The organism is Bradyrhizobium sp. Ec3.3, from assembly GCF_000472925.1.
Classification (GTDB): Bacteria; Pseudomonadota; Alphaproteobacteria; order Rhizobiales; family Xanthobacteraceae; genus Bradyrhizobium.
Map to the genome: position 1 here is coordinate 58,004 of NZ_AXAS01000037.1, position 48,107 is coordinate 106,110.

A 48,107-nucleotide genomic window follows, 5' to 3' on the forward strand; every position below is an offset into this window, starting at 1 on the left:
AAGATCGTAGTCTGCCATGATCGCGCCTTGCCTGGGGATGACCCGGTCCAACAGGAACCGGCAGCTCTGCAAATACAGCACCAGAACGACCGGGCGCTCATAGATCGGATTGCCGGATTTCTTACTCACACTGGCCTTCCAATGTTGAGCTAGAAATGGCTCAAGATCATTGATCTGACGCTCGTATTCGGCCGCAGTCCGCCCACTCAGGGCGACTTCATGCCAGACGAGCTTGGACGCCCTTGATGCCAGGCTCGCCGAAAGATATGGGGCTTCGTGATAGTAAAGGTTGGTCAGGACGATGACCGTGGCCGGGTGCTCGTGGAACCGATCGGGCAGTTTCTCGAGCGTCAAACGAATGTCTTCAAGGCTGATCTCTTTCCCGACGACGTAGAATGGCAGATGCTCGTAGCGCCGATGCATTGAACGCAGCACGCGGGCCAGCACCGTCCCATCCCCGACGCCTGCATCAAAGACCCGCACAGCCGGCGGGCGCGGACGAATCTGATCGAGTTCGAACGCTATTCGTTCTGATACGACGCGCTTCTCGCTGCACGTATTGACGAACATCAGGTACTTTTGTCGATTGTCATAAAATCGAAAGTTCTTCGCGGGTTCGACTTCGGTGATCGCTTGAACCTCGGGGCGCGCAAGCTCAGTTCGTGCAGCGGACGACACGTTAGCCTCTTTCTTCATGATGGTAGGATTTCTTTCGTGGCGTCACCAAGCCGTTAACCATGCACAGCATGGCGGAGAACCGCCGCACGAGATGAGCCTCGCCTTTCTAGCAGGCCGCCCCCAAAACGGCGTTTGGCCTTCGGAATGAGCAACTGGAGGACCGTGCTCATTGCTGGCGCCGAGAGGAGCTGCCGCGCAACCGGGACTGAAGCGAGGGCGCCGCCTCGGCGAGCAATTGCGCAGCGGCCAACGGGAGCGAGCCCGAGCCTCTGACAATCAGAAACCAGTTCTCTCGAAGCGATCAACGCGAAGATTCCAACCTGGCAAGCTCTCCCGCTTCGTATTTACTCAAAAAGTCTTCAATCGTCAGCTTGCGGAAATCCGGCAGCGCAGCGTGCAGACCTTCGTGATCCCAGTTCCACCACGCAAGCCTGGCGAGCCGCCCGGCGATATCGTCCGAGAACCGCCGCCTGACGATGCGAGCCGGATTGCCTGCGACGATTGTGTAGGCCGGCACATCCTTGGTAACGATTGCACCGCCCGCAACCACGGCACCAGTGCCGATGTTGCGGCCTGGAAGTACGATTGCGCCGTGACCGATCCAGACATCGTGACCGATCTGGACCTGATGCTGTCTCCGCCAATCGAAGAATTCTGCCTCGTCACTCTCGTTCGGAAAATAGGCGCTTGCCCGATAGGTGAAATGCGACTGGCTCGCTCGGTGCATCGGATGATTGCCGGGGTTGATCCGGGTCATTGCCGCAATCGAGCAAAAATTTCCGATGGTCGTGTAGGTGATCTGAGAATCGTTTTCGACGTAGGAATAATCGCCCATCGTCGCTTCTCGCAGGATCGTACGCGCGCCGACCTCACAGTATGCGCCGAGTGTTGTATCGTGTAGCTGCGCAGCCGGATGGACGGTCGGTTGGACTGAGAGGGCTTTGGCGGCCATGGTGGCTCCGCAAATTAAAAGATGGGCACTCGTCTCGAACGGATTGACACTCGTGACCCGCAGGATCGCCGGACGGAAGGCCCGGCGCCGGCAAGACCTCAGTCCGCCTCGAAGACACTGTCGGCGAGCAGTTCGGTCGGATTGCGTTCCGCCACGATCTCTCCCTTCTGGACGACCAGCGCCCGGGCAACCAGCGAGGCTACGAAACTGAGATCCTGATCGGCAATGATCATGGCGGTCTTTTCCAACCGGTGAATTGAAGATAAGCATTCGGCGATTTCGTCAGTCACCGAGGGCTGAATGCCCTCTGTCAGTTCATCGAGCAGAAGAAGCCGCGGCGAGCGAACCATGGCGCGGGCAAGCGCCAGCAACTGCCGTTCGCCTCCACTCAAAGCACCGCTGGGGCGCGCGAGAAGCATTTCGAGCCTCGGAAAGAGACGCAATATTTCGTCAATCGGCTTTGCCTTGCCGGCGCCGGGCATCATGCCCGCGAGCAACAGGTTCTCCTTGACGGTCAGGCCGGGAAAACCCGCGCCGCCTTGCGGCGTGTAACTAAAGCCGAGACGACTGCGTTGATGGGCAGGCAGAGCTTCGATGGCAACACCGTCCAGTACGATCCGGCCACCTTCGACCGGCAACAGCCCCATGACGGTCTTGAGCAAGGTGGTCTTGCCCATACCATTGATACCGATGATCCCGAGAATCTCATGAGCGCCGAGATCGAAGCTCAAGCTGCGCAGTACCTGTGTGTTGCCGTAGCCGGAGACCAAGCGTTCACCTTTCAGCATGAATGGCCTCTTTCTTGCGGCCGAGATAGATATCTCGGACGGTCTCGTTTGCCTCGACCTTGTCCATGGTGTCCTCCACCAACACTTTTCCCCTGTGCAAGACAGTAACCCTTTGTGCGAGACGGGCGATGAACTCTAGGTCGTGCTCGACGACGATCACCGTGGCACGGGCGTTGAGACGTTTGATGATGTCGACGGTCTTCAACATCTCATCACGCGTCATGCCGGCGGTTGGCTCGTCGAGGAGCGCGAGACGGGGATCGCTCGCGAGCAGCATGCCGAGTTCGCACCATTGGCGATGTGCATGCGAAAGGGTCGCGGCCGGCTGTTTTGCGCGACGGTCATCAAAGCCGATCTCCTCCAGTGCCAGCTCGACGACCCTGTCCAGCTCGCGCTTTGGCAGCCCCCTCCGCAGGGCGGCGAGGCGGATATTCTCTCGGACGTCAAGGTTGGCGTAGATGCTGGGAATCTGGTTCTTGATGGCGATGCCCAGGCGCGCAATGCGATGGGTGGCGAGGCCTTGCAGATTCTGGCCCTCGAACAGGACGTGGCCGCTGGTCGGCTGGTGTTGATGGGTGAGGCATTTGAAGAGTGTGCTCTTGCCGGCGCCGTTCGGACCTATGAGGCAGCGGATTTCACCGGCGGTCACGACGAGGTCGACGCCATCAACTGCGGCAACCCCGCCGAACCGTTTTACAAGGCCCCTCGTTGCGAGAATGGGTGCGCCGCTCATGCCGGTTTCTCCTTTCGCCTCAAGATGCCAGAACGGTTCTGGAACCTAGGTTTCGACAACTTAAGAATCATCGGCAGCAGGCCTTGAGGGGCGAGCAGTACGAACAGGATGATCGTCGCGCCGAAAATCAGCTCCGTATTGAAGATCTGGTTGGCCCCGAGCTGGCTGCTGAGAAGCTGGAAGCCGAAGCTTGCCGCGACGGGGCCGACAAAGGTTCCGAGGCCGCCGGCAATCACCCACAGAACGAATTGCGAGGCTTGCGGAAGATCGAAGACGTTCGGGCTGACGAAACCCATCACCGCCGTGTAAAGCGCTCCACCGAGCCCCGCGATGGCAGCACTCACGGCAAAGCCAACGAGCTTGTAGAAGCGAATGTCGTAGCCAAGGAGCTCGCTCCGCAACTCACTTTCGCGGATCGCCGTCATGATACGCCCGGCATCGCTCGAACGCAGGAACGAGAGCAGAATGTAAGCGCCTGCAAGCGCCAGCAAACAGATTGAGAACGTCGCTTCCGTGGATAGAAATGCCTGCGGATCACCTGGCATATTGAGCGAGGGTACTGCCGTGATCCCATTGAAGCCGCCGAGCGGCACCGGGCCGATGTGAAATGAGGGATCGGCAGTCGACGTCATGAAGGAATAGAAAATCAGCGTCACGCAGAGCGTAATGACGCCGAGATAGACGTCGCCCAGACGGCTGAAGAACAGAAAGTAGCCAAGGATGAGCGAGAATGCGACCGGCAACAGGGTTCCGATCAAAACGGCAAGCGTGCTGTCGCCGAGATTGGAGACCGCGATCGCATAGGCGTAGGCACCGAGACCGAAAAAGACCGAATGTCCAAGGTTGAGAATCCCCAGCGTCCCCCAGACAAAGGCGAGCCCGAGCGCTGCGATCGCCATGGCCGAAAAGGCGGACAGATTGACGAGGTCGAATGGCTCCAGAACGAACGGCCCAAAAGCCGCGAAGAGCACGAGAGCGACCGGAAACAAGGCATGTTTGAGTTGGCGCAGCATGACGTTATCGGCCTCCGGTCCACAAGCTGGAAACACCGGTCGGAAACAGGCGCAGGATGATCACGGCTAAAAGAAGCAGCGAGGCCTGGCCGACGACCGGCGTTGCGAAATAGGAAAGCAAGGCCTCAACCGGCCCGAGGATCGTTGCGGCTGACAGAAAGCCGGTAATCAAGGCCCCGCCGCCGCTGATCACGGTCACGAAGGCGCGTGCAACATAGGCCGCGCCCATGTGAGGAAGGACGCCGGATATCGGCGCAAGCAATGCGCCGGCAAGGCCACTGATTGCTGCGCCGATGATGAAAGTGGCCGCATACACGCGATCACAATCGATTCCGAGGGTGGTCGCCATCTCCGAATTTTGCATCGCCGCCCGCGCGATCAATCCGTATTTCGTCCAGTGCAAAGCCAGAAGAGAACACACGACGAGCAGGGCTGTGATTGCGATCAAGAGCAGTTGGTAAGCACCGATGGAATAGGCTCCGACCGGAATATTGCCGAGCGGGGCACTCACGCCCATCGTTGTGTTGCCGAAGACGGCGGTCACCGCGCCAATCAAGAACAGGCTAAGCCCCCAGGTTGCCAACATCGTCGTGACCAGATGACCGTAGAGCCGGCGAATGATGAGTAGCTCCACCACAGCTCCGATCATGCCGACAACCATTGGGGCGACAACCAGCATGGAGAGCCAAAGATTTACGCCGGCATGATTGGCGATCACAGTGGCGTAACCGCCAAGCATGACGAATTCGCCATGAGCAAAATTGATCACCCGCATCATGCCGAAAATGATAGCGAGCCCCAGGCTGATCAGGGCGAGAAGCGCAATGGAATTGACCACCGCGAAGCACAATATGACGAACTGGTCCATGGTCTATCCTGATCTGCGAAGACGGAGACAGGCGAACGAGGCGGCGCCACAGAGACGGCGCCGCGAGCGCCGGCCACTTAGATCTGGGGCATCAGAAAGTCGGTCTGGTTCGGATTGGTGAAGACGTTGCACTTGCCGCCATATGTATCAGGCGGAATCTGCTCCCTCTTCTCGATCAGGCTCCAGACGCGGTTCTTGACGGTGATAATGTGAACGTCTTGCGTCGTATTGTGGGTGGGGCCATCAGTGGTCATGACTCCGGCCGGACCTTCCCACCGGATGCCGCTTTCGAGGACCGCGAGAACCGCTTCGCGCTCGAAGCTGCCGGCACGTTTGACGGCTTCCGCCCACAGCATGACGCCGCTGTAGCCGCCAAAAACTTCGCCGTTGATATAGGGATGGTTCTTGCCGGCCAAGGCTTCGACCTTGGCCAGAAACTCCTTATTCTTCGACGTGTCGAGTTCCTGGAAGTAGTTGTATGCGACGATCACGCCATCGGTTTCCTCCGGAGCGAGGACCTCGTGCTCATTGCCGGCGGCAAAGACGATTGAGATGATCGGAATCTTCTTCAGCATGCCGGCCGCGGCCCATTGGCGATAGAAGGACATAGCCGGACCGCCAACGAGGCAGGAATGCACGATATCTGGTTTTGCGGCCTGGATTTTTGCGATGGCCGCGGTGAAATCCGTAACATCCAGAGGATAGTAGTCATCGGCCAACACCTCGCCACCTTGGCGCTTGGCCATCACGTGGTTCCAGATGCCGAAGTTACGGGGAGCGTTATAATCTGATGCAATATAGTAGAGCTTCTTACCGAGATTCTTGAACGACCATTCGAGCAGCGGAACAACCTGCTGGTTGCCACCAGTGTTGACGCAGAAAGAGTTTTTCTCGCAAAGACCACCTTCGTAAAAGGAGCCATAAATGAAGGGTATCTTGTACTTGCGTAAGACAGGGCGCGTGGCTTCGCGCGCAGCTCCGCTAAGTGCACCTTGCACCATGACGACCCGGTCATTCAGCGCCGCCTTCTGCGCATATTGCGGGTACTTGGTGATGTCGGACTGGCCGTCATAAACCTTGAGCTCGACTTTTTTGCCGAGCAGGCCGCCGGCGGCATTGATCTCCTCGACCGCGACCTTCATGCACAAATTCGACGGCACGCCATAAATATCAAGAGGTCCCGACAAATCGTGCAACGAGGCGATAGCGACGGTGTCTGATGCGGCCCAAGCGCGGTCGGCAAATGAGCCGGCGATAGATGCAGCGGAAATCGCCGCGGAAGAGGCGAGAAACGTTCGACGGGACAATTTCATGAGAATTCTCCTTGTGCTCGAAAGAGAGAGCCACCTCTTTCCCCTCGAGTGATGAAAGCCAAATGAGGCCGCGGCGCCATCCACGAGGCGGCGCCGCCAACTCGGTCACCCTACATTTGCGGCATCAAGAATTCCGTCTGGTTCGGATGGGCAAAGACGTCGCACCTGCCGCCATAGCTATCCGGTTGGATCTGCTCTTTGGTTGCAATCAGACGCCAGACGCGATTTTCGACCCTGATGATGCGCACGTCCTGGGTCGTGTGGTGCGTCGGCCCGTCAGTGACCATTTTTCCGCCGGGGCCTTCCCAAGTAATCCCGCTTTCCCAAGCCTTCATGATCGCGTCGCGATCAAAGCTGTTCGCGCGCTTGACGGCTTCGGCCCACAACATGACGGTGTTGTAGCCACCGATCGCCTCGCCATTGATGTAGGCGTGGTTTTGACCAATCGTTTCGGCAAAGCGTGCCAAAAAGGCTTTGTTTCGCGGCGTATCGAGCTCTTGGAAATAGTTGTAGGCGGCGTAGATGCCGTTCGTCTCCTCAGCTGCCAAGATCTCGTGCTCTTGCCCACCGCCGAAAATGATCGAGACGATCGGAATTTTCTTCAGCATCCCTGCCGCCGCCCATTGCCGGTAGAAGGACATTGACGGGCCACCAACCAGACAGGAATGGATGAAATCCGGCTTTGCCGCCTGGATTTTCGCGATTGCCGCCGTGAAGTCGGTCACGTCGAGGGGATAATAGTCGTCGGCAAGCACCTCGCCCCCTTCGCGCTTTGCCATCACGTGGTTCCAGGCTCCGAATGTGCGTGGCGCGTTGTAATCGGAGGCTATGTAATAGAGCTTCTTGCCTAGATTCTTGAACGACCACTCCAGCAGCGGAACGACCTGCTGGTTTCCTTCGGTGTTGCAGCAAAAGATATTCTGTTCGCAGGCACCACCTTCATAGATCGAACCATAGAAGTAGGGCACCTTGTATTTGCGCAGGACCGGTCGCGTTGCCTCTCGGGCAGCTCCGGTCAAGGCGCCCACCGCCATCACGGCTCGGTCGCGCAGCGCCGCCTGCTGCGCGTATTGCGGACCCTTGTTGATGTCCGACTGACAGTCGTACGCCTTCAGGACGATTTGCTTGCCGAGTAGTCCCCCTGCCTTGTTCAACTCCTTGACCGCGAATTCCGTGCACATGTTCGACGGAGCACCATAGACGTCGAACGGTCCCGACAGATCGTAGACGGAGGCGATGGTCACAGTGTCCGATGCCGCGGACGCGGGGCCAACAAGTGAGCCGGCCAGGGACGAGGCGGAGGCCGCGACCGAAGAGCGGAGAAACGTGCGACGGGACAAATTCATGAGAATGCTCCTTGGAGTCCTGAAAAGAAGCCCAATGGGTGCGAACAACCGCCCCGCCGGGGCTAGACGACGGATGGGCATGGGTGACGGATGCGGGGGCATGAGACCCCGCCGCGAAATCAGAGTTGAGATCGTCGTGCTATTGGAACGACTTGGCGCTCGACGGGTAGGTCCGGCTCGTACAGATATTTTGTGCTTGTATCGAGAAAATCGTGGGTGTGGATGACCACGGCATCGGCGTTCAGGAAAGCGATCGCATAGGCCGGAGGCTCCATACTGCAGGGAATTCCCCGCTCGTGACTAAAATCGAGCCACAATTGATGATTGAGCCCCCGCAAGGTGGAAAATGGAATGTTTTGCCAGCTGCCGGTGATTGGGCGATGCACATGCCCGAAGAACAGATGGCGGATGGAATGCCCGTCGAGAATACGTCCGAACGCCGCGCCATCGTCGAGCATGATGTCGTCGGCAGGCCTGAAGTGAACCGACAGCGGCGGGTGATGCATGAAGAGATAAATTGGTCTGCCGTGTGCCTCTTCCAGGCGCGCGCGCAACCACGCCTGGCGCCGCTCACAGTAGAGGCCGGCATGGCTGTCTGATCGTTTGGTATCGAGAAAAAGAAAGCGTCCCGCCGCCGTGTCGAGCACGGATTGAACGAAGCCGAAATCGTCGACTGGAGCTTCGGAAAATACGCTACGGAAATTGGCGCGATCGTCATGGTTGCCCATGAGAAGCCGCACCGGCATCGGCAAGACCTTGAGCGCCTCGTGCAGGCGAGCGTAGGCACTCCGCTCGCCATGATGAGCAAGATCGCCCGTGATGACGCAAAGCTCGGCATCTGCATGATGCTCAGCCACGTCGGCCAAGCAGGCTATCAAGCGCTCGCCTGGATCATTGTCGAAGAGACGATCACCTGTTGGAACCAGGTGAAGGTCGGTGATCTGGATGATTTTCATGTGGGTGTTTGCCAGCGGCTTTGCGCTTTCACGAGGCAATGGCTTGCTTGGAGTGCGTTGAGTTCGCGTTCCAGAGCCGGCGCGATGCAATCTCGGCGCCTTGCACAAGCGACTCGAGTTTGCGCCAGGCAATGTCCGGGTCGACAGTGTGAAAGGTCGCAAAGCTCGCGAAGCCGCAGTCCGTTCCGGCGATCACGCGCTCGCGGCCGACCAGATTGGCGTATTGCTCGATGCGCTGCGCGACGACTTCGGGATGCTCAATGTAGTTCGTGCAGGTATCGATAACGCCTGGCACGATAATCTTGTCATCGGGAAGTCGCGTTTCCTTGAACAGGCTCCATTCATGCGAGTGGCGCGGATTCGCCGCCTCCAGTAGCAGCGCCATCGGCCGCGCTTTGATGATGATATCGAAGATCTCGTGGAGATCGATGTCGTGGTGATGCGGCGACTCGTAATTGCCCCAGCATAGATGCAGGCGCATCCGATCGGCGGGAATGTCGCGCAGAGCATGATTGAGCACTTCCACGTGAAGAGCGATTTCCTTTCGGAACTCCGCCACATCCATTGGTTTGGCCCGAAAATGGCGGCCGAGCGCCAGATCCGGACAATCAAGCTGCAGGAGCAAGCCTGACGCAGCGATGGCATCGTATTCATGCTTCATCGCATCGCCCAGCGCATAGAGGTAGGCTTCCTGCGATGGATAATATTTGTTCGGCATGTAGTGTGCCATGATCCCCGGAGACGAGGCGTTCATGAACGCTTCCTCGACAGAGACCGTGTTGAGTGCCGCCTTGAGATTGGCGATATCCGTCGCCACCGCCGCCTCTCCCTGGTACTCGAGAGGCCCCACGCAGGCGGGAGTCTTGATATCGAGATTGACCCGCTTTGCGAAATTCGAGAATTCGGCCAGTTCGGACAAGGCAAGCGGCTGATCAACGCCCGTCAAACTTGTCATACGCTCGCGCGCATAGGTCGAATAGGCGTATTTGCTCATCTCGCCATCGTCGACAACCGTTAGGTCAATACTCGCCTGCTTTTTTACGATGTCGACGACCGCTGAACTGATGCTGGCCGCCAGCAACGGACCGCGGTCGGCGTCCAGTCCGCCCTTTTCTTTCGCCAGCAGCATCTCCTCCAATAGGGGCGGCCGCGGCAAACTGCCGACATGTGTCGTGAGGATTCGATCGGTGCTTATTTTCATTCATCTCTCCTGTAAATTTTGGCGAACTCGGCTGACGGCCCTCTATCCGCGCTTCTGCGGAGCGAGGAGCACCTCCTTCACTCGTGATTTTATTGGGCGTGAGCGATGCGCTCTCTGTTTACGAGCCGAGAGCGCATAGCGGCTTGTCGCCTGCGTCCGGAGAAGAGGCCTAGCAAGCGTTGTTGACGCGTAAATGTCTTGATATTAGCCTTGCTAATAGAAGAAGTATTGCTTCTATTAAATAAGCTGGCTTCCAAATCGGCTCAGTAATTGCCGCTGCCGTTTTTATCCTGCGCGACGAGCCTGCTGCTCGCAGTCAATTATCCCGGACCGTACCACCGTTCTCGCTGAGAAAATCCAACGAACAACTTTAATTGCCGGTGCGCTCCGTTCCAAAGTGGTTCGCAGCTGGCACTATCATTTAAAGCTGTTCTTTCGCGCAGATAAGTTGCTGCTAAGCAGAGGTTCTCGGGTTTTCCTAAACTCGAAACCAACGAGCGAGGCGCCAAGCTCTGCTTGGAGAAGCAGCAGAAGTTTGACATTTCGTATACCATGTGATGTTCATTCCCAAGTACCACAGGAAGACTGTACGGCGACCTGAGGCAACATCTCGGAAAGTTGCTTCGTCAATTCGTGATGCAGCAGCAGAGCTCGGTTGAGGAAAGGGATATGAGAACCTTCTGGGGGCCGGGAATACATTGTTTTGACCGTCGGCCGAGACAAGCCCGTGAGTGGAGAATGCATCAGGAAGCAAGAGGCCGAAGACACGCACCTTTATCCACTGTCCAGGTGGCACTGAGTCCACCTTTAGGCGTCCTGATCAATTGGGGTCGGACTGGCGATGCCAACGTCGAGCCTGAGCAGCCCAACGGTTTTTGGTTCTTCCAGAGACAACAGACGGTGCGCAAAAGCCCTTGACCCCGCCTGGGAATGCGAATTCACCGCAATAGGATGAGCAGGCTTCGACAGCATGAAAATCAGTTCTCACCAGACTGCTGCCTTTACAGAGGTCTTCAGGCGGAGAAGCGTTTCTGAAGCTGCAACCGTCCTCGGTGTCACCCAGTCGGCCGTCACCCAGCACCTTGCCAAGCTCGAGCAACATATGGGGACGACACTCTTCATTCGGCATCGCACCGGGCTCGTGCCCACAAAGCCGGCTCAGGAACTGTTTGCTCTAACTGATCGCGTTCGGGTTCTGGAGCAATTGGTCGCGGAGAAGATCAATGCCTACAATGACCTGTCGGCCGGCCATCTAACGGTGATCGCGAACGCGCCGTGTCCAGCGATGCCGATTATTTCCGAATTCAACCGACGTTTTCCGGCAGTGAGAATCACGTTTTCACTAGTGCCCTGGGAGCTTGCTAAGCAGCGACTTGAAGCGCGTGATGTCGATATTGCTATCATCACCGAACCTGATGACCTTGCCAGCCTATTCCACGTGGAGCTAAGCAAAACTCGGCTTATGGCGCTCGTGCGGCGCGAGCATCGGCTCGCCTGCAGACCGACACTCGGTCTGGCCGAACTTGCACAAGAAAGGATCATTCTAACCGAGGATGGTTCTCTGACACTACGAGAAGTGGAAAAGGCCTGTCTTGAGAACAGTATAAATATGCCGAATGTTATTAAGATGGCGACTTATCCCGTTCTAAAGGAAGCCGTTCTGCACGGAATCGGGGTAGGTATTCTTCTTCAAGACAGCGTTTTTCCGGCAGAGGAGCTCGTGTACAAGCCTGTCGATGAATTCTGCAGTGATTTCAAAACGTATATAGTCACGACATCGGATAAAAGACGCCTACGATGCGTGGAATCGTTCTTTGAAACCGTTCAGATCTCTATTGAGAATCAACCAAGTATTCGCCAAGCCGAGACAGATTAGAAATCGTATCGCAGCCGCCTTGTGCGGACTTAAGGAACATCGTTCGAGGTGGTTGCTCCAGATGTCGCGCATGTGGCTCAAGCAAGCGCGGTGCTGTACTTGACGTGCCCTTTGCGGTGCTCCCGGTGATGACAAGGAAGTTCTGCGCAGGATATGGCAAATACCGGCCTTGAATTTGAATGTGTGCCGTAGATCTACATATTCACCGAGGCTTGACCCAAACGTCATGCTCTTCCCAGGGCTGCGCGATCGACTGCAATAATAGGATCCCGGCCTCCTAGACCCTATGTTTGCCTTCTGAGGTGACGGGCGGCCTTTTTGACTGTCGCACGCATCGCGCTCCTAATGTTAGATCCTCGTTGAGAGGGCTGCGCTCATTTTCCGCGGGGCCTGTTGGAATACGCTCTTGGATGGTGAGTATCGACGCGCGAGGAGTCCGACCGCGCTCGCCGGAGATCTCAGCCAGGTGTCGTTGGTTTCATGGATGTCGCTTCGGCCTTCGATGTCGCAGGGTGATATCGCAAGTTGGTCACATGCCCATCTCGGGATTCATTCCGCTAACAATGCCAGCGCCGTACGCAGCGTCGCGCGACACGATGGTCGGTCGGTTTGTCCAAGGCGTCTCAAGCGGCAGGCGTCGACCATTGCTTATTTTGATCGAGCAGGGCGAAGATGCGGTCGGCTGACCGATGAGATATCCTTGGACTTCATCACAGCTGGTTTGGCGCAAATACCCGAGCTGCTCGATTGTCTCGACGCCTTCCGCGACCACGCCAAGGTGTAGATCCTGCGCCAGCGTGATCATTGATTCTACGACAGCCGCGCTATCCGGCCGTGTCAGCATGTTGCGTATAAAGGACTGATCGATTTTGATGCGGGTATATGGCAATTTTAGCAAATAGGTCAGCGACGCGTTATTTCGATTTCAAGACGGCCAGGGGCTCTGGCCTGCGCCAGGGCCTGCACGATTGTTTGCAGTATGCTGGTGTTATGAAATTGAGCTGCAGAGAAATTCACGGCGATCCTGAAATCAGAGGGCCAGTTCGACAGCGTAGAGCAGGCGCGTTGGACCACCCACTCACCGATCGGGTGGATCAATCCGGTTTCCTCGGCAATTGGAATGAACTCAGCCGGCGAAAGGACTCCCCGGACAGGGTGTTTCCAGCGCAGCAAGGCCTCAAAGCCGGTTACTCGGTTCTTGCGAATATCAAAGAATGGTTGGTAGACGAGAAAAAGCTCGTCTCGCCCGATCGCCTCCTCCAGATCCCGTTGCAGCGCTCTCCGATCGCGCGCGGATTTGTCGTCGCTGACTTCAAAGAAGCGAACCGTCCCGGGCCCCGCTTTTTTGCGCGATAGAGCGCAGGGTCGGCATTTTTCAGGAGCTCATGAGGTGTATTGCCGTCGCGAGGGGCCAACACGATTCCGACGCTCGTCGCGCCCGCGATCTCGCATCGTTCGATCAGGAATGGCTCGCCGAAAGCGCCGACGAACTGCTCGGCGATTTCCAACGCATCTCCTACTTTGGCCAGATTGGTCATGATCAGCGCAAATTCGTCTCCGCCGATCCGCGCGACAGTATCGGTCTCACGCGCGCATCGCTGCAGTCTTGCCGCGGCCTGAATGAGAAACCCATCTCCTGCGGGGTGGCCGAATTTGTCGTTCACTTCCTTAAAGCGATCGAGATCGAGGAGAAACACCGCGAACTCCTCGCCCGAGCGAGCGAGCCGGTTGAGGGCAGCTTCGAGGCTTTCGTTGAAGGCGAAACGGTTCGGCAACTGGGTCAGGGGATCCCGCCGGACCCTCTTTTCGGCCTCCAATTGAGCAATGGTGCGTTTCGTGAATTCGAAAGAATGGGCGAAAACGCCGGCCATAGGCCACAACGAGGATAGCGACGAGCAGATAAACGAAATCGCCGTTTCTGCCGAGGCAAATTGCCGTCCCCGCGAAAATCGGAGCCGTGAATGCAACCGCCGCCACGGGAATCGTAGCGAAAGCGAATGCTCCGCCCGCGAGCATCCCGGAGCAAAGACATGTGATCACGAGTTGGCCACCATTGGAGGCGTCGGCGAAGAAAGCCACCGGAACGATCGCCCAGGCGGTCCCAAGAACGAATGCATTTCGCACCAGCCGATGCATGGCCTGTCGGGAGACGAACTGCGGCTTCCTAATTCGTCGTGATAAACGCGCCTTCAGGCCTATCGATAACGCGCCGCAAACGACGGCAGCTGCCCAGATTAGGGCATAGTTTCTGTTGGGCGAGTGCCAGAGAGCAATCGCAAGCACCGTCGCATTGCAGGCGTTCGCCAGCATTATGCCCAGGGAATAACCAAGCACGAGGGAAATCTGCTCCGCGCGAATGTGCCCTGCGACCGCTTCATCGGTCGCTGGGCCGCCAAAAGCCGCCAGATCCCCCGCGAATAGCTTCGAGAGATTCGAGCTCAGATATGTCCTCATCTGGGACCCCCGCGGGGCTGGCTCTAACGTTGCCGCCAGTGCTGGAAGGTCGCGGCAAACATTTGAGAAAAGATAAATTCTCGAAGTTCGCCACGTCCGGCGCAGCATGGGGCGGCCGAGCTCATTCTCTAACGGTGGCTAAGGGGGCCGAGAGCTGGGCCGACCCCCGTATCCTCTGTCACCGCAAACGCGAGGGCGCAGTTCTGCGCGTTGCGTACTGACCTATCTTTAATCGATCGCCGAATTCAGCTAACCGGCCATGATGGCAGCTTGTGCGCTACCCTGAATTAGACGGTAGGGCGGTATGAGATCGACCGTGCTCTACGAAAAGATCGCGAACGCATCGCAAGTTACGGCGGCCTGCGCCGACGACCTTCTCTCTCGATTAGATCGGTAGGATGACGCAGCTTGTGCCAATCGTGGCTGCGCGACATCTCGCCGCTTCCCCGCTCCATATCCGATAGAACGAAGGAATGCTGCGGGTTCACCGCAAGAAACGCACGATACGACCGCAAGGGCAGGTCTAATGTTGCCAAGGCCAATAGAGGTGATGTGTGGGCAGGACGATCTCCGCATTCCCCTAACCGATGTCCCATTCCCGAGACCTAAGTACGAGCGCTCCCTCGCTCCTACGGAGCTCATGCGCAATCGTGACCTTGTGTCCGACAGCTTCCTGACACTGACCGCGATCAGTCTGATGGTGCTCTGCTCGAGCCTGCTCGCCTTTGCGTTCACTTAAAGCGACGCGCTCGTTGCGTTTCGCCTTGACTATGATCTTTTCGGAAAACAGGTGCCCGGATCACACTCTAACCTCGCGGGAGCGGTGAGATGAGCAATTTCAGCCAGGAAAGCGTGCTGAGCGTCCATCACTGGACCGACAATCTCTTTAGCTTCACCACCACGCGCAATCCATCGTTCCGCTTCCGCAGCGGCGAATTCACCATGATCGCGCTCAAGGTCGACGAAAAGCCGCTGCTGCGCGCCTACGGCCTCGCCAGCGCCCATTACGACGACCGGCTGGAGTTCTTCTCGACCAGAGAGCCGAACGATCCCTTAACCTCGCGTCTGCAGCATTTGAAGGAGGGTGACAAGATCATCGTGAGCCGCAAGGCGACCGGAGCGCTGGTCATCGACAATCTCGAGGATGGGCGCAATCTCTATCTGGTCGGCACCGGCACCGGCCTTGCCCCGCTCCTCAGCGTGATCAAGAATCCCGAAACCTATCTACGGTTCGAAAACGTCGTGCTGCTGCATGGCTGCCGCCGCGTCGCCGAGCTTGCCTATGGCGAGATGATCACGGAAAAACTGCCGAGCGACGAGCTGCTCGGCGACTTCGTGCGCTACCAGCTGATCTATTATCCGACCGTGACCCGCGATCGTTTCTGCAACTGCGGCCGGATCACCGAGCTGATCGCGTCAGGCAGGCTATTCACGGAAATCGAGCTGCCGGAACTTGAGCCGCAGCATGACCGCGTCATGATCTGTGGCAGCGCCGCCCTGGCGCGCGATACCCGCGAGCTGTTGGTGGGGAGGGGCTTTGTTGAAGGCAGTCACGGCAAGCCCGCGCAATTCGTGGTCGAAAACGGCGTTTGAACCGTAGCCCTTGATTGTGTGAGGTCGGCCAGAGCCTGAACTATACCGTCGCCCGTCGGTGGCCCTGAAAGCGTGCTTGTTGCCGGCTCGGAAGTTCGGCACCTTTGGCGATCTGGCCGCGCACTTTGCTCACGCGCATTCGAAGGAGCGTTCAAGGGGCGGGATATTCGCGACCGATGTTGCGTGTGGATGGAAAACTACATCGAAAAGAAAAATGAGCCGGCGCTCGATTCGTTGGTGCAAGAATTTAGAGCGCATTACATCAGTCATCCGTTAACAAGCCGGATTGAGCTGGGCCTGGCAAGCGAGCTTTCGCCATAGCAATCCCAGGAACAGCCACAATAAATCCCTGAGCCACGCGAGGATGCGGCGCAAGTTGTGGCCGACGGCTGAGAGGATGACGTTGGCGGCGTCGCCGGCGCGGCCTAGCTTGTCTCATAGACGTTGAGTGTATAAAAAGAGCGATCTATGATAGAATCGACTTGCTCTATGGTCGAGATGTACTCGGTTTTGAGCACGATGCAGATCCTTGGTAAAGGATCCCACTTGCCCCGCGCTCATGGCGCGGGGCCTTTTATTCGTGCCGGAGATCGAACATTCAGGGGAGGCGCTTAGTGCTTATTTTTGGCCCGAACCTAACCCGCTCTGATGAAGAGCAGATGAGCGTGGGTGCGTCGAATTGCAAAAGACAATGAGGAGATGTGACCAGGACTATCCACGTCAGCGTCGCCACCGCACTCGGCGCTCCGTTCATTTACACCTCCTTCGGTAGACCCATGAGTGCGCAGCTCGACATGCGTTCTGGGGATAATGTGGCTCCTTGTAAGCAGGGGCCTCCAAGCCGGAAAATGCCAGGATGGAGTTTAAGCTGGAGCGGATCGAAGAGATTCGTCGTCGCTACAAGAAAGTGTTCGGAGAAGACATTTCGGTGGGTGACGCTCGTCATATGGCGCGCCGACTTATCAACTTGTACCAAAGAACTCGACGAGCGGGCGGGGCCGCCGCTATGTCCGGAGCAAGGCGCTGAATGAGGCGCTCTAGGTGTGCTCTTGAAGGTTCTGCTGCTGTTAGCGGCGTCGCCGCGGGGAGTATACCCGTGCGTATCGGGCGAATGCGTTGAAATCCGTCCGCGCGCTTCCGTGCGATCGACTCCGACGTTCAGCTCGTCCCTATCCGCAATAGAGCGTCCATTGTTATGATAAGGATGCAATAGGACGATTCCTCCGCCTTCGGCGCCAGCCAAAAAGCAGTTGGCCTAGACTGGCCATGGAAGCGAGTAGGTCTTCAACTGCGTGAAGCTACGCATTGCTTCCAGCACACCCTCCTTGTGCCCGAGTCCGGACTGCTTGATCCCCCCGAACGGGGTCAATTCGGTGCGATATCCGGGAACTTCCCATACGTTGACGCAGCCAACGGCGAGACCGTCGATGAGCTTCGTCACATGATCGAGCCGGTTGGAGCAGACTCCGGCAGAAAGTCCGAACTTGGTCGCGTTGGCGATCGATATGATCTGATCAACATCGTTCGGACAACGGATGATCGGCAGCACAGGTCCGAATGTTTCTTCAATAACCAGTTCGGACCTTGGTGAGACATGGTCCAACAGGGTGGGCGGATAAGATGCGCCGTCAGGTACGTTGCCGAGCAATAGAGTAGCACCAGCATCGACGGCATCGGTAACGCGCCGAGCAATCAGTTCGGCCGCCTCTTGATTGATGACGGTGCCGAGGTCAACCGATGGATCGCTCGGATCGCCGGTCGAGAGCTTCCGCATGTGATGGAGCGCCCGCTCGGCAAATTCGTCGGCAATCGAGTCAACCACGAGCGCCCGCTTGACAGCTGTACATCGTTGCCCCGAATTCTTGATCGCTCCTTGAACAGCCAGATGCGCCGCCCGATCAACATCGGCATCTTCAAGCACAATGATCGGATCGTTTCCACCGAGCTCCAAGATGAGCTTCCGGTAACCGGCCCGTTCCGCAATGTGATGCCCAACGCGAACGGAGCCGGTAAATGTCACCAGCTCCGCATCGGGATCGGTGAACATCGCATCTGCCAAGCCGTGGGGGGCCCCTGTCACGATCGAAAGCATACCCTCCGGAAGGCCTTGCTCGTACAGAATCCTGCCAAGCGCCAGAGCAGTCAACGGCGCCCGCTCAGACGGCTTCAGGACCACGCGGTTGTTCGTCGCAATGGCGGGAGCGAGTTTATGGCTGACGAGATTGAGAGGATGGTTAAAAGGCGTGATAGCGGAGATCGCACCGGCGAGCGGTGTGCGCATGGAAAAAATGCGCCGATCATGGGGGGTTACGCCAATGTCAGATGGATAAATCTCGCCCTCGCTCTGGATCAAGGTGTGGGCAGCAAATGACCAGACATCGCAAGCACGCCCGGTTTCATGCAAAGAGTCCTTCAGGCAGAGGCCGGTTTCTGCCGTGATAAGCCGAGCAAACCGGTCTTGATCTCTCCTAACAGCGCTTGCCGTCCCCAGGAGGATATCCGTTCGTTCGCGGCGCGTGAGCCGAGGATGAGTCCGCGCAGCTATCTCAAATGCTTGGCGTGCATGCTCCGGTCTGGCCTGCGGGACGCTGCCAAGAAGCATTCCTGTGAATGGATTGCGGACTTCGATGGTCGCGTCCGAGTGGGCAGGCGCGCCCGCGATGAGCATTGGATGATAGTCTTGATCGTTATCGTGCATGCCATAACTCGATTGTTTGCGCCTATTTAAAATCCGAGACAGGTCTCGCGTTGCTTCGAAGTAGCTTGTTAGCCCATAACAACCAGGTTCCCCCTCCAAACAGAGCGATGAAAATCAGGCATACGTCCGACCATAGAACTGTGACGCCAGTCCCTTTATGCCGGCGGTCGCGGGCTCGTTACGGCGAATGCTGACACAGCGCTGAAAGATAGTTTTGTTCTGCAGGGGAGAATATCGACTCGTGACGCGGGGAAGCTGAGAGGGATGGAGGCGGTTGACTTTGCAGACCACGAAGTGAGGCCCCCTACGCTGAGAGCATTGCCGCATGATTGTCGCGATATTCTCGGCTCGCTCACAGCGGGTAGCCGTTTGATACCCGCAGGCGGACGCGACGACTTCGAGAGACGTCGTTCGTGACGTCGAGAGCTGACCGCCTGTCGAAACATACCCTTCGTTGTCCAGCACCACATGCATGAGATTCTGGGGGCTGGCATAGCCAATAGTCGATAGAATCCCCATGTGCATGAGCACGCCGCCGTCTCCATCCAATGCCAGGACGGGTCGGGCAGGCGAGGCCAGCGCGAGCCCTGCTGCGACCGCGCTACAATGCCCAAGGGAGCCCTGCATGTAGAAATTCAGAGGACGATCTTGGACACGGAACAGCTCACGCGAGATGAACCCGGTTGTAGAGACAATGAGAGTGTCGTTTTGGAGCTGCTGGCAAATCAACTCTATGGCTTGCCCGACACTGAGCCCGTAATGGATTGCATCAGCTCGTGGTTCAGCCGCGCTGCAGTCGGATAGCTGGCCTTGCCGGAAGAGCAATGCAAACGGGGCAGAGCGATGAAATTCATCGTTGCCGCGCGCGAGCGCGTGATCCAAGCCGGACTCGGTCCCATCGAAGTCACACCATTCAATGGAGAGCTCGTTCAAGAGAGTTTTTGTCTTGGCACCCATGATCGCGTGTTGTGGCTCGTCGACAGATTCGTCGGGGTGGCCGCGAACGGACAAGAGGAGCAAGAGCGGAATTTTGTTGACCATCAACAGAGATGTAAGCGGGTTGATGATATTGCCGAGCCCAGAGTTTTGAAGCGCAACGACGCCTCGCTGTCCTGAGAGAACCGCGCCAGCAGCTAGCGCAATTGCGCTGCCTTCATTGGCCGCAGGCACGGCCAGGAATCCAGGAGAGTCAGCCACTTGCTCAAATAGATCGCCAAAGATGGAACACGGTACCCCAGAAAAAATGCTGTACCCAGCCGCGCGGATCTTCGACAACAGAACGCGGGTTGGAATAGACATGTCGTGCTCACGCGATTCACGAGAGGAGCGGCGGAGTAAGTCGCTCCCCAAAGCGGTAGAGTCATAAGCGTCAGGCGATCTTTTTCGCAACGATGAGGCTGCGATTGCAGATGGATTTGTGGTAGTCGATCTCCTGGAAGCCGGTGCTCTCGAGCATGACCCGCATGTCCTCGAAGGAGTAACAGCAGCCCTCGTACCCCGTCGTAAGCAGCACGGAATATTCTGCTTCGGCAGCCGGAGACGGGTGGCCTCCGCGGTCGTCAGGGTGGCAGCTGTAAATTGCTATGCGACCGCCGCAAGTAATGCTGTCGAAAGACTTGCTCAGGAGCAGTTGGACCTTGTCAGGTCCCCAATTGTGAAGGACGTGCGAATAGAGGTGCAGGCTGGCGTCCCGGGGCAGGGGGTCGACGAACATGTCGCCAGCTATGACATGGGCACGACCCGGGTACAAATTGCGGTCAGTGAGACAGCTCCTTGCAAGTTGATCAACGGGTGGACGCTCAAAGATCGTTGCCGAGAGTGAAGAATAGCGCATCAACAAATGCGCAGAATAGACGCCTGATCCACCACCTACATCGAGCAAAGAAGTATCGTTCGTGCAGTCAAGCAGCTTCGCGAGGTGCGGAGCAAAGATCCGTCCGCGTTCCTCCATGCCTCGTGTGTTCAGATCGGCAAACTCATCCGTCTGCATCAATGCGTCCCAGGTCTTGGTTACGCCGCGCTCAATGTGCCAGGTGTCCGAGCCGTCTTGTCGCAGGATCTCATAAAGTTCCCGAACAGAAGGCTTATACTTCATCGTTGCAATATACGAGGTGATGTTGTCCGCGGAATTGCCACTCAGATACTGAACGGCGCTGGCCGTTGCGTGCAGCCGGCCGGATTGGTTGGAGATGAGGCCCCATGATTCGAGGAGTCGAACCATGGTCCGCGTTGGCCGCTCCCGAAGAGAGAAATGGAGTCGCAGTTCCGCCTCGGTGGCCGGGTGACCGTCCAGGTAAGTAAAGAGATCAAGCCATGAGACCGCGGCGATATAGAGATCCGCGGCATACGAGCTGTCGCGCCACTTGATAATTTGTGAGATATCGGGAGGGTAGACAGAGGCGGCTTCAGAGAAATGGGCGCGTGACGTCAGTGCAGACGATTGCATTTGCCGCAAGTCCTTAGAAAGATTTGTATCTGTGGATGAGTTATTGCTGATCTCGGCAAGCTCTAGCCCGACATTCGGCCAGCAATCAGTGACACACGTGCGTCATTTAGATCAATTGCTAGTATTGGTAGTTGACCTTTCGCAAACTCTTGCATCCCGCACGATGTTGTAGGAGTGGCGGCCAAGCTCCGAAAATCACAAGCTGCTCATGCGAACCAACAATCGTAGGGCTCGGCAATCCATATCTGAGGAGCACTTTTGGATATGCTTAGCGATTATACGGTCGCGACGCTCGTTCGAGGCAGTGCAAGAGGTTGCCAGCACCGAATTTGGTTGGCGCGCAACCGCTTGTGTGCGCTTATCGCTCGCATTCCGGTCGCGGCCGGATCGCTGTCGCGTTGTAGCGAAATGCATCCGGCTTTAGAGCGCGGTCTTCTCGACTCATCGAAAATGCTGCGACTCGCATTGGTGGCGCTGTCGCACCTCGGACGTGTGTCGCAACTGCTTCAAAGCGCGTGAGGCACCGCAATCGATCGCGGACGTCTAGTCGTTGTCTTTACGGTTGACCATCGCGACCTGTGGGTGCTGGTACGATACTTGCTGTTCTCCTCGCTAGATCTCAAAAGCGCGCAGGAGGAGAAATGAACCGGACCACGATCGGGGCCAATGGTGGAAATGGCGTGCATGCGACAGGGAAATTCGACGCCGTGGTCATCGGCGCCGGCGTCGCCGGGCTTTATCAACTCTACCGCCTCCGAGAGCTCGGGCTGCACGTCAGGGCGATCGATGCGGCCTCGGGTGTCGGCGGCACGTGGTATTGGAACCGATATCCCGGTGCGCGCGTCGATTCCGAAGGCCACGTCTATCAGTACCTTTTCTCCGAAAGTCTTTACAAAGGATGGAGCTGGAGCGAAAAGTTTCCGAGCCAGCCGGAAATCGAGCGCTGGCTGAATTACGTAGCGGACGAACTTGATCTGCGCAAAGACATTCAGTTCGGCACGACCGTCCAGAGCGCTCATTTCAATGAGGCGGCCGAACGATGGGTGGTCGCGACCGACAAGGGTGATGTGATAGACACCCAGTTTCTCGTCACCTGTTGCGGCATGCTCTCGGCGCCCCATGTGTCCTTCCCAGGGCAGGAGACGTTCAAAGGCCAGGTGTTTCATACGGCGCGATGGCCGCGACAGGTCGATCTTGCTGGCAAGCGTGTGGGCGTGGTCGGTATCGGAGCGACGGGCATCCAAGTGATCCAGACGATTGCGCAAGAAGTTGGCCATCTCAAGGTGTTCGTCCGCACGCCGCAATACATCATTCCTATGAACAATCCCAAATACGCCGCCGCAGACGTCGAAGCCTACAAGTCGAAGTTCAAAGCGCTTGCCGAGCGGCTGCCGCATACGTTCACGGGCTTCGAATACGATGTTGAGCACGCCTGGGCCGATCTGTCCCCGCAACAGCGCCGCAAGGTGATCGAAGACTGCTGGAACGACGGTTCTGTAAAGTTGTGGATCTCGTCCTTCATTGAGCTTTTCTTCGATGAAGCAGTGAACGGGGAGATCTCCGAATTCGTGCGCGCAAAAATGCGCGAGCGGCTAAGGGATCCCAAGCTGTGCGACCTGCTGATCCCAGCCGAATACGGATTCGGTACCCATCGGGTACCTTTGGAGCAGAGTTTCCTCGAGGCATTCCATCGACCCAATGTGGAAATTGTTAGCGTCAAGACCAACGCAATCGAGCGCATCGCGGCCGAAGGCATCCAGACGGCCGACGGCACGATTCACCCGCTCGACGTCATCATCCTGGCGACCGGATTCGACGCAGGAACGGGCGCTTTGACCCGCATCGACATCCGCGGTCGCGATGGACGATCATTGAAGGAGGAGTGGGGCAGAGACATCCGGACCACTATGGGCTTGCAGGTGCACGGCTATCCCAATCTCTTCACGACCGCGGTGCCGCTTGCTCCATCGGCTGCGCTTTGCAACATGACCACCTGCCTGCAGCAGCAGGTCGAGTGGATAACCGGATGCATCAGCTACCTCGGTGGCAAGAACTTGAACGTGATCGAGCCGACCAAAGAGGTGGAAGATCAATGGGTGGCGCATCATGATGAGACTGCCAACGAGATGTTAATCGCCAAGACCAATTCCTGGTACTTGGGATCGAATGTCGAAGGGAAACCGCGCCGGGTCCTCTCCTACACGGGCGGCGTTGGCAGCTATCGACGAAAATGCGACGAAGTCGCCGCAAGCGGCTATCAGGGCTTTGCCATGCACTAGCTCCATACTAAAGCCGAATCCGTCGCGAGCAGTCGCGAGATTCAAGAGTTCCCCTTGATGGCTTGTTTTGATTGGGAAAACGGCGCCGTGACGGGAGTATCATCTAATCTGCGGGTCGTCGAGATTGGCAGCGCGGCCGCAACTAGCTATTGCGCGCGATTGTTCGCCGACTTCGGCGCAGATGTTCAGAAGATCGAGCCGCCGGCGGGCGATCCGCTTCGCTATTTCGCGCCGCTCACTCCAATGGGCCAAAGCGCTTGGTTCGCGTTCCTGAACTTTAATAAGTCAAGCACGATCATCGATCCCGCTGCCCCGAATGCGATCGCGCGGCTGACTGCAATGATCGAGAATTGCGACATTCTAATTGACGGCAGGGACGTTGATCCGGCGGATTGCCCGTCCATTGACGTCGCTGCGATCCGCAAACGACGATCCAGATTGATCTACCTCCAAGCGAGCTGGTTCGGCCGCGAGGGTCCTTATGCAGGATTTGCTGCGACCGATACGACGATCCGCGCGCTTGCCGGCCTCATCAAGCTGGTTGGACCGGTGGAGGGCCCACCATTGCACGCGCCCGATTTCCAGACTGGTATCCTCGGTGGCCTGTGGGGGTTTATCGCCGCAGCTTCTTCGGCGGTTGCGCAAATTGAGGGCGAAGCAGGGCCGTCGTGGTCGGTCAGTATCTTCGAATCGAGTCTGGTTGTCAGCGAATATCTCATGTTCGAGGCGTTTGCGCGCGGCGAGGTCGTGCATCGGATTGGTATTAACCGCTTCTGGCCGGTTTTCCCGGGCGGCATTTACGAAACCAAGAAAGGCTGGCTCGGCGTGACGACATTCACGCCGGCGCAGTGGCGCGCATTCTGCGATATGCTCGGCCTGTCCGGTTTGCGCGATAATCCGGCGCTGGTCCTTGGCGAAGAGCGTCTGAAGCACATCGAGAGGATCGAACGACAGTTCGTGCCGAGGCTCAAGGCGCGGACAGCACAGGAGTGGTTTGCGGAGGGACTGAAGCGTAGGATCCCGATGGTGCCGGTGCCCGACACGTCCGATCTGCTCCTCGATACCGAGAAAAGGGCGCGCGGCGCAATCGTGCCTGTCGTCCTTGGCCAAGAAGAGGGCAGGACCGCTGGGTCGATGCAGCGGCTGACATTGACGCCGCCGCGCCGAGGAGGCAAGGTTCCGGCGCCCGGCGAGCAGCAAAGTTTCGCGGGCAGCCGAGAGCGGCAATCCTTGGCTGCGTCGCGGACGCTTAGGAGCATCGGTGCCGGCCGGCAGCCCTTGCGTGGAATTCGCGTCATTGACTTCACGATGGGCTGGGCAGGCCCGTTGTGCACGCGCACCCTGGCTGATCTTGGTGCGGACGTCATCAAGATCGAGTCCACCCAGTACCCGGATTGGTGGCGCGGTGTTGACCGGCGGCCCGCTTACGTCGACGCTCAGATGTACGAAAGGGCGCAAGCCTTCTGCATCATGAACCGCAACAAACGCGGCATCACGCTTGACCTCACGCAGCCCCAAGGCCTTGCTCTTGCCAAGCGTCTTTTGGTGGGGGCCGATGTTGTCGTAGACAATTATTCTGTTGATGTGCTGCCGAAACTCGGGCTCGGCTACGATGTGCTCCGAACGCTCAATCCTCGACTTGTCGTGTTGTCCATGTCAGCGTTTGGCGCTAAAAGCCTCTATCGCGATTGCCGTGCCTACGGCTCCACCCTGGAGCAGGGTTCTGGGTTGCCGAACGTAGTCGGAAACGCGGCTGGGCCACCCGTGATGAGCCACGTCGCCTTTGGGGATGCCGTTGGCGGGTTGAACGGTTGTGCTGCGGTTCTGGTCGCGCTGTTTCACGCCCGCAAAACCGGGCTGGGACAGTTCATCGACCTTGCCCAGATCGAATGCATGATGCCGTTTGTGGCGCCGTGGATCACTGTTCACTCGATCGGCGGTATGCCTCCGCCAAGGTACGGTACTCGACATCCCCAGTTCGTGCCGCATGGCTGCTTCCGCTGCGTGGGTGAGGACAGCTGGGTCATGATAGCCGCAAGCGACGAGAACATGTGGCAAAGGCTCGCCATCCTCATTGGACGGTCAGACTGGGCGATAGACGCCTCGCTGAGATCTGCGGAAGCTCGCCGCGGCATTGAAGACGAAATAGAGAGCGCCATCGAAGCCTGGACGATTACCCGCGATGCGGATCAGGCCATGTCAGAGTTGCAGGCGGAACGAATTGCGGCCGGGGTGGCCCGACAGCCAACTGACCTGCTCAAAGACCCACATCTCAGGTCGCGCGCATTTCTACAGGATATCGAACGTGCCTTCATTGGCATGCACCCACAGCCCTCAATACCGATCCGCGACGGCTCATTGCCCTTTGCGATCCGCACAGCGGCACCAACGCTCGGAGAGCACAACAGCGAGATCCTATCGGAACTTCTCGGGCTTTCCGAGACGGAGATCGCGCAATTGGCGTTGGAAGGCATCATCGGGACGTCGATGGTCTCCGAGGGAAACTAGCAAAAGCAAACGACGTGTCGTGAACATGATAGATCGGCCGCCCATTTCGTTTCCGAAGTCTTATGAAAAGGCACAAGGCACGCATGCCTGGGGCGGATAGTCGTCGACGTTACCTCGACCGGAGACTGAATGCGATTTCTATGCAGTATCGACACCTGATCGGATAGGGGCGATCCCAACCCGTAACAAGGTTACTCCTGAATCTCTTGCTCTGAGCCTTCCGCGCCGCTTATCGCACTGCAGGAGTTGAACCAATGCATCCGATGCGTACTGCCCTAAAGAGCTTTTCGCGCCAATTTCGTGTTCGCAGGATTTGAAGCAGGCGACGACATCTCCTCCTGACCGCAGGCACGCCTGCGCGATTACCGGCGATAGATCCCAGCTATGTCCTTCGGCGATCTAATGGTCTGGCAATTGGCCCAGCTCTTGCTCCACGTCCTACCGCCACCGTGAAGCTTCACCGTCGGAATTATCCGCCGTAGAGCATTCCGATGCGAGATGCTTTCAATGTGTCAAACGACTGGTAAATCGAAAGCGTGACCTCACTCATCAGTGACGGCTGGATTCACATCGCTATGCGGCTTCGGACGCTATCTCGCCTCAAGCACATGGGAGGGAGAATGGCATGACCGACGCTAATGCGACCGACACGGAACTCTCGCCCGACCGGGACTTCTCAGTCCGTCGACGACTATTCTTTCTCGAAGTGAGCACCAACCGTATTCAAGCGATGAATCCGGATGGTTCCGGCAGAAAGGTTATTGTCGCCGATTGTCAGCTTCCTGACGGAATCGCCATCGATGTCGGCAATAGTCACATCTATTGGACCAACATGGGGTCCGGTGTCGCCGTCAACGATGGTTCGATCGAGCGCGTAAATATCGATGGAAGCGCTCGCAAAGTCATCGTTCCGCCCGGCGTCACGTTCACACCGAAGCAGATCCAGATCGATCAGAGAGGCGGCAAGCTCTACTGGTGTGACCGCGAAGGGATGCAGGTGATGCGGTGCAATCTCGACGGCTCTGAGATAGAGACGCTGATCGAGGCAGGCCGCGGTGACATGGACCGGCGCGACCCGACCAGGTGGTGCATCGGTGTCACGATCGACACCGAGCGCCGCAAAATCTACTGGTCGCAAAAAGGTCCTGACAATGCCGGCCGGGGCCGAATCTTCCGCGCCGACATTGACATCCCCAGGGGTGAACACCCGGCAAACCGCTCCGACATCGAGGTGCTGTTCAATGGCTTGCCGGAACCGATTCACCTTGAATTCGATCTGGCGAACCGCGTGCTCTATTGGACCGACCGCGGTGATCCTCCGCGTGGCAACACAGTCAATCGCGCGCGTGTCGACATAGGGACGGAGCCTGAGATCCTGATCACGCACCTGATGGAGGGTATCGGCATCGCGCTCGACGTTGCCGGCAACCAGATGTTCATCACAGACCTCGCCGGTTCGATCTATTCCGCCGATCTCGATGGAAAGAACAAACGCAATCTCCTTTGGTCTCAGGGAAATTTCACCGGCATCGGGTATGCCGAAATATAACCATCGAGGAATTGAAATGACCGGAAACAAGCCGGTTTCGACAAAGCGCCGTCGTCGGCACCAACCTGTTGGCACGAGCTGGACGGCGCTGTTTGCCACAAGAGCACAGATCGTCGCAAACGCCATAGCACTGAAGGCAGAAGGCACGCTGAGGCAGTTCGCGGCGTCCGACGCTCAAGCGGTTGGGCTTCGCGTCCGAAGCGCCGCTCTCGACCCGCAAAGTTCGCGACCTCACTCGCATAAGGTGCCGACGGCACCGTTCTCGTCCGGAACAACGAGCCCGAACGGCTCAAACGACCGGAATGAACGCCGGGTGTTGGAGGCTTCGACTTGCCGCAGAGGTCACTTGCCTGGACGTCCAGCGTCAAAGCGTTCTTGAGCGAAGTGGTCAGATCCGCCCATAAGTGACTTCAGCAGTCGATGTCAGGAGACGAAGTATGAACTTTGAGCGCAAGGTTATTGTCACGATTGCGCCAACGGGCGGCGTGGTGAAAAAATCTCAAAACCCGCACCTTCCGACCCAGCCCAGCGAGATCGCCGAGGATGTGTATAGGTGCTACGATGCGGGCGCTTCTATTGTGGCATTGCATGCGCGCAGGCAGGACGATGGCGCGACCTGTAGTTCGGAGATCTACCAGGACATCAACTCCCGGATCCTGACAAAGTGCGGCATCATCATCAATAACAGCACGGGCGGGGGCATCGATGGAGATATGGTGCGATCCATAGGGTCCGGGCTCGATGAGGTTATATTCGAACAGCGTCTAAAAGGCCTCGAAGCCGGCGCTGACATGGCGACATTTGGCGCTCATACCGTTCTGGCCAGCTTTGGTGGCCGTGAGATTGTCGTTAACACCTCGCCCACCCGCTGCAACATCATGGCAAAACGATTCCAAAAGACGGGCATCAAGCCTGAATGGGAATGTTTCTCACTTTCTCATCTTCTCCAAGATCCGATACGCCTTATCAATAAAGGGTTCGACAAGCCGCCCTATTGGATCAACTTCGTTCTTGGCGCCGATCGCGGAATCCAGGGGGGATTGCCGTACACTCCGCAGATTCTCGACATGCTCATCGGGAATCTTCCAAAAGGAGCGATGTTTTGCGTTAGCGGAGTCGGTCGAGCTCAGTTGCCGGCAACAACTCATGCGGTGCTCGCCGGCGGCCACGTTCGCGTCGGACTCGAAGACAATCTGTACCTCGAGCCGGGTATACTTGCCACTAACGTGCGGCTCGTCGAAAGAACGGTAAGAATTATCCGAGAACTCGGGTACGAGCCAGCCACCGCAGTGGAAGCGCGCACGATGCTCGGGCTTGCGCCACGCAAATAGTCCGGTATCGACAGTTCCCAATCGGAAGATGACTCGTTGATCCGATGACCGGCTCTCGACAGGTCCTGAGCATGAGCGCCAATCGTGCAAAGTGTTGTTGATCTTTGAAAATGAGCGATCGGCCACCTGTGGCAAAGATCCTCGAGTTTCAGCCTGGTATCGCCGCGCAGCTTCGGTCCTCGAAAAAGGCGTGACGTCGGCGTCATTTGTAGGAGCAGAACGAGTGGTAGTATCCGTTGCTGCCCAATGTCATAGCAACCATGAGGCGAGCTCTAACCTGGTCGCGAGCGCTGTTGCCAAAAACACGCGGCGGTTGGTGCCACTTTTGGGTCTTGCCTATCTCTTCAACAACCTTGACCGGACCAGCGTCGGCATCGCTGCGCTGCAGATGAACGAAGCCATCGGCTTGAGCGCCTCACAATTCGGCTGGGGGGCGGGGATCCTCTTCTTTGGTTACTGCGTGCTGGAAGTCCCCAGCAACATGATGATGTATCGTTTCGGCGCGCGCCGCTGGCTCGCCCGCATTATGATGACCTGGGGCCTTGCAGCCGCGGCGACGGCGTTCGCCGTTGGACCTTACAGTTTCTACGTGATCCGCTTCCTTCTGGGCGTGTTTGAAGCAGGCTTCTTCCCCGGCGTCATTTGGTACATCTCAATTTGGTTTCCGGCGCGAACCCGAACGGGCGTTCTTGCCTGGTTCATGGCTGCAACACCGCTGTCAGCGTTGATCGGCAATCCAGTCTCGGCTTTGCTATTAGAAATGGACGGAGTGTGGAGACTGGCCGGCTGGCAGTGGATGTTTTTGATCGAAGGCCTTCCGGCCTGCCTGCTCGGGGTTCTATGCCTCGTCCTGCTTGCCGACACGCCGGACAGGGCCTCGTGGCTGACGCCCACCGAGCGTGATGCGTTGCTGAACGAGCTCGCAACGGAGAAGGACAAGAAGGTCAAGAAGGATCTCTGGGCCGCGATGAAGGACGTCCGCGTGCTCATGTTGACGGGCATCACTTTCGCATTCACGATCGGTTCTTATGGGATCGGCGTCTGGCTCCCCCTGATGCTAAAGAGCCACAACTTGAACAACACGCAGGTCGGTTGGCTCTCGGCCGTGCCCTATCTCTTTGTCACGATAGGCATGTTGTTCTGGGCGCGCCTTGTCGATCGTAAGGGGTACAGGATCTACAACCTGATCGCCGCATTGATGCTTGGCGCGACCGGACTTGTCGTTTCGGTGATGCTCACCTCGCTCGTGTCGGCGCTCACATGCATGACGCTTGCTCTGATCGGCACGATCTCCGCGCGGACGATCCTCTACACGATGCCGCAGAGTTTCCTTACCGGCGCTGCTGCTGCTGGAGGCATCGCATTCATCAATTCCATTGGTGCCTTTGGCGCCTTCGTCGGCCCGTACATGGTTGGCGTTCTTAGGGATGCGACGGGATCCTTTGATATCGGTATGATCGCAATGGCATTCATCCTGGTTGTTGCAACCGGCATCGCCAGCAGCCTTAGGCCGGTGGTTACCTATGGTGATGACGTTTCTTTCTGAGCGGACCACCTGAGGAGAGGCCCCTCCAACCAATCGTGAAGCCGCAGCCGTAGCGTCTGCTGAACGACTGATTGGAAATCGCTGCTGCTTCTCACGTCGTCTGAAACGGTCCTCACCGGACTCCTGGCAGATGCAATTGGCCGCGCCACGCGCATCTCGCTGCCAAGCGACCCAGCGAGGCTGCAACGGGCGCGACCGGCTCGCTCGGCGGAACTGCAATTTGTCGGAGTTCCTCCATTGAAGCGAGTGCATTTGATCCAGAAACGGATCGGCGCTCCGCCAAATGAACGTAACTCTAACTACCGAGCTCGCGCTTGCATCAAGACGCCTTGCGAAGTTCGCGCGCCGCCGCGACCATGTTGACGAGCGCCGGGCGGACCTCCTCCCATTTGCGGGTCTTCAGGCCGCAATCAGGATTGATCCAGAGCTGCGAGTCCGACAGGCGTTGGCGGGCCAAGGCGATGAGATCTCCGATCTCAGTGGCTTCGGGAACGCGCGGCGAGTGGATGTCATAGACGCCGGGGCCGATGTCGTTCGGGTATTTGAAGGCCGTGAACGCATCAAGCAGCTCCATCTTAGAACGCGACGTCTCGATCGAGATGACATCTGCGTCCATCGCTGCAATTGCACCGATGATGGCGTTGAACTCCGAATAGCACATGTGGGTGTGGATCTGCGTCGCATCTGCGACGCCGGAGGAGCAGATGTGGAAGCTTTCCACAGCCCAGTCGAGATAGGCCTTCCAGTCGGATCGGCGCAGGGGCAAGCCTTCGCGTAGCGCGGCCTCGTCGATCTGGATCATGGTCGCGCCGGCCTTTTCGAGGTCGCCGACCTCGTCGCGGATCGCAAGCGCGATCTGGCGGCAGGTCTTGCTGCGCGGTAGGTCATCGCGGACGAATGACCAGTTCAGGATCGTCACCGGCCCGGTGAGCATTGCTTTCATCGGTTTCTTGGTCAGCGATTGCGCGTAGCGCCACCATTCGACAGTCATGGGCTTCGGTCGCGAGACATCGCCGAACAGAACCGGCGGGCGAACGTAGCGCGAGCCGTAGGACTGCACCCAGCCGTGTTGGGTGAACACGAAGCCGGAGAGCTGCTCGCCGAAATACTGCACCATGTCGTTGCGCTCGAATTCGCCATGCACGAGCACGTCGAGGCCGATGTCTTCCTGCCACTGCACCGTACGGGCCGTCTCCGCCTTGAGGAATTGCTCGTATTGCGCGTCCGTCAGTTTTCCCTTGGCATGAGCAGCGCGAGCGTTGCGAACGTCGGCGGTCTGCGGGAACGAGCCGATCGTCGTCGTCGGAAAGGCCGGCAGACCAAAGCGCTTGCGCTGGACCTCTGCGCGGTTGGCAAAAGCGCTGGTACGGCGGCGCATGGCGTCGTCGATCGCCGCCATTCTCCGTGCAACGATCGCGTCGTGGATTTTCGGGGAGGTCTCGCGCGCCGTCGCCGCTAGATCGGATGCGGTCAGCGCGGCTGCGACACTCGCCTCGCCTGCGAGCGCCTTCGCGATGACCGTGAGCTCGCCGATCTTCTGCACCGAGAAGGCAAGCCAGCTCTTCACGTCCGGATCGAGATCGGTCTCGAGCTCAAGATCGATTGGGACATGCAGGAGCGAGCAGGAGGGTGCGAGCTGCACGCGATCCCTGCCGAACTTTGCAATGACGGGTTTGAACCGCTCGGCCAGTGCCGATAGGTCAGAACGCCACACGTTGCGGCCATCGATGACGCCGAGCGAAACCACGAGGTCCGCGCGGGCGCCGCATTCAATCTGGCTCAATTGTTGGGGAGCTCGGATAAGATCGACGTGCAGTCCAGCCACAGGTAGCTTCAGAGCGGTCGCCAGGTTGTCGCCGATCGCTCCGAAATAGGTGGCCAGCATGATCTTGATGGCAGGTACCTCATTGGCGAGACACCCATAAGCACGCTGAAGCGCATTCCGCGTTGTCTCGTCGAGATCAAGCACCAGGCACGGCTCGTCAAGCTGGACCCACTCGGCTCCGCGTTTCGCCAGCTCCTTGAGAACCTCGACATAGACGGGCAGGAGACTGTCGAGCAGCGAGATCGGATCAAACGCCGGATCAGCGCTCTTGCCGAGCTTCAGGAAGGTGACCGGTCCTACCAGAACGGGACGCGTTTGGTAGCCAAGGGCTTTCGCCTCCTCATATTCCTCGATCGGCTTTCGGCAGGAGAGCCTGAAGATCTGACCTTTATGGAATTCGGGCACCATGTAATGGTAGTTGGTATCGAACCACTTGGTCATCTCCTGCGCGGCGGACCCGCCGGCGTCATTGGGGTGACTGCTACTTGCTTCATGCTCCCCGCCTTGAGAGCCGCGCGCCATGGCGAAATAGGTCTTCAGCGGGACCGGACCTACCTCCCAGCCATACGCCTCGGGAATGGCGCCCACCATGACGCTGGTATCGAGAACCTGATCATAGAGTGAAAAGTCATTTGACGGGATGACGGTGACGCCGAGCGAGTGCTGACGCGCCCAATTGGCGACACGAAGACCGGCCGCAGCTTCAAGAAGCTGCCGGCTGCTGATCTTGCCGGCCCAATAGCCTTCGAGTGCCAACTTGAGTTCGCGGCGTGGCCCGATACGTGGCATACCGAGAGTTGCGACAGGAAGTGAGAGAAGAGACATAGCATTAACCCCATTATGGTGGGGGCAAAGGCCATGGCGGACGCGGGCAGGAGGGGCCGCGAAAGCGCCTGCTGCTTGGCGTACCACCGGACACCCCGCCCGTGGACGTTTGTGTTGTCGGGGCAGGTCTCCTGGCTCGCGGGTCATCGCCTGCATCCGGCCTTCCCGAAGCATCTGCTTCAGTGACACGTGTGGATGCGGACTCGCCGCTTACAGTTGCGGGGGCAGCGCCGGCATTGCTTCAATCCTGAACGGATCGTGAGCGCACCGGCTTCCCTCTTAGCTCCAGATCGAAGCGAGACCTGGAGAACCTCGACGCCTTCGATTTATCTGCAACCGAGGCGGTACGTCAACCTCGAAGGAGGGCCACCTTTTCTGCGGCATGCTGCCGCGAATACGGCCTCAACAATGGAGGTCACTCCAAACGAACAGCCTGACGATGGGGTGCAAAACCAAATTTTGACCGGCGCCCCGACGGCCATTGTTGTCGATCGGCTTGGCCGCCCTGTCCGATCTCGAGCGTTCTCATGTCCTTATCCAACACCATGAGTTTCTTGTTCGTTCGGCACTGGGCGGCAATTTCTGCATCGATCATCCAGCGAAGTCTAAACCTTTGTGCCCCGGTCAACTACCAATCTTAGCAATTGATCGAACCGGCAGATCGGTCAATCATGGATGAAAGACCTTCACGTAGGCCTCCTCACCTGTCGCAGACCCCGTAAAGAGCGCACGAGGGTGGCTCGTCACCGTCGCCAGTGGAGTTTGGCGGATCCCGCTATGCGGTCCAGCAATTTGGCGCTCGACAGCTCCTATCGCAGCTGAACAGCTGGTCTAGCGAACAAGCCGCGAATTTGGAGAGTTCCGCTATGAGTGCAACGGGCTTGTCGGACAATGTCATTCCTCGCGCCGACATCGTCAAACGCGCAGCGCGCATCGGAGCGGAAATCCGAAACATCAAGCTGTCGGGCGATTTGCCGGACCAGACGATCGCCGCAATCAACGAGCTGCTGCTCGAGAACAAGGTGATCTTCTTTCGCGACCAGGGTCATCTCGACGACGCCGAGCAGGAGCGCTTTGCTCTTCGTTTCGGAAGTCCGGCATGTCATCCGACGCTCGGTGCCATTAAGGGGACGGCGTCGATTATCGAGCTTGATTCGGTCCGCGCCGGCAGCCGGGCCGACCTGTGGCACACCGATGGGACCTTCGTCGATGGCTACCCTAAAATCGCGGTGCTGCGTGGCGTTGTGATGCCACCGTTCGGTGGCGATACGGTCTGGTCAAACACCGTCACAGCCTACCTCGACCTGGCACCGCCGCTGCAACGGCTTGCGGACAAGCTCTGGGCCGTTCACAGCAACGCCTTCGACTACGCGATAATGCCTCGCGCCAGCGAGCTCGACAAGAAGCACTTGGACGAAGTCTTCACCAAAACGATCTATCAGACTGAACATCCAGTCGTGCGCGTCCACCCCGAGACCGGCGAACGCACGCTGCTACTCGGCGCCCTGGTGCAACGTTTTGTCGGCATCCCGAAATACGACGGCCAGAAGCTGTTTGATCTGTTTCAGTCTCACATCACTGCGCTCGAAAACACCGTGCGCTGGAGTTGGAAGGAAGGTGATGTCGCGATGTGGGACAATCGCGCCACACAACACTACGCGGTGAACGATTACGGCGATCAGCATCGGGTCGTTCGTCGCGCCACCGTCGCGGGCGAGGTACCCGTCAGCATCGATGGTCAGAGCAGCGTAACGCGCATCAAGACAGCAAAAGAGCCGGCCGCGGAGGTCGCCTAGCCGGTCCAAAGGATTGACCGCGGTCCGGCGATGCAAACTCTGCCTTTGTCATCCATCCCTGTATGCAGCATTCTTCAGCTCGGTTCGCCATCGCATTGAACGATGTCATTGAAAGCCATCGTGCCAGCGGCATGGATTCCCGGAGAGGCTGCATCGAGTTTGTTGGAGCTGAGTAAACCTGCAAGTGAGTGAACCGCAAGAGGCGGAACGTGGGTTTTGTCGCGTCAGCACAGGCGCTCTTCTTTCGAAAGAATGCCCTCCTTTAGGTTTCCTGCGCGTCTCTCGATCGGTTTTCTCACGCGTATTGACCCCGACATTTGCCGAGCCCCACGCCTTCTGAACCAGAGTCGGCACGTTTCGTTCGTCTTGGGCGACCCAATCCATAGCTATTCAGTAGATTGAAGGTGTGTCGTCAATCCGCGCAAATTTATTGCGCGTCAGCAAAACTGGCCTGCCGCTCTGCAAGCGCTTCCGCGGTGGTCTATCCCATGTCTTTGCGAAGCACACTATGAGCGGGAAAGCCAACCTCCCCCAGCAGACGATCCGACGACTTCGTGGCGACGACGCCAAGAGCGTGCTTTGCGCGTCTCGGTGTCTTTAAACGAGCCAACGTCCTGAAATGATTTTTACATCCACCTCTCGGCGCTAATGCCCTGGAGAAGCGAGTATCCAATCGATCGCGCTGTCCGTTGGAATGAGCACGCGAATCGCTAAGCAGCGCCTTGCGCCCGGTCACCTACCAACCTTGGCAATTGATGCAGCTGGCGGGCACATGGCAATTGTGCGTCAACGAAAGTGGTGCCTCTCACGTCAAGGAAGTCGGGATGCAATATGGATCTGGCCGCAGCGACGGGCCTGATGAATCTGCTGTCTCGTCATCTGCGGCTATGGGGTCTACTTCTATCGCAATCTCTCTCGTTTCATGGAAGCCGATAGCAAACTGTCTTGCGCGATCGTCGAGCACTCAGGCGTCAAAGGTCTCGTGGCTTCGGGCTCGTCAGTTTCCTTGTCTCGCGGCTCACGCGCGGAAGACGAAAGTTCATGAAGCGAGCGCGCAGCGATGGTTTGCTGTTGCACTGTCTCTCGCGGCGAGTACCGTCGGGGGAGCGGCGGGAGCAGAAGCTGCCAATGAGCCTAGCCCCAAAAACGACACTTCGAGTGAGATTGCGCCGGAAAGAATTCAAAAGAAAAACCTTGCGGCTATCAAATCCCGAAGCGGCCGGTTCCAACGAGCCGGGCGTCTCATCACTAACGCGGCGCCCGCACAAAATACGAATTTGCTTGCGCCAAAATCCGACGGTGCGGCTCTGCTTACGAAGAATGGAACTCAGAAGAAGACCGCGCCCTTTTCAAAGTTCGCGCACCTCCAGGAAAAAGGTATGTGGCTCAATATTCCCGGGCCGGCCGATACGATAGATCAGGATTACGGCGGCGTTAGATCTGCGCTGGGAGAGGTCGGGATCGGCTATGTCGGCGGGACAGTAAATACCTTCGTAGTCAATCAACTGCCGGATGCAGCGAGAAGCACCATCCGCGATCAGTTATATGTCGGCCAGAACCCGACGTTTAATACCCTAAACTTCATGATCGTGACGTACGATCTCAGCCGGTTTGGGATTCCCGATGGTCAGATCATCTTGGGAGCCCAGCAGCAATATTGGACATGGAAGCCCGGCGGGCCAGATAGGGTCGGGATCAATACGATTGCCTACTATCAGACGGCTTTCGACGGGAAGCTCGAACTCAAATTCGGTTACCTCAGAAACATAAATGAGTTCGTAGGCACGGTGGTCGGAGGGAACGCAGCAGTCAACGTGTTTGGAGCATCATCGAATATCTTGTACCAAGCAGGCATGAGCAACAATGCGGCGCCGACGCCAGCTCTGAATCTGAAGTACAATTTTGATGATCGCTTCTACAATAAAGCCTCAATACAGCGTTCCCTCAGTCCAGACGGTCAATCTGCGCAGATCGCTGAAAATCCGATCGGCTTGAACTGGAGCACGACCAACGCGGGCGTTCTTTTTCTCGACGAAACCGGCTACAAGAACAAGGCTGCTCCAGGCTTGCCCGAGACTTGGTTGCGGGCTGGTGCCGGATTCAACAATAGCAGCTTCACGGACTTGCAGCGTCCGACTCAACCGAGAGCCAGCGGAAATAGCATCTATTACATCGCTGCGGATAGGCAGCTCTGGCAGTCTGATGCCCAAGGCTCGGCAGCTCGTGGCATCTATGCGGGATTGTCCGTCATGTACGCGCCGCCTGACTTAAATCGAGTCAGCCAGTACTATGAGCTTCGTCTTTATGCGAAGGGGCTGTTTGTCAGCCGGCCGCACGATCAGATTGCTATTGTTGCCACCAACACTGCGTGGAGCAACTTCGCAGTGGATGCTGCCTTGGCCAAGGGCCATCTTGCGCATCGCGACAGTACGGCGATTTCTGGAACATACACGGCGCATCTGGCGCCCGGGATATATTCAAGCTTGGGACTGACATACATCAATAATCCGACAAGCATCACATACACACCCCGTACGGGACATGCGTTGAACTTGTTGGTGTCCACGTCGATGTTCTTCTAAGCTTCGAGAACTTTGATGATATCTGTGTGCGCTATGCTCGCTACGTGAAGGCGGATATCGCACGCTAGTGCGCCACGGCATAGAAAGAACTGTGAGCCATGTCGCGACCTTCGTCTTTTCAGCTGGTCGCCTAACGTGGCTTCTTAGGCCCGATCCAGCCCCGCATCAGGCGAATCAGGGCAGACGGCATGCGCCATTGCCCGGAAGCGTTGTATGTCGGCTGCTTAGTTCCCGTGTTCAGGGAAGCGAAAAATGCAACGTTTCGGCAAAGCGCGCGGTATTGGAGGAGGACAGCTGCAGATGTCAAAGCGGCGCTCGAGCGAATCTCACTGGAGCAACGCTAAGGTGTGGACTTGCCCCAATTTGCGGCAGTGTCCAAACGGTGCCGCTGTTCGAACCAGAGCCGCATCTCGCGCAAAGTTTCGTACTCTGGTGAACGGATATCGGGATATCGATAATCCCTCCGAAAGATGAAAGCGTTGTTGTCATGGGGCAGAGTCGAATCGAAGAAGACCTTCTTGGAGAGAGAGAGCTGCCTGCGGACGCGCTCTATGGGATCCATACACTTCGGGCTCTGGAGAATTTTCCACTCACGGGCCGTACGATTGCGACGCTGTCTGAGTTTGTCGCTACAATGGCGATGGTGAAAGAAGCGGCGGCGCGCGCCAATCAAGAGATCGGTGCGCTTTCAACCGATCAGGCGAAAGCCATCATCCAGGCCTGTCAGGAGCTCCGCGCCGGTAAGTACGATGCTCACCTCATGGTCGACGTACTCGAAGGCTCAGGTGGCACATCGTCCAACATGAACGTCAACGAGGTAATCGCAAACCTAGCCGCGCGGCTCGCCGGAAAGCCGGTTGGTAGCTACGCCTTCGTCCATCCAAATGATCACGTCAATCTCGGTCAATCCACCAATGACGTGCTTCCGACGGCGATGAGGCTTGCGGCCTTTCGAGTATCGGAGGGGACGTCGCCCGCCTTGATGCAATTGGCCGGTGCATTCTCCGACAAGAAGAAGGAGTATTGCGAAACCCTGCGGCTCGGCCGGACATGTTTGCAAGATGCAGTTCCAATGCTGTTCGGTCAAACATTCGGGGGATATGAGGCGGTCGTAGAACGCCACGCGAGACATGTGGAGGAGCTCCGCCGCCAACTTCTGGTCGTTCCGCTCGGCGGAACTGCCGTCGGGACCGGCTTGAATTCCAGACCGGGCTACAAAGAGGCGGCCTTTCGACAGCTGTCAAACCTGTTTGGCGACGAGGTCAAACCAGCGGCCGATCCATTTGACGCAATGCAGAACTTAGATGCGTGCGCTCGGCTGTCAGCTGAACTTCGAAATTCAGCAAATTCCCTTTGCAAGATCGCTAACGACCTCACTGTCCTCTCGTCAGGTCCTGGCGGCGCTATCGGAGAGATCGCGCTGCCAGCGATTCAGGCTGGATCTTCGATCATGCCTGGCAAGGTAAATCCAGTGGTTCCTATCGCGGTTTGCCAAGCAGCTTTTGCCATCGCCGGGAACGATGCTGCCATCGCAATGGCCTGCCAACAAGGGCTGCTGGAGATCAATTGTTACGGTATGCTAGTCTGCGATCGCCTGATCGATTCCATCACTCTCCTCCAACGTTCGACGACTATCTTCCTCGAACGTTGCGTACGCTCGCTTTCAGTCAACGAGGAGCGGTGCCGACATAATCTGCTGGCTTCGAATGCACTAGCAACAGCGCTGGTGCCCGAGTTCGGGTATGCAAGTGTCGCCGCGATGGTGCGGACCGCGCTCAACGAACATCGATCGTTTCTCGATATCGCCATCGAGCGTGGCTTGCTGGGGCAGAAAGACGTCCACTCGCTCATGCGCCGCGCTGCGGTTGAATCGACAAGCACGGAGTGAGGCAGATCGGCGAGGGAGACGAAGCGCAATTCAGGGAGGAGGATTCGGGCGTTCTGCTTGGACGCTTCCGCCTTCATCGTCGGATTGTGTTTCTGTGGTGGAGAGAGTGCCCAAGGGCTTGAACGATCCGTTGTCGGGGTCGTGATAGCGAGATGCCAACGCGCGACTCTCATTTTCAAGTTACCCAATTTTGCCCAACCTTTGTCTTGAAAGGCCGCTAACGGCGAAAGAATGGCGGCCAGCCTTCGCGCTGCTGCGCGCCTTTCGGGAGGAGGAAGGCGAGTGGTTTTGCGGGCCAAAGAGCCCATCGGAGGGAAAAATGCCACGGAAGCTTGCCGCTTTTTCGCGGCCATTCGGCCAATTTTGCCAGAAGAGCTCTGATCTGCTCCACGCTTTGGGCCGGAACAGCCGTAGCGGTTACGCAAGCCAATGCGGACGACATCAACTGGCGGCAGTTCGAGGGTACGTCGATCGTCTGGGCATACGACATTCATCCGTGTGCCGACGCGGTCGCAGCCCAGATGCTGGAGTTCGAGAAGCTCACGGGGATCAAGGTGACGCCGGAGCTTTATCCGGACGATGCCTATTGGAATAAGCTGACGATCCAGCTCAGCACAAAGTCACCAAGCTGGGATGTCGTGGGTACCGGGATTCAACCCGCCTGGGATCTCGCACCCGGCCAGTTGCTTGAACCGCTCGATCGTTATCTGAACGACCCAAAACTCACCGCGGCGACCTATGACTACAAAGATTTCCTCCCTACACTGCGGGATTCACTGACATGGAAAGTAAAGGAAGGGCAGGTCGAGGCTGGAAGCGGGCAGGTGTGGGCCATCCCGCATGGCTTTGAAAACATCCAGCTGTTCTACCGTAAGGACATTCTCGGCAAGTACGGCATCAACGTTCCGACGACTCCGCCGGAGATGTCCGCCGCCTGCGAGAAGCTGAAGACTGCGGACCCCGCGATTACGCCATTAGGCGTGCGTGGCGTGCGGTTTTGGAGCAGCATCCACATCGCTGCAATCTCGATCGCCAAATCGTATGGCGTGCGCGATTTCGTCATCAAGGATGGCAAGCTGGAGACAGGGCTGGACCCGCCCGAGTCGATCGCGTTCCACAAGGATTACGTGGATATGATCAAGAAGTGCGCGGCTCCGTCCTTTGCCAACGACAATTGGTACCAGGTGGTCGATGGCATCGATTTCGCACCGGTCGGCTTGTACCCGTTTTGGTCACGTGTATCAAAAATGAATACACACGCGAGTTTCACGGCCTGTTCTGCTCTTTGGGCTAGGTTTAGAGAGATTGATGGCAGGACGTGCGTACTTCGGCCCGGTGGGTCCCCTCAGCGTGATTCTCGCCGATGGTGATAAGTGAGTTCTTGGCCTTGCCTCGAACTCAACAACCCGAGCTTGGGGCGGATTACTTCGGCTCGCCGTGCCAAGATGCGGACCGCTAAACGTTGTTCATATGGCGGGTACGTCGGCGGTCGGTGAAGCCGATGAGGGCCACCTCCACAAATTTGTTCAGCAAATGAGCAAACGTGACGACGGTGCGAGGTCTGTCGGGTCCCGAGCCCGACGGCGGTGGACCGCCGCCGAGGAGCTTCGGACCATCGAAGAGAGCTTGGCGCCGGCGGCCAGGGTTGCCGAAGTTGCGCGCCAACATGAAGCGTTCACCCTAATCTGCTTCCCGTTTGGCGGCGGCAGGCGCGCGGGGAGTGTTTGGCCTGGCCAACCTACATCGGGCAGGACGACAGGGTCCCGTTGCCTCAGTCTTCGCGGGGCCGACCAGCAAGCACTGGCAGCGCCTTCCAGGACGGGGCGCGATCGAGATTGGGTTCGCGGCCGGGGCCCGGATGCGGATCATGGTCGGTTGAGGCGCCGACGCCGATGGCCGGGCTAGCTGATGGCCGCCGCACGATTTCCGTTGCTCCCCAATGTGTTAGCCGCCCCGAAAACTGGATTTTAGAAATCTGCTTGGGTTCGTCAGATAACGCTCTACTGCCGCGCCAAAGCAGGCGCTCACAACCGTTGTCGAAACGGATTCATATTGCAACGTCCCTGGACCGCTGCACGATCGTTGCCGCTCTCACGAGGTATCCTGCCCCTGTTGTCGGCTCGTCGCTTCCAAGACACTGTGATGTTCGGAACGAGGGGTGCACGCGCTCGCGGTTAAGCCATTGAATAAAATGGAGAACGAGCTTCTCTGGGCTCTTCCTGCACGGTTGGCACGACTCTTGAGTTTCTCTCGTTGCGCAGCGGCAGGAGCGGCCGCGCGATCCTAGTGGTTAGGCCAGGCGTCCAGGACGCTCAGGTCATGCACGGCGACTGAGGGACAGGTCATGGATCGTCTGGAATTTCTTCGGACGAAGATAGAGAAAAACGAGCTTCCAACCTATGTCTACGGCTATCCTTCGAAGCGATCGTATCGGGTTTTCCCGCAACCACTCCGCATAACTGATGTTGTTGAGCAGGCTAGTCGCTCAAAGCAAATCAACATCTATATCCATATTCCGTTTTGTCGCTACCGCTGCACCTATTGCACTCTCTTTCTCACAACGCGCAATAGACAAGCGACCCAAGAGGCTTACGTTGCTCGATTGGCGGAGCACGTCGCTCGATATGGAGAATACTTCGGAGATCGAGAAGTTGTCAGCATCTATTTCGGCGGCGGCACACCGACGCTGCTAACAGAGCATCAATTCGGCGAGCTCTTCGCCGCCCTCGACGTTGCATTTCCAAAACGAAGCCAGCGATGTGAGATTACGGTGGAGGCCGCGCCGGACTCTTTCAATAACAAACTTCTGGATTGCTTGAAGGCATTTGGCGTCAATAGAATGAGCATGGGCATCCAAAGCATGGAGCCGGGCGAACTTGCGAACTGCGGAAGACCATATTCGGTCGAGATTGCAAAAGCTGCAATCGAAGCCGTCATCAAGCGCTTTTCTCACGTCAACCTTGATCTGATTTACGGCCTGCGTGGTCAAAGCCGCGACTCCTGGATCTTTTCGCTTGGCCGCGTGCTCGACTATGAGCCGCAGACAGTTTCCCTTTATCCCGTTGTCGTTCGTCCGATGACGAACATCCTTGCGTCGAAAACGAACAATCCTGAATTATTTTTCTCTGAAGCGGAAAAGTATGAAATCTACGATCAGAACACTGCTTTGATGGAATCTAAAAGCTACCGCCAGGAATCCTTCACACGTTTCACCAGGATCACTGGCGACCATGCCTATCGGCAGGAGGTGTCGGACTTCGAGGGAACGCCCCTGCTAGGATTGGGAGCTGGCGCTAGAAGCTATTTCGGCCAATATCACTATAGCACGGGCTATGCCGTAGACCGGAGTACGACTTCGCGGATCATCAAGGCCTTCTCGGATCGTCCGTTCGATCCCGAGGCAATAGCATCACACGGAATTAGGCTGACTCCGGACGAGCTTGTGCGTCGTTACGTCCTGCTCGGCCTCACCTTGTCAGCCTTAAGCAGAAAAAATTACGCTGCATTATTCGGACGGGCGCTGGCAGTGGACTTTGGCGAAGAACTGAAAGCGCTCGAGTCTTTGCGCCTCGTCAATTCGGCAGATGGTGATGTTTATCAACTTACTCATAAAGGGTTCAAGTATTCGAGCATTATGGCCCGAATGTTCTATTCCAACACGATGATTATCCTTGAGGAGCAATATCAGGCAGAGTGAGGGCGGTATGGAAGAGGAGACGAGACATTCGCCGTTTTGGTGGGATGCGGGCTACGCCGACCACAACGTTTCATGTATGGGTGGTCCTAGCCCGGAAATCTTCGAGATCGCGCCAGCACTCCGTGCGGAAAGCGTGGTTGTGGAGCTTGGCTGCGGCGAGGGGCGCAACGCTCTCTATTTGGCTCAGTTCGGTCATCAGGTCATCGCGACCGATATATCTGAGGCCGCTATCTCCAAGCTGAATCGGCTCGCAAGCCATCTTGCCGTGAAGGTAACAAGCGGTGTGGCTGCTGTGGAAGATTTCCAGCCCCCACCTTACCTCGACGTCTTCATAGCGCATTCGGTCTTGCATTTCACGGAACGGACCGTCTGGAAACCCCTCGTCATAGCCCTGGTCGATCGAACGCGGCCTGGAGGATTTCATTGCTTCACCAACACGCTCGATCAACCAGACCATCCTATCCCCAAGGAGGGGTTGGCAGCTGGCCACAAAAAGTCGTTCGCACGTGGAGAGCTTGAGGCCATCTATACAGAAGCCGGCTGGGAGATCTTACGGTCCGATCATTACATTAAATGGGACTCGCATCCTGGCATCCCAATTCATTCGCACTGCATCGAGAAAGTTGTGGTTCGTAGGCCCATCGGATCTGAAGATCTCCCGCGAATGATAGCTGAGCCCATCAAGGCAGCCGGGATGATTCCTGCCGAACAGTTTGATGGGTTGAAACTGAGCACACCGCGCGATGCCATAATTGAAATGTTCGGCTCGCCGTTAGCCAGCCTTGGCGTGGCGACTAACCGCAAGACAGTCGGGGGCAACAATCAAGGGGCCATAGCCGACGGCTACTTGCGCGAGGATATGATCTATGGCGATCACGGTCTTCAGTTCGTTAACGGAACGCTCACAGGCAAATATCGATATTTCACGCCCCCGAAGCGCTTGAGCATTCGAGAAGCGTAAGCTTCAACAAAAGTCCTCGTTAGGGTCTTGGCCGCAGAGCCACGTCGTTCGTCTGCTCTTACTGTTTCCTGGCGGGAGTTTCCGACGTGCCATCATGGGCGAAGCCCATGCACAAGAATATCTAGGCCGCGACTGAAATATCCTCCAGGGCCTTCGCGGCGAAGTGCTGGGGTAGGGCAGACCTCGCATCTTGCAGTAGCGCCAGCCCTGCTTAGGCACGCTGCTTGCTTCGTTCAAGGAAGCATTGCCGAAACTCCCCGGCGATGTAGGGGCGGGCCGGCGCATCACATCGAGGCGTCGGGGCGTCGGCCGCTCCGCTTTGAAGCCCAGTAGTAGGAGGATATATGAAAGCCCACGTTCGGGCAGCGGCGGCTGCGGTTGCGTTGGCCCACACGTTGGGACGCGCAATCGTGCGCGTGCACGAATACGAAGCTTCCGTATCTTCCAGGATCAGCGCGTCTATACGAGAGGGAATAGTCAGTGGTTATGACTACGGCAGGCATTGCTACGTAACCGGTGCCTTACCGAACCTGTACCACCATGGTGAACGGTCGCATTTGATGCTCAAACCGAGGAGCTCGGGTGTCTACGGCGGATTCGATCACGATACGACATCCCACTTCTCTGTGAACGTCACAGGCGGTGAAGCCTGCGTCTACGACTACAATGAAGACTTGTACTTCGCATACAGCGTCTGACCATGCATCTCGAGCGGGCGCCCGCCCTCGCTCGACGCTGCGATTGCGGTGGAGTCCCGGCGATTTGACAGAAACCCAACTCACCTTGTCGCATCCGCAACATTGCCGGGGACATTTATTCGAACGCGGCTTCGCCGTCACCAGCAGGACGAACCAGTTTGCTTGAACATTTGAACCCTCATCCGCGATTGGCGCGAGGTTTGCTAGGGATCCTAGCAACGCGAACGTCGCCCATGAAAGTCACTGCTAAGGCCCATGATCCGGGCGCGCCAAGGCTCTTCGCATTGGTGCTCGGCACGAACGAAATCGCTTCCGCCATCGCCACGAAACTCACCGAAGCGACGTTTGCCGTGGTGATGAGACACGATGCCTTTCCACCGGTGATCCGCCGCCGCATGGCATTTCATGACTCGCTGTTCGGCGAGCTATGCGAAGTTGAGGGCGTCGTGGGCAAACGGGCCGATACGCTGGCGGAAATCACGTGGATTCACGCCGACCCGAACAGCGTGGCAGTGACCGAAATGCGCTTCTCCGACATTATTGCCTCGCGCTCGCTATCCGTGATCGTCGATGCACGCATGCAGAAGCATCGAACACCTCGCGACCTCCGCGGCTTCGCACCGGTAACAGTCGGCATCGGACCCGGATTCGAGGTGGGCGTCAACTGCGACACCGCCATCGAGACCCATCCAATCCAGACCGGTTCAATTGTCTCCCGAGGTGTCACCAAGCTGGCCGACGGCCGAGCCCGCGAGCTCGGCGGCGCCGGACGCGAGCGCTTCGTGTATTCGCATCGCGATGGCATCTGGCGCTCAGGTGTCGATATCGGCACGCCCTTATCCAAGGGCCTGCTGGTGGGCTGTCTTGGCGGCAAGCCGGTCCTGGCGCCCATTGGAGGAGTGCTCCGCGGCGTTGCTCGGGACGGCGCGCGCGTGCCGGAAAGCGTAAAATTGCTGGAGGTCGATCCACGCGGACGCCAGTCCTGTTGGACCGGCATGGACGAGCGAGGGCGAGCCATTGGATGCAACGCCGTCGCAGCCATCGAGAAACTCATCTCGCCCCGACCGGGTGATCGTCCACATCTTCGTCGATAAGAGAAGGATTGCCGCCGGCGCGCTCTTTGGTCTGAACTGCTCGGGTGTAAACCCCGGACACCTCGATGCAGCGGAGCGTAAGCAACCAATCGTTCCACGCATTCGCAAATCCATCTGGATTACGGAAGCTTCTCATCTCCGCTGCTCAGAACACTGAATTGCCGATTGCAATGCTGACAATCTTCTTCGCTATCATCTCCCTTCTTTACGCGACTGTTGGGCAGGCGGGTGGTACCGCGTTTCTTGCCCTCATGGCCTTTGCATCGTTTCCATCAACTCAGATGCGACCGACAGCGTTGTTGCTCAACATCGTTGCCGCGACGTATTCGACATGGCTGTTCAATCGCGGTGGTTTTATTGATTGGAAGAGATTGAAGCTCTTTCTAATCGCTTCGGTGCCAGCTGCGCTGATTGGAGGATTCACAATCCTATCTCCCCATCTCTATGATGCTATCACCGGTGTCGTCCTTATCTTCGCGGCTGCGATCTTGTTGATCGGGCGATCCAGGAGAGCGATCAGTGATGGTGACGCGCCGTCGTGGGGCGCAATTACGACAGGAGCCGGCATCGGCCTCGTCTCGGGGCTTACTGGCGTCGGGGGCGGCGTTTTCCTCGCGCCTGTCCTTATCGCAATGCGTTGGGCTTCACCCAAAGAGACAGCAGCTTTGTCTGCCCCTTTCATATGGGTGAACTCCGCAGTTGGCTTGGTCGGCGCGATTTACGCTGGACAGTTGCCTTCACCGCAGACATGGCTATACGCACTGGGGGCCGTCACAGGGGCGATGATAGGGACCACAATCGGTCTTCGTTGGCTGTCGGAAACGACAACGCGCTACGTAATTGCTGTTGTACTTATAGCCGCGGGGATCCTGCTTATGGTCCTTGCAACGAGATAACACCATGAGGGCGGGTCTTGGATCTATCCCAGTCGCTGCTCATCAAGGAATGTCTGCTCCTGATGCGGGAGAAGAATTTAGGAACTTGGCGGCCTGCGTTCCGTCGGTCGCTCTCCACTCGCAGGGCAGACCTGCGCGACCGTAATTTCGCGCCAAAGCACGCGATGACGCTTGTCGCTGATGCCTGAGTGAACAAATGTGGCTTCATCGGTGACGCCCTGACCACGAACAACATCGTCCATGAGGCGCATACCTGCTCGATCATGGTCGAGATGATTGCCTGGGGCTCGTCAGCATCGAGCAGAACGCCGGCATTTTGGGACGGTACGTTTTTCGCACTTGCAAACCGTCCCTGATCTCCGATCCTTCCGACAGTTTCCCTGGTCACCTTGGCGACATCGTCGAGCACCGGAGCGCCTCAATATTGAAATGCGTACCAAACATTACCGCGCAGTTCGCAAATCATGCGGTGCCACTCGAAGCAATCAGCAACAAAACCTACTTAGAAGTCGGCCGCCGTTCGTTCGCCGAAATGCCCTGGAAGATAAAAAATTACAAGATGCAGCCAGGTGCTCTCGAGAACGCCGCTGTCATCGTAGGCGCCAGCACGATGTTCGCGAGAAACGCCTGACGCCGGAATCACTCGGAGGCTATCATCTGAAGACTGACCGTGATTTCCATCGAGACAGCCCCGTTATTCCTTGGTGCGGCGACGAAGAACATCTACACCCAGGTCGGGATATTGACAGGTAGTCGGGCTGATTTTCCAAGCATGGTATCCCGATGGTCGAGTTCGCCAATGAGCTTCCAGCTCTAGGAGAGACTCGATCGCCGCTCGGTCATCGAGATGGTGGCGCACGTCCGGTTCCGTCCAATCTTGATGACCAGGGCGGCGATGGTCACGGCCCCTTACCGTTAGCGACTGGCAGATCGGGCGACGAAGTATCCAACTTTTTTTCTACTAACTCTTGCTCCCAAGGAAAACCGTCCTATTTCAACCTCGCCTGTGCTGGCACTCGCGGGCCTCGATTGCTAGCAATTGGGAAATCGTCAACTCATACAAACACTTAGGAGAGCTGCATGAATTTCCGTCCGCTTCACGACCGCGTCGTGGTCAAGCGCATTGATGCAGAAGAGAAGACTGCTGGTGGCATCATCATTCCAGACACAGCTAAGGAAAAGCCCTCGCAGGGCGAAATCATCGCCGTTGGTCCGGGCGGCCGCGATGAGAGCGGCAAGCTGATCCCCATCGACGTCCAGGTCGGCGACCGCGTGCTGTTCGGCAAGTGGTCGGGCACCGAGGTCAAGATCGACGGCAAGGAGCTGTTGATCATGAAGGAAAGCGACATTTTGGGCGTGCTCACCCACGTGTTTTCCAACACTAAGGCCGCCTAATCCAACCGCTCGCACCGCTCACCCCTGAGGAGCGCCTGCCGGGCGCCTCGCCAAGGGTGAGATGAGACCAAGACAACTCAGGGAAACCAATATGTCAGCCAAAGAAGTGAAATTCGGCGTCGACGCCCGCGACCGCATGCTGCGCGGNGTCGANATCCTCNCCAACGCCGTGAAGGTCACNCTCGGTCCGAAGGGCCGCAACGTNGTCCTCGACAAGTCGTTCGGCGCTCCCCGCATCACCAAGGACGGCGTCACCGTCGCCAAGGAGATCGAGCTCGACGACAAGTTCGAGAACATGGGCGCCCAGATGGTGCGCGAAGTC

At 57.6% G+C, this 48,107-nt stretch carries 35 protein-coding genes, 3 pseudogenes and 1 riboswitch (1 of these 39 cut by a window edge); of the genes and pseudogenes, 19 read left to right on the plus strand and 19 right to left on the minus strand.

The window, feature by feature from the left end; genetic code table 11:
• The 10 genes from YUU_RS52170 to YUU_RS52175 all read right to left on the minus strand — a co-directional run.
• Positions 1-696 carry the 5' portion of a hypothetical protein gene (locus YUU_RS52170; RefSeq protein ID WP_051389950.1) on the minus strand. 519 nt of this gene lie to the left of the window's left edge, so only the first 696 of its 1,215 coding nucleotides appear in the window; its start codon is at positions 694-696; its stop codon lies beyond the left edge, outside the window.
• A gap of 283 nt (positions 697-979) precedes the next feature.
• On the minus strand, positions 980-1,630 hold the full coding sequence (locus tag YUU_RS0130100; protein WP_027525703.1) for a chloramphenicol acetyltransferase: 651 nt from the start codon (positions 1,628-1,630) through the stop codon (positions 980-982).
• Positions 1,631-1,728: 98 nt separating this feature from the next.
• On the minus strand, positions 1,729-2,418 hold the full coding sequence (locus tag YUU_RS0130105) for an ABC transporter ATP-binding protein (protein WP_027525704.1): 690 nt from the start codon (positions 2,416-2,418) through the stop codon (positions 1,729-1,731).
• Entirely contained in the window at positions 2,405-3,151 is a 747-nt protein-coding gene (locus YUU_RS0130110) for an ATP-binding cassette domain-containing protein (protein WP_027525705.1), read from the minus strand. Before YUU_RS0130110 ends, YUU_RS0130105 begins: the two co-directional genes overlap by 14 nt.
• Complete coding sequence (locus YUU_RS0130115) at positions 3,148-4,164, minus strand: branched-chain amino acid ABC transporter permease (RefSeq protein WP_027525706.1); 1,017 nt, start codon at positions 4,162-4,164, stop codon at positions 3,148-3,150. The genes YUU_RS0130110 and YUU_RS0130115 overlap by 4 nt, the downstream gene beginning before the upstream one ends.
• Positions 4,165-4,168: 4 nt before the next feature.
• A complete protein-coding gene (locus tag YUU_RS0130120; protein ID WP_027525707.1) occupies positions 4,169-5,032 on the minus strand; it encodes a branched-chain amino acid ABC transporter permease in 864 nt (287 codons plus the stop codon).
• A gap of 77 nt (positions 5,033-5,109) precedes the next feature.
• Positions 5,110-6,345, minus strand: a complete 1,236-nt coding sequence (locus YUU_RS0130125; protein ID WP_027525708.1) for an ABC transporter substrate-binding protein — start codon at positions 6,343-6,345, stop codon at positions 5,110-5,112.
• A gap of 110 nt (positions 6,346-6,455) precedes the next feature.
• Positions 6,456-7,793, minus strand: a complete 1,338-nt coding sequence (locus YUU_RS0130130; RefSeq protein ID WP_084801608.1) for an ABC transporter substrate-binding protein — start codon at positions 7,791-7,793, stop codon at positions 6,456-6,458.
• A 17-nt stretch (positions 7,794-7,810) separates the two neighbouring features.
• Entirely contained in the window at positions 7,811-8,647 is an 837-nt protein-coding gene (locus YUU_RS0130135) for a phosphodiesterase (protein ID WP_027525710.1), read from the minus strand.
• Positions 8,648-8,675: 28 nt separating this feature from the next.
• Positions 8,676-9,848, minus strand: coding sequence for a cobalamin-independent methionine synthase II family protein (locus YUU_RS52175; RefSeq protein WP_051389952.1), 1,173 nt, complete (start codon positions 9,846-9,848; stop codon positions 8,676-8,678).
• A 970-nt stretch (positions 9,849-10,818) separates the two neighbouring features.
• Here YUU_RS52175 and YUU_RS52180 point away from each other — a divergent pair.
• Entirely contained in the window at positions 10,819-11,724 is a 906-nt protein-coding gene (locus YUU_RS52180; RefSeq protein WP_051389953.1) for a LysR family transcriptional regulator, read from the plus strand.
• Positions 11,725-12,253: 529 nt separating this feature from the next.
• On the opposite strand, the pseudogene YUU_RS61470 reads toward YUU_RS52180, so the two are convergent.
• A pseudogene (locus YUU_RS61470) lies at positions 12,254-12,999 on the minus strand (EAL domain-containing protein).
• Positions 12,912-13,595: a GGDEF domain-containing protein gene (locus tag YUU_RS61475; RefSeq protein WP_027525712.1), complete on the minus strand. Its 684-nt coding sequence runs from the start codon at positions 13,593-13,595 to the stop codon at positions 12,912-12,914. The pseudogene YUU_RS61470 and the gene YUU_RS61475 overlap by 88 nt, the downstream one beginning before the upstream one ends.
• Positions 13,596-15,006: 1,411 nt before the next feature.
• Here YUU_RS61475 and YUU_RS0130170 point away from each other — a divergent pair.
• Together YUU_RS0130170 and YUU_RS62425 are read left to right on the plus strand one after the other, a co-directional pair.
• Entirely contained in the window at positions 15,007-15,771 is a 765-nt protein-coding gene (locus tag YUU_RS0130170) for a ferredoxin--NADP reductase (RefSeq protein WP_027525713.1), read from the plus strand.
• A gap of 189 nt (positions 15,772-15,960) precedes the next feature.
• Positions 15,961-16,092, plus strand: a complete 132-nt coding sequence (locus YUU_RS62425; RefSeq protein ID WP_256375314.1) for a hypothetical protein — start codon at positions 15,961-15,963, stop codon at positions 16,090-16,092.
• On the opposite strand, the pseudogene YUU_RS59005 reads toward YUU_RS62425, so the two are convergent.
• The 4 genes and pseudogenes from YUU_RS59005 to YUU_RS0130185 all read right to left on the minus strand — a co-directional run.
• A pseudogene (locus YUU_RS59005) lies at positions 16,045-16,197 on the minus strand (IS5/IS1182 family transposase); the annotation flags it as partial. The gene YUU_RS62425 and the pseudogene YUU_RS59005 sit on opposite strands and share 48 nt — an antisense overlap.
• Before the next feature lie 829 nt (positions 16,198-17,026).
• Positions 17,027-18,469, minus strand: coding sequence for a phosphonoacetaldehyde dehydrogenase (gene phnY, locus YUU_RS0130175; protein WP_027525714.1), 1,443 nt, complete (start codon positions 18,467-18,469; stop codon positions 17,027-17,029).
• 114 nt (positions 18,470-18,583) lie between these two features.
• The gene (gene aepY, locus YUU_RS52195) at positions 18,584-19,768 is read right to left on the minus strand and encodes a phosphonopyruvate decarboxylase (RefSeq protein ID WP_063621761.1); all 1,185 of its coding nucleotides are present in this window, start codon (positions 19,766-19,768) and stop codon (positions 18,584-18,586) included.
• Between the two features lie 70 nt (positions 19,769-19,838).
• Positions 19,839-20,915, minus strand: coding sequence for a methyltransferase (locus YUU_RS0130185; protein ID WP_027525715.1), 1,077 nt, complete (start codon positions 20,913-20,915; stop codon positions 19,839-19,841).
• A gap of 641 nt (positions 20,916-21,556) precedes the next feature.
• On the opposite strand from YUU_RS0130185, the gene YUU_RS0130190 reads away from it, so the two are divergent.
• From YUU_RS0130190 to YUU_RS52200, 5 genes are all read left to right on the plus strand, one after another.
• The gene (locus YUU_RS0130190) at positions 21,557-23,194 is read left to right on the plus strand and encodes an NAD(P)/FAD-dependent oxidoreductase (RefSeq protein WP_027525716.1); all 1,638 of its coding nucleotides are present in this window, start codon (positions 21,557-21,559) and stop codon (positions 23,192-23,194) included.
• A gap of 57 nt (positions 23,195-23,251) precedes the next feature.
• Positions 23,252-25,702 carry a CoA transferase gene (locus tag YUU_RS0130195; protein ID WP_035663681.1) on the plus strand — a complete coding sequence of 817 codons (2,451 nt, stop codon included), beginning with the start codon at positions 23,252-23,254 and terminating at the stop codon, positions 25,700-25,702.
• Between the two features lie 625 nt (positions 25,703-26,327).
• Positions 26,328-27,251: a hypothetical protein gene (locus YUU_RS0130200; RefSeq protein ID WP_027525718.1), complete on the plus strand. Its 924-nt coding sequence runs from the start codon at positions 26,328-26,330 to the stop codon at positions 27,249-27,251.
• A 437-nt stretch (positions 27,252-27,688) separates the two neighbouring features.
• Positions 27,689-28,582, plus strand: a complete 894-nt coding sequence (locus YUU_RS0130205; protein ID WP_027525719.1) for a 3-keto-5-aminohexanoate cleavage protein — start codon at positions 27,689-27,691, stop codon at positions 28,580-28,582.
• Between the two features lie 223 nt (positions 28,583-28,805).
• Positions 28,806-30,128 (plus strand): MFS transporter, encoded by a 1,323-nt coding sequence (locus tag YUU_RS52200; protein WP_051389954.1) that lies wholly within the window; start codon positions 28,806-28,808, stop codon positions 30,126-30,128.
• A gap of 319 nt (positions 30,129-30,447) precedes the next feature.
• Here YUU_RS52200 and metE read toward each other — a convergent pair whose 3' ends face one another.
• Entirely contained in the window at positions 30,448-32,778 is a 2,331-nt protein-coding gene (gene metE / locus YUU_RS0130215; RefSeq protein ID WP_027525720.1) for a 5-methyltetrahydropteroyltriglutamate--homocysteine S-methyltransferase, read from the minus strand.
• Between the two features lie 103 nt (positions 32,779-32,881).
• Positions 32,882-33,108, minus strand: a riboswitch (cobalamin riboswitch).
• An 85-nt stretch (positions 33,109-33,193) separates the two neighbouring features.
• Positions 33,194-33,373 carry a hypothetical protein gene (locus YUU_RS59010; RefSeq protein ID WP_156944584.1) on the minus strand — a complete coding sequence of 60 codons (180 nt, stop codon included), beginning with the start codon at positions 33,371-33,373 and terminating at the stop codon, positions 33,194-33,196.
• Between the two features lie 271 nt (positions 33,374-33,644).
• Between YUU_RS59010 and YUU_RS0130220 the strand changes: the two genes are divergently transcribed.
• The 4 genes from YUU_RS0130220 (at position 33,645) to YUU_RS52205 (ending at position 40,414) form a co-directional block, all read left to right on the plus strand.
• Entirely contained in the window at positions 33,645-34,574 is a 930-nt protein-coding gene (locus tag YUU_RS0130220) for a TauD/TfdA family dioxygenase (protein WP_027525721.1), read from the plus strand.
• Between the two features lie 755 nt (positions 34,575-35,329).
• Positions 35,330-37,156 carry a carbohydrate porin gene (locus YUU_RS56800; RefSeq protein ID WP_245288132.1) on the plus strand — a complete coding sequence of 609 codons (1,827 nt, stop codon included), beginning with the start codon at positions 35,330-35,332 and terminating at the stop codon, positions 37,154-37,156.
• A gap of 487 nt (positions 37,157-37,643) precedes the next feature.
• The gene (locus YUU_RS0130230) at positions 37,644-39,044 is read left to right on the plus strand and encodes an aspartate ammonia-lyase (protein WP_027525723.1); all 1,401 of its coding nucleotides are present in this window, start codon (positions 37,644-37,646) and stop codon (positions 39,042-39,044) included.
• Positions 39,045-39,376: 332 nt separating this feature from the next.
• Positions 39,377-40,414, plus strand: coding sequence for an ABC transporter substrate-binding protein (locus YUU_RS52205; protein ID WP_245288133.1), 1,038 nt, complete (start codon positions 39,377-39,379; stop codon positions 40,412-40,414).
• An 85-nt stretch (positions 40,415-40,499) separates the two neighbouring features.
• Here the strand turns inward: YUU_RS52205 and YUU_RS61480 are convergent, their stop codons facing one another.
• Positions 40,500-40,712 carry a hypothetical protein gene (locus tag YUU_RS61480; RefSeq protein WP_027525724.1) on the minus strand — a complete coding sequence of 71 codons (213 nt, stop codon included), beginning with the start codon at positions 40,710-40,712 and terminating at the stop codon, positions 40,500-40,502.
• Between the two features lie 676 nt (positions 40,713-41,388).
• On the opposite strand from YUU_RS61480, the gene YUU_RS0130245 reads away from it, so the two are divergent.
• The 7 genes and pseudogenes from YUU_RS0130245 to YUU_RS0130285 all read left to right on the plus strand — a co-directional run.
• Positions 41,389-42,741, plus strand: a complete 1,353-nt coding sequence (locus tag YUU_RS0130245; protein ID WP_027525725.1) for a coproporphyrinogen-III oxidase family protein — start codon at positions 41,389-41,391, stop codon at positions 42,739-42,741.
• A gap of 7 nt (positions 42,742-42,748) precedes the next feature.
• Entirely contained in the window at positions 42,749-43,702 is a 954-nt protein-coding gene (locus YUU_RS56810) for a methyltransferase domain-containing protein (RefSeq protein WP_084801611.1), read from the plus strand.
• Positions 43,703-44,633: 931 nt separating this feature from the next.
• Positions 44,634-45,494 (plus strand): xanthine dehydrogenase, encoded by an 861-nt coding sequence (locus tag YUU_RS0130260; protein ID WP_027525728.1) that lies wholly within the window; start codon positions 44,634-44,636, stop codon positions 45,492-45,494.
• Positions 45,495-45,559: 65 nt separating this feature from the next.
• Entirely contained in the window at positions 45,560-46,390 is an 831-nt protein-coding gene (locus YUU_RS0130265; RefSeq protein ID WP_245288134.1) for a sulfite exporter TauE/SafE family protein, read from the plus strand.
• A 691-nt stretch (positions 46,391-47,081) separates the two neighbouring features.
• Positions 47,082-47,344, plus strand: a pseudogene (locus YUU_RS61485) (efflux RND transporter permease subunit); the annotation flags it as partial.
• A gap of 126 nt (positions 47,345-47,470) precedes the next feature.
• Entirely contained in the window at positions 47,471-47,785 is a 315-nt protein-coding gene (groES, locus tag YUU_RS0130280; RefSeq protein WP_027525731.1) for a co-chaperone GroES, read from the plus strand.
• A gap of 91 nt (positions 47,786-47,876) precedes the next feature.
• Positions 47,877-48,107, plus strand: a 231-nt coding sequence (locus tag YUU_RS0130285) for a TCP-1/cpn60 chaperonin family protein (protein WP_027525732.1), incomplete at its 3' end; no start/stop codon positions are given.

Excerpts from the sequence above, each read along its gene's own strand:
- YUU_RS0130100 (WP_027525703.1), bottom strand. The coding sequence starts at position 1,630 with ATGGCCGCCAAAGCCCTCTCAGTCCAACCGACCGTCCATCCGGCTGCG.
- YUU_RS0130245 (WP_027525725.1), top strand. The coding sequence starts at position 41,389 with ATGGATCGTCTGGAATTTCTTCGGACGAAGATAGAGAAAAACGAGCTT.
- YUU_RS0130185 (WP_027525715.1), bottom strand. The coding sequence starts at position 20,915 with ATGCAATCGTCTGCACTGACGTCACGCGCCCATTTCTCTGAAGCCGCC.
- YUU_RS56810 (WP_084801611.1), top strand. The coding sequence starts at position 42,749 with ATGGAAGAGGAGACGAGACATTCGCCGTTTTGGTGGGATGCGGGCTAC.
- YUU_RS0130190 (WP_027525716.1), top strand. The coding sequence starts at position 21,557 with ATGAACCGGACCACGATCGGGGCCAATGGTGGAAATGGCGTGCATGCG.
- YUU_RS0130230 (WP_027525723.1), top strand. The coding sequence starts at position 37,644 with ATGGGGCAGAGTCGAATCGAAGAAGACCTTCTTGGAGAGAGAGAGCTG.
- YUU_RS61475 (WP_027525712.1), bottom strand. The coding sequence starts at position 13,595 with ATGGCCGGCGTTTTCGCCCATTCTTTCGAATTCACGAAACGCACCATT.
- YUU_RS0130110 (WP_027525705.1), bottom strand. The coding sequence starts at position 3,151 with ATGAGCGGCGCACCCATTCTCGCAACGAGGGGCCTTGTAAAACGGTTC.
- YUU_RS0130195 (WP_035663681.1), top strand. The coding sequence starts at position 23,252 with ATGGCTTGTTTTGATTGGGAAAACGGCGCCGTGACGGGAGTATCATCT.
- YUU_RS0130115 (WP_027525706.1), bottom strand. The coding sequence starts at position 4,164 with ATGCTGCGCCAACTCAAACATGCCTTGTTTCCGGTCGCTCTCGTGCTC.
- YUU_RS0130120 (WP_027525707.1), bottom strand. The coding sequence starts at position 5,032 with ATGGACCAGTTCGTCATATTGTGCTTCGCGGTGGTCAATTCCATTGCG.
- phnY (WP_027525714.1), bottom strand. The coding sequence starts at position 18,469 with ATGCACGATAACGATCAAGACTATCATCCAATGCTCATCGCGGGCGCG.
- YUU_RS62425 (WP_256375314.1), top strand. The coding sequence starts at position 15,961 with ATGGAAAACTACATCGAAAAGAAAAATGAGCCGGCGCTCGATTCGTTG.
- YUU_RS0130130 (WP_084801608.1), bottom strand. The coding sequence starts at position 7,793 with ATGCCCCCGCATCCGTCACCCATGCCCATCCGTCGTCTAGCCCCGGCG.
- YUU_RS0130105 (WP_027525704.1), bottom strand. The coding sequence starts at position 2,418 with ATGCTGAAAGGTGAACGCTTGGTCTCCGGCTACGGCAACACACAGGTA.
- metE (WP_027525720.1), bottom strand. The coding sequence starts at position 32,778 with ATGTCTCTTCTCTCACTTCCTGTCGCAACTCTCGGTATGCCACGTATC.
- YUU_RS0130170 (WP_027525713.1), top strand. The coding sequence starts at position 15,007 with ATGAGCAATTTCAGCCAGGAAAGCGTGCTGAGCGTCCATCACTGGACC.
- YUU_RS61480 (WP_027525724.1), bottom strand. The coding sequence starts at position 40,712 with ATGTTGGCGCGCAACTTCGGCAACCCTGGCCGCCGGCGCCAAGCTCTC.
- YUU_RS0130205 (WP_027525719.1), top strand. The coding sequence starts at position 27,689 with ATGAACTTTGAGCGCAAGGTTATTGTCACGATTGCGCCAACGGGCGGC.
- YUU_RS0130125 (WP_027525708.1), bottom strand. The coding sequence starts at position 6,345 with ATGAAATTGTCCCGTCGAACGTTTCTCGCCTCTTCCGCGGCGATTTCC.
- YUU_RS52180 (WP_051389953.1), top strand. The coding sequence starts at position 10,819 with ATGAAAATCAGTTCTCACCAGACTGCTGCCTTTACAGAGGTCTTCAGG.
- YUU_RS52175 (WP_051389952.1), bottom strand. The coding sequence starts at position 9,848 with ATGAAAATAAGCACCGATCGAATCCTCACGACACATGTCGGCAGTTTG.
- YUU_RS0130265 (WP_245288134.1), top strand. The coding sequence starts at position 45,560 with ATGCAGCGGAGCGTAAGCAACCAATCGTTCCACGCATTCGCAAATCCA.
- YUU_RS0130220 (WP_027525721.1), top strand. The coding sequence starts at position 33,645 with ATGAGTGCAACGGGCTTGTCGGACAATGTCATTCCTCGCGCCGACATC.
- YUU_RS59010 (WP_156944584.1), bottom strand. The coding sequence starts at position 33,373 with ATGATCGATGCAGAAATTGCCGCCCAGTGCCGAACGAACAAGAAACTC.
- groES (WP_027525731.1), top strand. The coding sequence starts at position 47,471 with ATGAATTTCCGTCCGCTTCACGACCGCGTCGTGGTCAAGCGCATTGAT.
- YUU_RS56800 (WP_245288132.1), top strand. The coding sequence starts at position 35,330 with ATGCAGCTGGCGGGCACATGGCAATTGTGCGTCAACGAAAGTGGTGCC.
- YUU_RS0130200 (WP_027525718.1), top strand. The coding sequence starts at position 26,328 with ATGACCGACGCTAATGCGACCGACACGGAACTCTCGCCCGACCGGGAC.
- YUU_RS0130135 (WP_027525710.1), bottom strand. The coding sequence starts at position 8,647 with ATGAAAATCATCCAGATCACCGACCTTCACCTGGTTCCAACAGGTGAT.
- aepY (WP_063621761.1), bottom strand. The coding sequence starts at position 19,768 with ATGTCTATTCCAACCCGCGTTCTGTTGTCGAAGATCCGCGCGGCTGGG.
- YUU_RS0130260 (WP_027525728.1), top strand. The coding sequence starts at position 44,634 with ATGAAAGTCACTGCTAAGGCCCATGATCCGGGCGCGCCAAGGCTCTTC.